General features: G+C 38.9%; 43 protein-coding genes, 1 rRNA gene, 2 pseudogenes and 1 riboswitch. Of the genes and pseudogenes, 8 read left to right on the top strand and 38 right to left on the bottom strand.

Annotated elements, in window-relative coordinates:
- Nucleotides 1–1,183: pseudogene (locus JR050_RS01035) on the bottom strand (IS1182 family transposase); the annotation flags it as partial.
- Between the two features lie 299 nt (nucleotides 1,184–1,482).
- Nucleotides 1,483–1,890, bottom strand: a complete 408-nt coding sequence (locus tag JR050_RS01030; RefSeq protein WP_204201658.1) for a DUF4395 domain-containing protein — start codon at nucleotides 1,888–1,890, stop codon at nucleotides 1,483–1,485.
- 100 nt (nucleotides 1,891–1,990) lie between these two features.
- Here JR050_RS01030 and JR050_RS01025 point away from each other — a divergent pair, with 100 nt between their 5' ends.
- Nucleotides 1,991–2,215: a hypothetical protein gene (locus JR050_RS01025; RefSeq protein ID WP_204201657.1), complete on the top strand. Its 225-nt coding sequence runs from the start codon at nucleotides 1,991–1,993 to the stop codon at nucleotides 2,213–2,215.
- A gap of 159 nt (nucleotides 2,216–2,374) precedes the next feature.
- Nucleotides 2,375–3,226: an AraC family transcriptional regulator gene (locus JR050_RS01020; RefSeq protein WP_204201656.1), complete on the top strand. Its 852-nt coding sequence runs from the start codon at nucleotides 2,375–2,377 to the stop codon at nucleotides 3,224–3,226.
- Nucleotides 3,227–3,353: 127 nt separating this feature from the next.
- On the opposite strand, the gene JR050_RS20645 is transcribed toward JR050_RS01020, so the two are convergent.
- From JR050_RS20645 to JR050_RS00985, 8 genes and pseudogenes are all read right to left on the bottom strand, one after another.
- Complete coding sequence (locus JR050_RS20645; RefSeq protein ID WP_346726687.1) at nucleotides 3,354–4,466, bottom strand: ATP-binding protein; 1,113 nt, start codon at nucleotides 4,464–4,466, stop codon at nucleotides 3,354–3,356.
- Nucleotides 4,464–4,649: pseudogene (locus tag JR050_RS20640) on the bottom strand (GAF domain-containing protein); the annotation flags it as partial. The gene JR050_RS20645 and the pseudogene JR050_RS20640, both read right to left, overlap by 3 nt.
- 33 nt (nucleotides 4,650–4,682) lie before the next feature.
- On the bottom strand, nucleotides 4,683–4,880 hold the full coding sequence (locus tag JR050_RS01010; protein ID WP_204201654.1) for a hypothetical protein: 198 nt from the start codon (nucleotides 4,878–4,880) through the stop codon (nucleotides 4,683–4,685).
- Between the two features lie 244 nt (nucleotides 4,881–5,124).
- Nucleotides 5,125–6,555: an Asp-tRNA(Asn)/Glu-tRNA(Gln) amidotransferase subunit GatB gene (gatB, locus tag JR050_RS01005; protein WP_204201653.1), complete on the bottom strand. Its 1,431-nt coding sequence runs from the start codon at nucleotides 6,553–6,555 to the stop codon at nucleotides 5,125–5,127.
- 12 nt (nucleotides 6,556–6,567) lie between these two features.
- Nucleotides 6,568–8,019, bottom strand: coding sequence for an Asp-tRNA(Asn)/Glu-tRNA(Gln) amidotransferase subunit GatA (gene gatA, locus JR050_RS01000; RefSeq protein WP_204201652.1), 1,452 nt, complete (start codon nucleotides 8,017–8,019; stop codon nucleotides 6,568–6,570).
- Between the two features lie 13 nt (nucleotides 8,020–8,032).
- Nucleotides 8,033–8,323 (bottom strand): Asp-tRNA(Asn)/Glu-tRNA(Gln) amidotransferase subunit GatC, encoded by a 291-nt coding sequence (gene gatC, locus JR050_RS00995; protein WP_204201651.1) that lies wholly within the window; start codon nucleotides 8,321–8,323, stop codon nucleotides 8,033–8,035.
- A gap of 232 nt (nucleotides 8,324–8,555) precedes the next feature.
- Nucleotides 8,556–10,055, bottom strand: a complete 1,500-nt coding sequence (putP, locus tag JR050_RS00990; RefSeq protein WP_204201650.1) for a sodium/proline symporter PutP — start codon at nucleotides 10,053–10,055, stop codon at nucleotides 8,556–8,558.
- A gap of 1,247 nt (nucleotides 10,056–11,302) precedes the next feature.
- Nucleotides 11,303–12,043, bottom strand: a complete 741-nt coding sequence (locus tag JR050_RS00985) for a sulfite exporter TauE/SafE family protein (RefSeq protein WP_204201649.1) — start codon at nucleotides 12,041–12,043, stop codon at nucleotides 11,303–11,305.
- Nucleotides 12,044–12,175: 132 nt separating this feature from the next.
- On the opposite strand from JR050_RS00985, the gene JR050_RS00980 reads away from it, so the two are divergent.
- Nucleotides 12,176–13,201, top strand: a complete 1,026-nt coding sequence (locus JR050_RS00980; RefSeq protein WP_204201648.1) for a serine hydrolase domain-containing protein — start codon at nucleotides 12,176–12,178, stop codon at nucleotides 13,199–13,201.
- 143 nt (nucleotides 13,202–13,344) lie between these two features.
- Here the strand turns inward: JR050_RS00980 and pruA are convergent, their stop codons facing one another.
- The 10 genes from pruA to JR050_RS00930 all read right to left on the bottom strand — a co-directional run bounded on the left by pruA (nucleotide 13,345) and on the right by JR050_RS00930 (nucleotide 26,972).
- On the bottom strand, nucleotides 13,345–14,892 hold the full coding sequence (pruA, locus tag JR050_RS00975; protein ID WP_204201647.1) for an L-glutamate gamma-semialdehyde dehydrogenase: 1,548 nt from the start codon (nucleotides 14,890–14,892) through the stop codon (nucleotides 13,345–13,347).
- A gap of 133 nt (nucleotides 14,893–15,025) precedes the next feature.
- Nucleotides 15,026–16,210, bottom strand: a complete 1,185-nt coding sequence (locus tag JR050_RS00970) for a CamS family sex pheromone protein (protein ID WP_204201646.1) — start codon at nucleotides 16,208–16,210, stop codon at nucleotides 15,026–15,028.
- 13 nt (nucleotides 16,211–16,223) lie between these two features.
- Nucleotides 16,224–18,227: an NAD-dependent DNA ligase LigA gene (gene ligA, locus JR050_RS00965; protein ID WP_204201645.1), complete on the bottom strand. Its 2,004-nt coding sequence runs from the start codon at nucleotides 18,225–18,227 to the stop codon at nucleotides 16,224–16,226.
- 83 nt (nucleotides 18,228–18,310) lie between these two features.
- Nucleotides 18,311–20,539 carry a DNA helicase PcrA gene (pcrA, locus tag JR050_RS00960; protein WP_204201644.1) on the bottom strand — a complete coding sequence of 743 codons (2,229 nt, stop codon included), beginning with the start codon at nucleotides 20,537–20,539 and terminating at the stop codon, nucleotides 18,311–18,313.
- A 97-nt stretch (nucleotides 20,540–20,636) separates the two neighbouring features.
- On the bottom strand, nucleotides 20,637–21,329 hold the full coding sequence (gene pcrB, locus JR050_RS00955) for a heptaprenylglyceryl phosphate synthase (protein WP_204201643.1): 693 nt from the start codon (nucleotides 21,327–21,329) through the stop codon (nucleotides 20,637–20,639).
- 294 nt (nucleotides 21,330–21,623) lie between these two features.
- Nucleotides 21,624–22,637, bottom strand: a complete 1,014-nt coding sequence (locus JR050_RS00950) for a DUF3231 family protein (RefSeq protein ID WP_204201642.1) — start codon at nucleotides 22,635–22,637, stop codon at nucleotides 21,624–21,626.
- Nucleotides 22,638–22,765: 128 nt separating this feature from the next.
- Complete coding sequence (locus tag JR050_RS00945; RefSeq protein WP_204201641.1) at nucleotides 22,766–23,260, bottom strand: hypothetical protein; 495 nt, start codon at nucleotides 23,258–23,260, stop codon at nucleotides 22,766–22,768.
- A gap of 529 nt (nucleotides 23,261–23,789) precedes the next feature.
- Nucleotides 23,790–24,092: a YerC/YecD family TrpR-related protein gene (locus tag JR050_RS00940; protein ID WP_204201640.1), complete on the bottom strand. Its 303-nt coding sequence runs from the start codon at nucleotides 24,090–24,092 to the stop codon at nucleotides 23,790–23,792.
- A gap of 19 nt (nucleotides 24,093–24,111) precedes the next feature.
- The gene (locus JR050_RS00935; protein WP_204201639.1) at nucleotides 24,112–25,152 is read right to left on the bottom strand and encodes a DUF3048 domain-containing protein; all 1,041 of its coding nucleotides are present in this window, start codon (nucleotides 25,150–25,152) and stop codon (nucleotides 24,112–24,114) included.
- 77 nt (nucleotides 25,153–25,229) lie between these two features.
- Entirely contained in the window at nucleotides 25,230–26,972 is a 1,743-nt protein-coding gene (locus JR050_RS00930; RefSeq protein ID WP_204201638.1) for an adenine deaminase C-terminal domain-containing protein, read from the bottom strand.
- A gap of 100 nt (nucleotides 26,973–27,072) precedes the next feature.
- Here JR050_RS00930 and JR050_RS00925 point away from each other — a divergent pair, with 100 nt between their 5' ends.
- Nucleotides 27,073–27,321 (top strand): YgaP family membrane protein, encoded by a 249-nt coding sequence (locus JR050_RS00925; RefSeq protein ID WP_204201637.1) that lies wholly within the window; start codon nucleotides 27,073–27,075, stop codon nucleotides 27,319–27,321.
- A 58-nt stretch (nucleotides 27,322–27,379) separates the two neighbouring features.
- Complete coding sequence (locus tag JR050_RS20635) at nucleotides 27,380–27,484, top strand: EYxxD motif small membrane protein (RefSeq protein WP_346726686.1); 105 nt, start codon at nucleotides 27,380–27,382, stop codon at nucleotides 27,482–27,484.
- Here the strand turns inward: JR050_RS20635 and purD are convergent.
- From purD to JR050_RS00855, 14 genes are all read right to left on the bottom strand, one after another.
- Complete coding sequence (gene purD / locus JR050_RS00920; RefSeq protein WP_204201636.1) at nucleotides 27,462–28,727, bottom strand: phosphoribosylamine--glycine ligase; 1,266 nt, start codon at nucleotides 28,725–28,727, stop codon at nucleotides 27,462–27,464. The genes JR050_RS20635 and purD overlap by 23 nt on opposite strands.
- Before the next feature lie 11 nt (nucleotides 28,728–28,738).
- Nucleotides 28,739–30,277: a bifunctional phosphoribosylaminoimidazolecarboxamide formyltransferase/IMP cyclohydrolase gene (gene purH / locus JR050_RS00915; protein ID WP_204201635.1), complete on the bottom strand. Its 1,539-nt coding sequence runs from the start codon at nucleotides 30,275–30,277 to the stop codon at nucleotides 28,739–28,741.
- Complete coding sequence (gene purN / locus JR050_RS00910) at nucleotides 30,274–30,852, bottom strand: phosphoribosylglycinamide formyltransferase (protein ID WP_204201634.1); 579 nt, start codon at nucleotides 30,850–30,852, stop codon at nucleotides 30,274–30,276. The genes purH and purN overlap by 4 nt, the downstream gene beginning before the upstream one ends.
- Complete coding sequence (gene purM, locus JR050_RS00905) at nucleotides 30,849–31,889, bottom strand: phosphoribosylformylglycinamidine cyclo-ligase (RefSeq protein ID WP_204201633.1); 1,041 nt, start codon at nucleotides 31,887–31,889, stop codon at nucleotides 30,849–30,851. Before purM ends, purN begins: the two co-directional genes overlap by 4 nt.
- A 105-nt stretch (nucleotides 31,890–31,994) precedes the next feature.
- A complete protein-coding gene (gene purF / locus JR050_RS00900) occupies nucleotides 31,995–33,407 on the bottom strand; it encodes an amidophosphoribosyltransferase (RefSeq protein WP_204201632.1) in 1,413 nt (470 codons plus the stop codon).
- The gene (purL, locus tag JR050_RS00895; protein WP_204201631.1) at nucleotides 33,392–35,611 is read right to left on the bottom strand and encodes a phosphoribosylformylglycinamidine synthase subunit PurL; all 2,220 of its coding nucleotides are present in this window, start codon (nucleotides 35,609–35,611) and stop codon (nucleotides 33,392–33,394) included. Before purL ends, purF begins: the two co-directional genes overlap by 16 nt.
- Nucleotides 35,595–36,278, bottom strand: coding sequence for a phosphoribosylformylglycinamidine synthase subunit PurQ (purQ, locus tag JR050_RS00890; RefSeq protein ID WP_204201630.1), 684 nt, complete (start codon nucleotides 36,276–36,278; stop codon nucleotides 35,595–35,597). The genes purL and purQ overlap by 17 nt, the downstream gene beginning before the upstream one ends.
- Nucleotides 36,275–36,529: a phosphoribosylformylglycinamidine synthase subunit PurS gene (gene purS, locus JR050_RS00885; protein WP_149220675.1), complete on the bottom strand. Its 255-nt coding sequence runs from the start codon at nucleotides 36,527–36,529 to the stop codon at nucleotides 36,275–36,277. Before purS ends, purQ begins: the two co-directional genes overlap by 4 nt.
- Nucleotides 36,517–37,239 carry a phosphoribosylaminoimidazolesuccinocarboxamide synthase gene (gene purC / locus JR050_RS00880; RefSeq protein ID WP_204201629.1) on the bottom strand — a complete coding sequence of 241 codons (723 nt, stop codon included), beginning with the start codon at nucleotides 37,237–37,239 and terminating at the stop codon, nucleotides 36,517–36,519. Before purC ends, purS begins: the two co-directional genes overlap by 13 nt.
- Before the next feature lie 10 nt (nucleotides 37,240–37,249).
- Nucleotides 37,250–38,542: an adenylosuccinate lyase gene (gene purB, locus JR050_RS00875; protein WP_204201628.1), complete on the bottom strand. Its 1,293-nt coding sequence runs from the start codon at nucleotides 38,540–38,542 to the stop codon at nucleotides 37,250–37,252.
- A complete protein-coding gene (gene purK / locus JR050_RS00870; RefSeq protein WP_204201627.1) occupies nucleotides 38,539–39,690 on the bottom strand; it encodes a 5-(carboxyamino)imidazole ribonucleotide synthase in 1,152 nt (383 codons plus the stop codon). Before purK ends, purB begins: the two co-directional genes overlap by 4 nt.
- Entirely contained in the window at nucleotides 39,674–40,162 is a 489-nt protein-coding gene (gene purE / locus JR050_RS00865; RefSeq protein ID WP_204201626.1) for a 5-(carboxyamino)imidazole ribonucleotide mutase, read from the bottom strand. Before purE ends, purK begins: the two co-directional genes overlap by 17 nt.
- Before the next feature lie 88 nt (nucleotides 40,163–40,250).
- Nucleotides 40,251–40,352: riboswitch (purine riboswitch) on the bottom strand.
- 82 nt (nucleotides 40,353–40,434) lie between these two features.
- Nucleotides 40,435–40,650 carry an NETI motif-containing protein gene (locus JR050_RS00860; RefSeq protein WP_204201625.1) on the bottom strand — a complete coding sequence of 72 codons (216 nt, stop codon included), beginning with the start codon at nucleotides 40,648–40,650 and terminating at the stop codon, nucleotides 40,435–40,437.
- Nucleotides 40,640–41,188 (bottom strand): DUF2179 domain-containing protein, encoded by a 549-nt coding sequence (locus tag JR050_RS00855; protein ID WP_204201624.1) that lies wholly within the window; start codon nucleotides 41,186–41,188, stop codon nucleotides 40,640–40,642. The genes JR050_RS00860 and JR050_RS00855 overlap by 11 nt, the downstream gene beginning before the upstream one ends.
- 106 nt (nucleotides 41,189–41,294) lie before the next feature.
- Here JR050_RS00855 and JR050_RS00850 point away from each other — a divergent pair, with 106 nt between their 5' ends.
- Both JR050_RS00850 and JR050_RS00845 read left to right on the top strand, forming a co-directional pair.
- Nucleotides 41,295–41,729, top strand: a complete 435-nt coding sequence (locus JR050_RS00850; RefSeq protein ID WP_204201623.1) for an Hsp20/alpha crystallin family protein — start codon at nucleotides 41,295–41,297, stop codon at nucleotides 41,727–41,729.
- Nucleotides 41,730–41,876: 147 nt separating this feature from the next.
- A complete protein-coding gene (locus JR050_RS00845; RefSeq protein ID WP_204201622.1) occupies nucleotides 41,877–42,428 on the top strand; it encodes a hypothetical protein in 552 nt (183 codons plus the stop codon).
- A gap of 25 nt (nucleotides 42,429–42,453) precedes the next feature.
- Here the strand turns inward: JR050_RS00845 and JR050_RS00840 are convergent, their stop codons facing one another.
- The 3 genes from JR050_RS00840 to JR050_RS00830 form a co-directional block, all read right to left on the bottom strand.
- Nucleotides 42,454–43,215 carry a hypothetical protein gene (locus tag JR050_RS00840; RefSeq protein ID WP_346726685.1) on the bottom strand — a complete coding sequence of 254 codons (762 nt, stop codon included), beginning with the start codon at nucleotides 43,213–43,215 and terminating at the stop codon, nucleotides 42,454–42,456.
- A gap of 73 nt (nucleotides 43,216–43,288) precedes the next feature.
- Nucleotides 43,289–44,065 (bottom strand): YibE/F family protein, encoded by a 777-nt coding sequence (locus JR050_RS00835; protein ID WP_204201620.1) that lies wholly within the window; start codon nucleotides 44,063–44,065, stop codon nucleotides 43,289–43,291.
- Nucleotides 44,062–45,201 (bottom strand): YibE/F family protein, encoded by a 1,140-nt coding sequence (locus tag JR050_RS00830; RefSeq protein WP_430392838.1) that lies wholly within the window; start codon nucleotides 45,199–45,201, stop codon nucleotides 44,062–44,064. The genes JR050_RS00835 and JR050_RS00830 overlap by 4 nt, the downstream gene beginning before the upstream one ends.
- A 337-nt stretch (nucleotides 45,202–45,538) precedes the next feature.
- Between JR050_RS00830 and JR050_RS00825 the strand changes: the two genes are divergently transcribed.
- Nucleotides 45,539–46,552, top strand: coding sequence for a DUF3231 family protein (locus JR050_RS00825; protein WP_204201619.1), 1,014 nt, complete (start codon nucleotides 45,539–45,541; stop codon nucleotides 46,550–46,552).
- Nucleotides 46,553–46,873: 321 nt separating this feature from the next.
- Here the strand turns inward: JR050_RS00825 and rrf are convergent.
- Nucleotides 46,874–46,965 (bottom strand): 5S ribosomal RNA (gene rrf / locus JR050_RS00820); the annotation flags it as partial.

Below are 46,965 nucleotides of genomic sequence, written 5' to 3'. Positions count from 1 at the left end.
GCATATATCTCTTTAACTTCCTCGTGATGACGAAGATGTTCTGCTTCCTCCACATACGCTTCCCACACATGACGTTGTATAAGCTTTTGATGATTCTACTCTGTGTACATTGAGCAAGTAAAGGACAAGTCGAACAGTAATGTGGGTCAGACTTGTATTGACGATAACCTTCCTTAGTGGTGGTTGAATAGTTTAGTATCTGTCCTTTCGGACATATATAGCAGTCATAGTGCTCATCGTATACGTAATCATGTTTCCTAAAGTATCCTTCTTTTGTTCGTGGGCGTGTATATGGAAATGCCGGTGTAATGTCATTTTCTATTAGATATTGTGCAATGGCAGGTGTTTTATAAGCTGTATCAGCCGCAACTGCTTTTGGTTTACCAATTGACTCTTTCACTTTCTCTACTAAAGACTCAAGAAGATTACTATCATGAACATTTCCAGCTGTAACTGTTGAACCTAATACAAAACCTTTTCTGTCTGCATCTGCATGAAAGGAGTAAGCGAACTGTTTCGTGCGTTCATCCTTAACATAGTATCCACTTTCCGGATCTGTTGTACTTTCTTTGATCTCTTTCATCTCTTCTTGGTCAAATTTATCAGGTGGAAAAGGTGGTTTATCATGGTCTTCACGATCTTTATTAATTTCTTCTTGTAGTCGCTCCTGGTAAGCTCGAGTTTCTTTCCGCACAACTTTCTTTTCGAATTTCCGCTTATTAGCACTAGCTTTTACATGTGTTGAATCAACAAAGACGTGTTCAGCACTAATCAATTTCTTATCAGCTGCTTCTTTTAAGATTCGATAAAAGATTTGTTCAAATAAGTCTGTATCTTTAAAACGTCTTTCATAATTTTTACCGAAGGTAGAGAAGTGAGGGATCTTATCATGAAACCCATAACCTAAAAACCAACGATTTGCCATATTTGTTTCTATTTCGTCTATAGTCTTACGCATTGATCGAATACCGAATATGTATTGGATAAATGCCATTTTTACTAAGATAATTGGGTCAATACTTGGGCGACCAACTTCAGAGTACATATCTTTAACAAGAGGATAAATGAAAGAAAAATCAATTGCCACTTCAAGTTTGCGTACTAGATGATTGGCAGGAACAAGTTCATCTAAAGCTATCATTTCGATTTGATCTCTTTGTATAGAATTATGTTTCGTTAGCATAATGTCACCTCAATTATTATTCTTTTTTTATTTTAAAATAAGAAGATATTATAGAACAGAATGAATTTAATAACCGATTGAAGTGGAATGGCACTCGACTCCTGCGGGAGGCAGTGGGACAGGTGAGACCCCACAGGCGGAACGGAGAGGAGGCTCACCGCCCACCCCGCGGAAAGCGAGTGCCATGGAGCGGAAATCACCTTGTCTTACAGAGAACTTCATAAAAATAGAAAAAAGACTGCAGACAACTCGATATTATCGAGTTTGTCTACAGTCTGAAGATGCCTAGTGTAGGCATCTTAACTATTTATTCTTTTATATTTCCACATCATATAACGATAACGAATCGTACATCCTATACAGTAACCACATAAAGCTAAGCCTGCAGCAAAAATCACCATACCACCAAAAACATAACCAACGATTGATGCTCCAAGGAAAAAGCTGATTACTGCGATAGCCAGACAGATTGTCGCAATCCACTGGTTAAACAATTGCTGATCTTTGTCTTCCTGAACATATGAATCAGACGATTTTTTTAACAAGCCTCTACTCATTTTAATCACTGGGTTTTGCTTTGTTGCAAGTGTGATAATTCCATTCATTAGGGGGAGAAATAATATATATGGACTAATAAGTAGCCCTACTAACGCTGTTACTACGATAAAAAGCTGATTGATTTGAACCAACGGCTTGGGTATTCCCATTTTTAAAACTCCTTTTTATTACATACTATACATATAGTATTGGTTGGTTATACGTTATATGTCAATTATTTTGTATTTTCTGCAAAGGGGAAGTTCATCAATGAAGGAAATAGAGGAGAACTTTAAAAGGTGGAAGGAAAACAATGAGCTTATCTACGTAGATATGATGAAACAAAAGAAAGGCCGCCAGCGTTTATATGGCAGATTACTTGATTATGATGTGAAAAAGCAATTCATACAGGTATATAATGACGATGAGAAATCCGTTTACAATTTTTCCTTTGAAGAAGTTGATGATATCGGATCTACGAAGAGGTATAACTGAGTGCTGAATTTTTCAGTACTCTTTTTCTTTTTAGAGGAGGATTTGAAGGTTATGGAGAAATACTCTGTAACCTTTTTCATTTACCCTGTCAGAGAAGAGCATTTCATGACAGGTTTTCTTTATAGAACGCTAGTAGTATGTAATTAAGGAGTGAGTGACATGGCATGGGTGGAATCAATCCAAAAGGCAATTGACTATATTGAAGATCATTTGCAGGAAGACTTAACAATGGCAGTTATCGCGAAGCAAGCGAACTCATCGGAATTTCACTTTCAACGAACATTTATGATTTTGACTGATTTGTCCGTAGGAGAGTATATTAGGCGCCGCCGGTTGACGTTAGCTGCAAAAGAGATAACGACAACGAATTGCAAGGTGATTGATGTCGCCTACAAGTATGGATACGACACTCCTGAAGCTTTTTCAAAGGCATTTCGAAGACAGCATGGTGTATCTCCAAGTGAAGCACGGAAGTATGTAGGAAAACTAACATTTTATGAACGCCTGAAAATTCAGGTGATTCTGAAGGGAGCAGAACCTGTGAAGTACAATGTGATTGAACGTGAAGCATTTAAAATCATCGGTGTAAAAAAAGAGTTTTCATATGCAAATGGGGAGAACTTAATCGGTATTCCTAAGATGTGGGATGAAGCGAATGATAACGGAACGAGCAGTACTTTATTTAAGGCAAATAACGGGCAAATTAAAGGCGTACTGGGGGTATGTGCAGCGACTAACCAAACTCAGATGGATTATTGGATTGCAGCAGAGCGAGAAGGTGATACACCTGAAGGGTATAGTAGTTTAGAAATCCCAGCTTCTAAATGGGTTGTATTCGAAGTTAACGGTGCCATGCCGGATGCGATGCAAAAGGTATGGAAGGAAATTTTCTCAGAGTGGTTCCCGACTAGTGGCTACAAGCATGCAGGTACACCCGAGTTAGAAGTTTATCCCGATGGAGACCCGTTCTCTCCTAACTACTATTCTGAGATTTGGATTCCAGTACTGTAAAAGGCAAGGTATATTAGTATCGTAAGCTTCTTTCTCCGTTATCGGAGGAATCATTACTTGAAGTTGAGATGGAGAGTTATATACCGATTGTTTCATAGAAAACGAACCTTAAGCCCGAGTTATCTAATTATATTAGTATATACTCGGGCTGTTCATATATTGGTAGTGTAATCGTAAAGGTTGTCCCTTTATTTCTTTCACTTTCTACTTTTACGGTTCCTTGATGATTTTGAATGATGTTAAAGCTCACCATAAGACCAAGCCCTGTACCTTCTTCTTTTGTTGAATAAAAAGGCTGTCCAATTTGATTTATCTTTTCTAAAGGAATCCCTACACCATTATCTTTCACAGAAATCTCTATGTAGTTTCCAGCTACTTTTACTCCCACCTCAACGACCCCACCAGTTGGGAGAGCCTCGACCGAATTTTTGACAAGGTTAATAAACACCTGTTTCATTTGGTTACTATCACAGTTGATAAAGAGATTTTCCTCTTGGATGTCGAGTAAGAGTTGCGTATTATTCATATTTGCCTGTGTTTCTAAAATAGAGATGACATCCGTTATGATTAATCCAACTAGTTCAGGTTTAAAATTCACATCTTGTGGCTTTGCTAAAAGAAGTAATTCACTAACAATTGATTCAATTCGAATTAGCTCATCACTCATAATCTGAATATACGTTTCTTTTTCGTACCCGTCTCCAATTAATTGCAGAAAGCCTTTAATTGAAGTTAACGGATTTCGAATTTCATGTGCAATTCCTGCCGCTAATTGACCTGCAAGTGAGAGTTTTTCAGATTTAAGAATAATGTCTTCTGAATTTCTTCGCTCGGTAATATCAATAAATGTAACAACCCCTCCTGTGATTCTTCCTTTTTCCAAGATTGCATTTGCACGGTATTCTACCGGGAAATGATGTCCATCTTTGGAATAAAAAGATTCATGAGAAATAGACCTTGTTTTTCCGTCTATTAATGTCAGTAGCAATTCAGATTTATCCTCATTATTAAGAAATGTTGAAGTAGGAGTCTTCCCTATTAATTCTTTTTCTTCATAATTTAATAAGTTGGTAGTTGCCGGATTACAGAATGTAATACTCCCGTTTATATCCAAGCCAAATACACCTTCAGATAATGAATTTAAAATTAATTCACTCTCATGTGATAGGCGATCTAGATCTTTTTCAATTTGAAATTTCGATGTCTCCAATTCAACGACATATGTTAGAAAGGTAGACATCGTTTGAAGAAGCTTAATATCTTCTTCTGTAAAAGAATATGTTTCTGTATCAAAACAACATAAGTTTCCATACAAACTACCATCCTGTTTGAAGATAGGAACACCAAGGAAGCTCTTTATTTTTAAGTCCTTCGTTATGTCCATGCTACATGCTTGATCATGTAATGATGTATCATTTATGAGTAGTGGTTCCCGACCACTTTGAAATAAGAGGTGTCAGTAGGCATCATAAACAGAAATCTTGATTCCCGCTTCTGCAAGTATTTCTTTTTGATTAAGAACACTTATAAAATAACTGCTTGTCTCATCAATACTCGTGATACAGAATGTATTAACATGAACCATCCGGCTAATTAACTGCAAAATGTTATCTCCAGCCTCTTCTAAACTGTTATAAATCACTGGTAAATGCACTATATCCCTCCACCCCATATTTACTTACCATAACATAAGTTGTGACAATTTTGTTGAAATATCAGAAAACTTAACTAATACTGAGGTTACTTTCTTCCCTTTTCTTCTCTCTGGAACATTTGACTCAGGCGGGATGGGTGCTGAAGATGGATTAAGAATACAAAACTACAAAAGATACACTCAAAATTTTATGCTTACTTAAACTGCAAGAAAAAAGCACCATTCCTTTGAATGGTGCTTCACATTACCTTTTATTCATTTCATCTAAAAGAATTTTATTGACTAACGGCGGGTTGGCCTGCCCCTTCGTTTGCTTCATCACTTGACCAACTAGGAAGCCGATTGCACGGTCTTTTCCGTTTTTGTAGTCATCGATGGATTGTGGATTTTTATCCAACAGCTCCACGATCATTGTACGAAGTGTACCTTCGTCTGAGATTTGAACTAAGCCTTGATCCTTCACGATTTGTTCTGGATCTCCACCTTGTTCTACAAGCTCTTTGAATATTTTCTTCGCAATCTTTGATGAAATGGTGCCATCTTGGATAAGCTTGATCATTTTCGCTAAGCTTTCTGGAGTTAATGCTAAATCTTGTAACTCCTTTTGCTCTGCATTCATGTAAGCCGACACTTCTCCCATTAACCAGTTTGATGCAAGCTTTGCATCTCCTCCGGCTTGAACGGTTGCTTCAAAGTAGTCAGACATTTCCTTTGTAAAAGTTAAAACATTTGCATCGTATGCAGGTAAGCCTAATTCTTCGACGTACCGCTTTTTACGGGCATCTGGAAGCTCAGGGATTTCAGCACGAATGCGCGCTTTCCAGTCATCATCAATGTAAAGGTGAACTAAGTCTGGCTCCGGGAAATAACGGTAGTCATCTGAACCTTCCTTAACACGCATCAGTATTGTTTCTTTCGTCGCTTCATCATAGCGACGAGTTTCCTGACGAATGACTCCACCAGACAGAAGTACCTTTGCTTGACGCTTCTCTTCAAATTCAAGTCCTTTTTGAACGAAAGCAAATGAGTTTAAGTTCTTAAGCTCTGCTTTTGTTCCAAACTGTTCTTGCCCCATTGGACGAAGAGAGATGTTCGCGTCACAACGAAGTGAACCTTCTTCCATTTTACAATCTGAAACGCCTGTATATTGAATGATTGATTTTAACTTTTCAAGGTATGCATACGCTTCTTCAGGTGTACGAATATCCGGCTCTGATACGATTTCAATAAGTGGTGTACCTTGACGGTTGAAATCAACTAACGAGTAGCCGTCTCCTGTATGTGTCAGCTTCCCTGCATCTTCTTCTAAGTGAAGACGTGTGATCCCAATACGCTTCTTTTTTCCGTTTACTTCGATCTCAATCCAGCCGTTTTCTCCGATTGGCTTATCAAATTGAGAAATTTGGTATGCCTTCGGGTTATCAGGATAGAAATAATTTTTCCGGTCGAACTTCGTGTCTGTTGCAACTTCACAATTCAGCGCCATCGCAGCCTTCATTGCGAATTCAACAGCTTTTTTATTCAAAACTGGTAACACTCCTGGGTACCCTAGCTCGATTACACTCGTCTGTGTATTAGGGGCCGCACCGAAATGGTTCGGACTGTTCGAGAAAATTTTTGATTCGGTTTTTAATTCAACGTGGACTTCAAGCCCGATTATCGTTTCAAAATTCATACTATAGCCCCCTTACAACGCTGGCTTTTGCTTATGATGGTCTGTTGCTTGCTCGAATGCATGCGCAACACGGTATAACGTTGACTCATCAAAATGCTTGCCGATAATTTGTAATCCTAATGGTAATCCGTTCGAGAATCCGCATGGAACTGAAATAGCCGGTACTCCAGCAAGGTTTACTGGAATTGTTAAAATGTCGTTAGCATACATCGTCATTGGGTCTTTAGTCTTTTCACCAATTTTGAAGGCCGGTGATGGAGTAGTTGGTCCAATGATAACGTCGTACTTCTCAAATACTTTTTCAAAATCTTGTTTAATTAATGTACGTACTTTTTGCGCCTTTATATAGTAAGCATCATAGTAACCTGAGCTTAGAGCGAATGTTCCAAGCATGATACGACGCTTTACTTCGTCACCAAAGCCTTCGCTGCGAGTTTGCTTGTATAGATCGATTAAGTTTTTCGCATTGTCAGAACGAATTCCATAGCGAACACCGTCAAAGCGTGCTAGATTTGCAGAAGCTTCGGATGAAGACAATAAGTAATACGTTGCAAGAGCATATTTAGAGTGAGGCAGTGATACTTCTTCCCACGTTGCTCCGAGGCTCTCTAATACTTTTAAGGCAGCAAGAACGGACCCTCGAACCTCCTCTTGAACACCTTCTGCTAAGTATTCTTTTGGAACAGCAATCTTTAAGCCTTTTACATCTCCTGTAAAAGATGAAAGAAAGTCTGGTACTTCTACGTTTGCAGAAGTTGAATCCATTGGGTCGAGACCTGAGATTGTTTGCAGTAGATAAGCATTGTCTTCTACGTTACGAGTTATCGGTCCAATTTGATCTAGTGAAGAAGCGAATGCGACTAGTCCAAAACGAGATACACGACCGTATGTAGGTTTTAATCCAACTACACCGCAATAGGCAGCAGGCTGACGGATGGAACCTCCTGTATCAGAACCTAGGGAGAAAAGTACTTCTCCAGCTGCTACTGACGCTGCAGATCCACCACTAGAACCACCTGGAACATACTCTGTATTCCAAGGGTTTCTCGTCGGGAAGAAGCCCGAGTTTTCGTTCGAAGAACCCATTGCGAATTCGTCCATGTTTAATTTCCCAATTGTGATGGCTTCAGCAGCCTTTAGCTTGTCCACTACTGTTGCATCATAAATCGGGTCAAAGTTTGCTAGAATTTTACTCGAACATGTCGTACGAAGGTTTTTCGTTACGATGTTGTCCTTTACACCGATTGGTAATCCGAAAAGAAGACCACGTTCAGTTTTTGCAGCGTTATCGAGCTCTTTGGCCTCGGCTCTTGCTGCTTCTTCGTTCAGTGTAACGAACGCTTTCACCTTATCTTCAACTGCATTGATTCTGTTATACGAAGCATCAATCACGTCAGTTACTGAGATTTCTTTTTTATGTAGTAGTTTATGTAATTCTGAAATTTTATGATCTAATAACGACATTATGGAACCCCCTCTACTCTAGAATTGCCGGAACGCGAACTTGTCCATCTTTGTGATCTGGTGCATTTTTTAATACTTCTTCGACAGGTAGGCCCTTTCCTGGCTTGTCCTCTCTCATGACGTTCTTCAAATGCAAGACATGAGTAGTTGGTTGTACGTTGTCTGTATCAAGTTCATTCAACTGCTCTGCAAACGTAATAATTGCATCCAGTTGCTTTTGGAATTGCTCTGCCTCTTCTTCTGTTATCGCTAAACGTGCTAAATGAGCAACGTGCTTAACTTCTTCTCTGGAAATGCGTGACATTTTCCCTTCACCTCCGAATGAATCATCACCAATAATATACTGATAATAACAAAGTTCTTCTGCTTTAATCAACTTGCGTGGATGCTTTAATTCTCTAAAGTAACGGGGGCCTGTCCCCCACCGCTTTAAAGCGATGGGGGACAGGCCCCCGTTACGGTAGTGCGTTAAAGTCTTTGCTCATAAAAATACCACGCTCAAAAAGGAGCGTGGTATTTTTACTTCATTATTATATTTATGCTCTCGCTGCTTCATCAAATTCTGCTTTTATTTCTTCACTAGGCTCTCTGTCTAGTAAACTGAATACCATGATCGCAATCCAAGCCAGGATGAAGCCTGGTACGATTTCGTATAGACTGAATGGAATTACTGCTTCCTTAATAACTTCTCCTGCTTCATTAAGCTCAGGAGTGGATAGTATTTTCCAAACAACAACTGTTACTGCCCCTACAATCATACCGGCAAGAGCTCCTCTACCTGTCATGCGCTTCCAGAATAATGCTAGAATGATAACCGGTCCGAAGGCTGCTCCAAAGCCTGCCCAAGCATAACTTACTAATGATAGTACTGAACTATCTGGATTTCCTGCTAACGCTATTGCAATAAGCGCAATTACGATTACAGCAGCACGACCGATCCATACTAGTTCCTTTTCACTTGCTTCTTTGCGGAAGACTGCACGATAAATGTCTTCTGCAACAGCACTTGAAGAAACAAGCAACTGTGAATCAATGGTACTCATAATCGCTGCTAGAATTGCCGCAAGTAGAATTCCTGACACCCACGGATTAAATAAAACGTCCGCAAATTGGATAAACACTTGCTCTCCATCTGGTAACGGATTACCTGAGAAGTAAGCAATTCCGGCAAAACCTGTGAAGATCGCTCCAAATAACCCAAAGACCATCCATGTCATTCCAATAAAACGTGCCTTTGGAACATCCTTCACTGATTTAATTGCCATAAAACGAGTTATGATATGCGGTTGACCGAAATAACCTAGTCCCCATGCTAAAAGCGAGATAATCCCCAGTGCAGTCATTCCTGAAAATGCATCTAAGTACATTGGATCAATTTCTCCTACTTGCCTTACCGTTTCACTGTATCCACCAAGCTGAGTAAACGCAACAATTGGTACGATAATTAAGGCCAAGAACATTAAAATACCTTGGATAAAATCTGTCCAACTTACTGCTAAAAATCCACCTAAGAACGTGTAAGAAATAATAACAATAGCACCAATCCATAATGATTGTGAATAACTTAAACCGAATGATGCTTCAAACAGTTTTGCTCCCCCAACCATTCCTGAAGCTGTGTAAAAAGTAAAGAATAATAGAATAACTAACGCTGAGATCATACGAAGAATTTTTTTGTGATCGCGGAAACGATTTTCTAAGAAGTCTGGTATGGTAATAGAGTCGTTTGCTTTTTCAGTATAACTACGAAGTCTCTTCGCAACAAACTGCCAGTTTAAGTAAGCTCCAATTGTTAAACCAACTGCAATCCATATTTGGTTCATTCCTCCTGCAGCATAAACTGCACCTGGTAAACCAAGTAATAACCAACTACTCATATCCGATGCACCTGCACTAAGTGCCGCTACACCTGGTCCTAATCTTCTTCCCCCTAAAACATAGTCCGATAGATTACTAGTTAGCTTGTAGGCTGCAATCCCTATTGCAAGCATCCCAATTAAATACACAATAAAAGTTATTAACGTTGCCGTGTCCATCTACTCTCTCCCCTCTTTTACATATGAAATGGTTGATAATACAACAGTGGCTAACATCGGTACAAAAAGCCAAAATAATGTGCCTGCTGAAATCGACAAGCATATCACCTCCCCTATCATTCGTATGCGTCTCTATGCACCCGTATTCATTACCCAGAATTTTTAGGAAATAAACAGAACTGAGTGAACGCAAAATAAACACTTAGATTTATCAAGGTTTTTAGTATAACACACCAGATTGCATAGGTCATATTTCACCGTGTTATGAATTTACTTGTTATGTATAATTATTCATTAATTTCATCTTTTTATAACTCTCAGGCACGATATAGGCTATATCTATACATTTAAATTTATAAAATTAATGTTCGGATTTTGGTGATTTCAGGGGACGTTTGAGGACAATTTGACTATGATTTTAGAGGTGATTTTTATGATAGTTAACAGAAAAAATATTGTTTTTTTTGGAGAAACACAAGCTGATTTTTAACAATATGTGTAATTTTCCACTTACAAAAAGTCTGTCTTTAATTTTATGAGCCGATCACTATCACTTTTGAGCCCAAATGATCATTATATGAGCCTAGCTTTAAATTTATGAGCCCAAATGAAATTTTATGAGCCTTCCCCTAAAAACTGGAAAAACTATATTTTCTACTACAAAACAAATGCGACCCCGTTTTACCTAAATTGGTAGTAACGAAGTCGCCTATACTATCTCAATATCCACTTTTTCCATCCTTTCTAAGTAATTCGGAAAGAGAACTTATGTTATCCCGGCATCATGCGCTATGCCTGCCTTCGCCTTTCTCTATACATTGGAATCACCTTTTCTTAACGTTTTGCCATACCGATAGATACATAGTTTTTAACTTCTTGTTTTAAATCAATCGCATCACCCTTTCTTGGTAAGTAGTTGTGGTAGATCCCCATGTACCATTTGTACATTTCGCCTTTCACTCTGTCACTGGAATCACTTCCTTTCTTTTTGTTCATTTATGGTTTACCGTATTGTGTATGCTTCAATTTGCATCACCCTTTCTGTTTGGCTTGGTTTTATATTATTATATATTCTGTTTATTGTAAATATTCGAAATATTTAATTTTTAACTATTTTAGTCGCTTTTTGACGTGTAAGCTTCAATTTTCTCTATTTTTCTAACTTTCTTGGGCCTTTTCAAAGAAAATTCGGGTGGTGCCAGGCACCACCCGAATTTTGTCGAAAAGAGTACTTCCCTCCCAGCACTCTAAAAAGTTCTCACCATAACTTGTCCAATCAACATAAAAATGATTGTGATTAGTAGTGTCCTCGCTAATTTCAACGGGATCTTCGGTAATGCAGCTAAACCAACTTGTGTACCGAGTGCGGATCCAATCGCCAGGGCAATTGCATAATGCCAATCAACAAAACCTGTGTGATAAAAGAGAATAAATGCACCCGCACAGCTTCCGAAATTCATTACCCTTGATAGCTGTGCAGCTTTTACATACGAAAACTGCTGACGCATGAAGTGTATGATTCCAAAAGTAGAGGACCCCGGACCAAAGCCACCATCATAAATCGCAATAAAAAACGGAATAACCTTACTAAATGGGGTTTGATTCTTCAGAGTCTCTTTAGCATCAGAAACCCATTGTTTATTTTTCATGGTAACGAATAAAGAAAAAACTAAGAGCACTAATGCGGTAATGTTCATCGTTTGCTCACTGACACTCGTTGTAATGAGCGCACCGATTATTCCACCCACAAATGCACTAGCAACCAGTGCAATAAGTGCCTTTAGCGTAAATAATTTATATTTTATTAAATACAGGACACTCGTAAACGATGCCACTCCTGAGGAGAACTTATTCGTCGCGATTCCCACTTGAATCGGAATCCCCATTAACATCATTGCCGGCAACGTAATAATTCCCCCGCCTCCAGCTAATGTCCCAATAAACGCTGAAACTAAGCCTAATCCGACTAACAAGAGAAATGACGTCATTTAAACCATCCTAACCTACATTAAAATTCCCTTCCCCATCATACTGGAAAAGGGCGGATAATTCCAATCCACTCACTGGACATTAAATTACTAGAATATGGTAAAATTGATTCATCAATAGAAAAGGAGAATATGATGCTTACATTAATTGAACGAATAAATCATTTACAAGAGTCGCTTCAATTTTCAGGATCAGTTCTTGTCAAAAATCAAGAATCTATCTTATTTGAATCTAGTTATGGGTACGCGAATCGGTCTGAGCAGATTAAGAATCATCGTAACACACGTTTCGGAATTGCTTCTGGGTGTAAAGTATTTACGTCCATAGCGATATGTCAGCTTGTTGAGAAAGGAATTCTAACATTTGACACACCACTAATAGATTGCCTTGACGTAGATTTCCCTCTCTTTGACAAGGAGATTACGATTCATCATTTGCTCACACATACATCAGGAATACCAGATTACTTTGATGAAGAAGTAATGAGTGATTTTGAAGAGTTATGGGTAAGTAAACCGATGTATCATATTAGAAGATTGAAAGACTTCTTACCTTTATTTCAAAATGAAAAAATGAAGTATCAGGTAGGAGATCGTTTTCACTATAATAATGCAGGATATATCGTACTAGGCTTGATTGTGGAACAAGCTACTAATCTGGAGTTTACTGAGTATGTGGAACAGCACATTTTTCAGGTTACGGGAATGATAGATTCAGGGTATTTTTCGTTTGATTGCTTACCGACTAGGACTGCAACTGGATATATCGACCTTGAAGATGGATCGTGGAAAACAAATATCTACTCATTACCTGTAAAAGGTGGTTCTGATGGTGGTGCATTTGTTACGACACTGGATATGACGAAGTTTTGGGAGTCATTATTTTATGGTCGTTTATTAAGGGAAGAAACGTTAGAAAAACTTCTAATACCTCATGCAGAATCTAGTGAAGGTGAGTGTTATGGGTATGGTATTTGGATTCATACCACAAGTAATAAAGTTGTGAAGTATCATGTAATGGGCTATGATCCCGGTGTAAGCTTTCACTCCGCCTATTATCCTCATGATGAAACAATCATAACTGTCTGCTCGAACCAGTCGTCAGGCGCTTATAGAATGACGAAGGAAATCGAAGATACGTTAACTCTACTAAAATAACATGTTCTTGCTTTTCACATGGGTCGGTGGTGATCTTCTCATCAGGAGTCAAGCACCCTCCATTAAAACAACGATTGCTTCAGGATCAAAACACATCAAAAATAAAAAAAATCTCCTCAAACATAGAGGAGATTTTTTCACTTTTATAGCATTTCTGAAGTTGTCTTTGCTTGCATGTGTAGTACTAGGTAGTCTGGTCCACCAGCTTTTGAGTCTGTACCTGACATGTTGAATCCGCCGAATGGTTGGTATCCAACGATTGCACCTGTACATCCACGGTTGAAGTATAAGTTACCAACGTGGAAATCTTCACGTGCTTTTTCGATGTTTGCACGGTTGTTAGAGATTACTGCACCTGTTAGGCCGTATTCTGTGTTGTTTGCGATTTCGATTGCGTGATCGAAGTCACGAGCTTTACAGAATGCGACCACTGGTCCGAAGATTTCCTCTTTCATTAGACGAGCATCTTCTGCAACGTCTGCGAAAATTGTAGGCTTTACGAACCAGCCTTTAGAGTCGTCTCCTTCTCCACCAGTCATTAGCTTACCTTCTTGCTTACCAATCTCAACGTAGCTCATAACTTTATCAAATGCTGCTTGGTCGTTTACTGGACCCATGTAAGTACCATAAACGCTAGCATCACCGATTGATAATTCGTTTGTTAATTCAACTGCACGAGCTAATACTTGATCATATACATCTTCATGGATAACTGCACGAGAACATGCTGAACATTTTTGTCCAGAGAAACCGAATGCAGATGTAACGATTGATTTAGCCGCTAATTCTAGATCAGCTTCCTTATCAACTACGATTGTATCTTTACCGCCCATTTCAGCGATTACACGCTTTAACCAAATTTGGCCTTCACTTAATTTAGAAGCACGCTCATAAATACGTAGACCTACGTCACGAGATCCTGTGAAGCTTACAAAACGAGTACGTGGGTGATCGACTAAGTAGTCTCCAACTTCTGCTCCGCTTCCTGGAATGAAGTTTACAACACCTGCAGGAAGTCCTGCTTCTTCTAGTACTTCCATGAATTTCGCTGCAACTACAGGAGTTGTACTAGCCGGCTTTAATAATACTGTGTTACCAGCTACTAAAGCAGCAGTCGTCATACCTGCCATGATTGCGAACGGGAAGTTCCATGGAGAAATAATTACACCTACACCAAGTGGTATGTAGTTAAAACGGTTATATTCAATTGGACGGCTTTCTACTGGCATGCCATCCTTTAATTTTAACATTTGACGGCCGTAGTACTCTAAGAAGTCAATTGCTTCTGCACATTCTACGTCAGCTTCCATCCATGATTTACCTGCTTCTTTTACTAAAATTGCAGAAAACTCATGCTTGCGGCGACGAATGATTGCAGCTGATTTGAAAAGAATATCAGCACGCACCTCAGGCTTTACTTTACGCCATGTTTTGAATGTTTCGTCTGCTACTTGCATTGCTTTTTCAGCTAGCTCTTGAGTAGCTTTTGAAACTGTACCAATTACTTGCTCATGATTTGCTGGGTTGACAGATACAATTTTCCCTTCAGTTGAGATGCGCTCTCCACCAATAATTAAATCGTAATCTTGTCCTAAATATGACTCAACAGTTGCAAGACCAACTTCAAAATCCTTCTTGTTTGCTTCTACTGAGAAATCTGTAAATGGTTCATGTTTGTAAGGTACTACCATTGATTCCTACCCCCTAAATTTTTCATTAGCTTTCAGAAAAATATGATACTTTTCCATTATGAAAAGCGTTTTCATCCTACTTCCTTATTCTAACTGAGTACTCTTATTCTTTCAAACCTTTCAGACTAAAAAGTTATTGATAAATATGAACATATGGTTCTTCCATATCAACTTCTCTTACGATCAACGCCTCTGGCCCATCAATAGATGAAATATAGCATTTTACTGTAAAGTAATTCGGGAAATGCTCCATAACAAGACCCGTCACATATTGTGTAAAGCCAACAACTTCCGCTTTCCCATAAAACTGCATCGGAATTTCGATTGTTAACTCAGTTAACTGTTCATCCAGGTAGTAGCCTCGTCCAATTACCCCTGTATAGTTCGGGAAATAATCGTCGATTTCAGATTTGAAATTCAACATTCTCGTGTTGTCATCACGGTAATCCTTTTGTGCATCTTTACCTGGTAATAAATAATAGGCTTCCTTCACGACATTCCACTTATCAATTGTGCTGTTCTTCCCTTTCACTTCTGTATAAGCAAAAAAGCTACCTGGAACGACTGATTGTTTTTCTTCAAGCATAAACAATCCAATTACGACAGGAACATTTTCTAACCCTTCAATCGCACGGATTCGCTTCAACACTTCATTTGCCAGTTCTTTTCCATACTGTTCTATTTTTGCCTCAGGAATAACATACTCTCTCGGATAACCATCTTCTTGCTCATAGTAATGAACAGAGTTCAATGCAAGACCTATTGAAATTCCACTTAACTCCGCTTTACCTTCCGCGTCTTTTTTCAGGTAGTTTTGTTCCATGATGTGAGATAAATAAATCGGCGCAGCTTCATTTTTGTCTTTAGCCGTGCCCTCTGTTACTTTGATTGGATTTAATCCTAAGTTCTTAACTTCTTTCTTCTTACCTTTCTGTTTCGCAAGCTCACTTTCAACTTCGGCATCTGACATTTTTCTTTGCAGCCAACTGCCTACCGTTTCCCCGTCTAAATACTGTCCATCTTGATATAAATAATCATCAGATGGAAACGTATTTTGTGAAAGACGCATTAATCCTGTTTCAAATTCATCAATATCGAGTCGGTTGTAAATTCCGCTTACAACTCTACCTCTCGCCTCACTTGGATTAAAAGGTAATACTGTTCGATAATATTGATCCGAAATTTTATATTTAGGAACAATCGCGGTTTCCTGTGAGTTTTCGGTCTCTTGAACAAGTTCTTCATCCTTTTCAAACTGAGGTACACAGCCACTCAATAAGAGAATTGTTCCGATGATGAATATCCCTAATCTCCTCATCCCTTTTCACCCCTTACTTTTTTAGTTCTTCAACTAATCTTGCCTCATCCCATATTTCCACGCCGTGCTTTTGAGCCGCTTCTAGCTTTGATCCTGCAGCTTCACCCGCAATTAATAAATCTGTTTTCTTACTCACACTTCCAGAAACCTTACCACCAAGAAGTTCAATTTTCTCCTTTGCTTCATTGCGTGATAAAATTTCAAGCTTACCTGTTAAAACAACCGTTTTACCTGCAAAATACGAATCAATGTCTGCAACATTCACCGCTTTCGGTCCGTTGTAGACAAGGTTAACACCTAGATCACGTAGTTCAGAAATAAGTTTTTGTACTTCCGGATTATTAAAATAAGTTGCAACCGATTCGGCCATTTTATCACCAATTTCATTAACCGCTACAAGCTCATCAACCGTTGCTTCTTGCAGTCGTTCAATTGTTTCAAACTGCTGAGCTAACGTCTTCGCTGCCTTCGCGCCAACATGTCTAATACCAAGACCGAATAAAAGCTTTTCAAGTGAGTTCGATTTAGATGCTTCTATCGAGTTAATTAAGTTTGTGGCCGATTTATCCCCCATTCTTTCTAGTTGAATGAGTTGATCTTTCTCAAGACGATAGATGTCTGCTACATCTGAAATTAACTTTTCTTCAAAAAGCTGACTAATTACACGTTCTCCAAGGCCGTCAATGTTCATCGCATCACGTGAGACGAAGTGAATGAGTCCTTCACGAATTTGTGCAGGACACATTGGATTAATACAACGCAGCGCCACCTCACCGTCAAGACGAACGAGTTCACTCTCACACTCCGGGCAATGTGAGGGCATAGAAAAGTCTATTTCTTCACCGGTTCTACGTTCTGTTAACACTCCTACCACTTCAGGAATGATGTCGCCAGCTTTCTTGACGATTACTGTATCTCCAAGCTTTATGTCTTTCTCACGAATTAAATCTTCATTATGTAGTGATGCTCTTTTTACAACTGTGCCTGCTACTCGTACCGGTTCTAAAAGTGCTGTAGGTGTGACTACACCTGTTCTTCCAACACTAAGTTCGATATCGATAAGCTTCGTAACGACTTCTTCAGCCGGGAACTTGTAGGCAATTGCCCACCTAGGACTTTTTGCTGTGAAACCTAGTTCATCTTGTTGCTCTAGTGAATCTACCTTAATGACAATTCCATCAATCTCATATGCTAAGTTAGGACGCTTTTCTTGCCATTTTTGAACATACTCAATTACTTCATCAATGCTTGCACATTTTTGACGCTCAGGGTTTGTTTTGAAACCTAGTTCATGAAGTAAGTCTAGACCTTGGCTATGTGAGGTTACACCAGTAGAACCAACGTTACCAATTCCATACACGAAAATATCTAGATTACGCTTAGCTGCAAGCTTCGGATCAAGTTGACGAAGAGAACCTGCTGCAACGTTTCGTGGATTTGCGAAAAGCTCTTCTCCTGCAAGCTTCTTTTGTTCATTTAGTGCTTCAAAAGACTTCTTCGGCATATACGCCTCACCGCGCACCTCTAAACTGTATGGTTTCGTTAATCGCAACGGAATCGAACGAATCGTTTTTAAATTTTGCGTAATATCTTCACCGATAGACCCGTCACCACGTGTAGCTCCTTGAACGAACAAGCCGTCCTCATAACGCAAAGAAACCGCTAGACCGTCGATCTTCAGCTCACACATGTATGAAACTTGATCACCGACACCTTGGCGCACTTTGCGATCAAAGTCACGTAAGTCTTCTTCATTAAAAGCATTTCCTAAACTTAACATTGCCGTACGATGTTCTACTTTTTCAAAAACAGATAATGCCGCTCCGCCAACACGCATAGAGGGAGAATCCGCTGTTAAAAGATCCGGATTCTCTGTTTCTAAACGGATCAACTCATGTAGGGCATTGTCATATTCACTATCTGGTACCGTAGGCTGATCGAGTACATGGTATTCATAGTTCCATTTATTTAAAAGATTTCGAAGCTCTTCAATCCTAGCATGCAGTTGCTCAGACATATTTTCATCTCCCTATATGTACACTTTTTCACTTTAAAGCACTGGGGGACAGGCCCCCGATGCTTTAAAGTGGTAAAGAGGTATTATACCTTTTCAATTGGAGCGAATTTCGCTAGTAATCTCTTGATACCGATCGGACTTGGGAATGCGATATCTAACTCTTTCGCTTCACCTTCACCCTTTACGCTTACTACTGTTCCTACGCCCCACTTCTTATGCTCTGCCTTATCGCCAACATTCCAGCCGATTGCTTCTCCACCTGTTGTTTTTGCAACTGGGCGCATAACCGGTTGACGTCGTTCAGCTGGACGAGAGAAGCTGCCAGAACCTGAGCCCCCGAACGGTGACTTCTTCTCTTCTTCTACATTTGCTGATTCTAATAAGTCAGTAGGAATCTCTGAAATAAAACGAGAGACTGGATTCATGTTCGTACGGCCGAATAATGTACGCATTTGAGCATTTGTAATATATAGGTTTTGCTCTGCACGTGTGATTCCTACATACGCTAATCGGCGTTCTTCTTCCATTTCTTCCTCATCGAATAATGAACGACTGTGCGGGAACACGCCTTCCTCCATCCCCATTAAGAACACGACAGGGAATTCTAGCCCTTTCGCCGCATGCAGTGTCATTAAAATCACGTTACCTTGATCTTTGTCCTCATCTTCGTCTAGTTTATCAATATCAGCAACTAATGCTAAATCTGTTAAGAATGCAATTAAACTTTTATCTTCTGTATTTGCTTCAAAGTTCTTCGTTACAGATAAAAATTCATCTAAGTTTTCTAAGCGTGCTTCTGCTTCAAGTGTTTTCTCATTTTTTAACATGTCACGGTAGCCTGTTTTCTGTAACACTTCTTCTACTAATTCAGTTACAGATAAAAACTCCTGCATGTTCACCCAGTTCCTCAACTGGTCACGGAATTCGACTAAAGCGTTTGTCACCTTCCCGCTTAGCCCAATTAACTCAACCATTTGGAGTGCTTCATAAATTGACATATCATGTAGAGCCGCATAGTTTACAATCTTATCAAGAGTTGTCGCACCAATTCCACGCTTCGGAACGTTAATAATACGCTCTAAACTAATATCGTCATTTGGGTTTGCAATTAGACGTAAATACGCAAGGATATCTTTTATTTCTTTACGATCATAGAACTTAGTTCCCCCGACAATGTTATAGGAAATGTTCGACTTTAGCAGCACTTCCTCCATTACACGGGATTGTGCATTTGTTCTATAGAGAACGGCAAAATCAGAAGCTGTTCTTTGTCCTGAGTTCATCAATTGCTTAATGATTCCTGCGACGTAGTAACACTCGTCTTGCTCCGTTGAGCCTCGATAGTAAACAATCTTGTTTCCATCATCATTCTCAGTCCAAAGCTTTTTCGGTTTACGATTCCCGTTCTTCTCGATTACTTCGTTAGCCGCTTGCAAAATTCGCTTTGTGGAACGGTAGTTTTGCTCTAGTAAAATAACCTTTGCTCTAGGGTAGTCTTTCTCAAAAGATAAAATATTACTAATATCCGCACCACGCCAGCGGTAAATCGACTGGTCAGAGTCCCCTACTACACAAAGGTTTTGGAAACGACTAGCCATCTGCTTAACAAGCATATACTGCGCTCTGTTCGTATCTTGATACTCATCCACATGAATATATTGAAACTTACGTTGATAATATTCCAATACTTCTGGAACTCGCATAAATAACGTAATCGTAGTCATTATCAGGTCATCAAAGTCTAACGCCATATTTTTGCGTAATCTTTTTTGATAGTCTTGATACACACTAGAAACGATACTTTCATACGGACCTGCAGCCGTTTTCGCATATTCTTCTGGTGTAATAAGTTCATTTTTTGCGCTACTAATTGAACCTAGCATACTTCTAGGCTCAAATTTTTTCGTATCTATATTACGATCTTTCATAACATTTTTAATTACTGATAATTGATCAGTTGTGTCTAAGATTGTGAAGTTACGGCTATAACCTAAGCGATCAATGTCACGGCGAAGAATACGCACACACATGGAGTGAAACGTTGAAATCCAAATTTCCTCTGCTGCTCCGCCGACAATTTTTGAAACACGATCCTTCATCTCACGAGCTGCTTTATTCGTGAACGTGATCGCTAAGATGTTCCATGGTGCTACTTCCTTCTCAGCCATAAGGTACGCTATTCTATGAGTTAACACTCTTGTCTTACCACTACCTGCACCGGCCATAATCAGTAATGGACCGTCTGTCGCCTTTACTGCTTCTTGTTGCTCAGGATTTAACCCGGATAGTAGCTTATTTGATAAATATTGCATATTTACACCGCCCTACAATTATATAAAGTGAAACTATCAAATCAGTGGATATAACGAACATACGTTCCTTAATCATACATAATCTTACACTAGAAAGCTACCCTATTTCTTTTACAGCTGTTACTGTTTTAAGTGCTTCTGTTACATTTTCATATAGTAAGTTACCTACTACGACAGTGTGAGAAGCTTGTGCCATTTCTTTAGCCTGCTCTACAGATTGAATTCCTCCACCATAAAACAGTCTTGAATGCTCAAGCTCTTCCTTTACTTTCTTCACTAATTGAGGGTTTCCATAGACCCCGCTATATTCTAAATAAAAGATTGGTAAGCGAAATAGCTTGTCTGCTAGTCTAGCATACGCAATTACTTCATCGTCTGTTAAATGAGTGTTTGCGTTCGATAATTGCGCTACCTTCGAATCAGGATTTAATACACAGTATCCTTCTGCTACAATCTCATCAAAGTTCATGATGTCACCGTATTCGACTAGTGCTTCATGCTGCAGACCAACAATCCATTTACGATCTTCACTATTTAAAACAGATGGGACAAAATAATAATCAAATCCTGGTGTGATCGAATCGATGGTCGAAACCTCTAACGCGCACGGCACAGAATAACGTCTCACTCGAACTAACATATTCAACACATTATCTTCCGTAATTCCGTCACTGCCACCAACTATAATAGCATCTGTCCCGGATTCACAAATACGCTCTAACTCTTCGTCACTAATCTCTTTATTCGGATCTACTTTAAATACATGTTTCCATTCTTTTATATCGTACATGAGGTTTCCTCCAAAATTCATTTCCATTAGACCATTATAACAAATTGAACATAAAATCTCCCTCCTATATGACGGGAATTTGTTGGTAATTTTATTAGAAATTCAGTAGTGCTCAAGGGAGTCAGGAATAGCCATATGGTCCCTAGGTTTTTTTGACCCAGATAGCCTGTTTCTTGTGCTAGTGTTTTTTTATACGTTTCAGCAGCTTGCTTTCCGCAGGAGCAAGGAACCTTCCACTTCAATAATTACTTCAAAATCACGATGCCAATAAAAAAAGCAGCACCCATTAAGGTACTACTTCATCTTTTTCATTATCCCATCACGATCAATGGACATTGGGGGTTGTTCAAGCCATCCGTGTTCAATCGTTAACTTTGCTCCTTTTTCAGCAAATCTTCCAATTTGAGCACTTAACTTCCCATACAATGCGCCGAGGTCTAACCGTTGGCTAGCCGACATGCTAAGACCATAGTTTCCAACACCTGCAGCTGTTGCTAACCCTCCATGAAAAAGCATTAACTTATCCGAGAATGCCGGCTTCGCAGCATCCGTTACTTCTGGATTCCAAGTTGGCGGAAACGAAAGTGAATCCTTTGCCAGTATTTTAGTGAATGTTTCGAGATGACTAGTTGCAATTTGTAGCCCGTCTTTAAAGTAGTTTTTCAATTTCTTTTCCTCAGCAGTTTGACTAAAAGCAGTCATTAACGCCGAACCCAACAGGTTTGTCTCAATATTCATATAAATATTTGTGATTTCAATGGAGGATAAAGGACGCTCTTGTCCAAACCACTCTACTAAAAATTCTTTATTTGAAACAAAATCTACTTGTTTAGGTATCGGAACTTGAGGAGGGCGTTGAGCTAATCCCTTTTCGAGCATTAAATTAGTCGTCTTATTGAATAATTCTGTGTCTTCATGAAGTGCATGCATGAAGTAACTCCTAACATCTTCACGATGAGACATAGAGAACGCTAGCGTATAATTTGCCATTGCCCCGCGTAACGCTTGTTGTAAATAGTAGGTATAAAATTTATCCGAGAATAATCGTGGCCCATTTAAGTAAACATCTTGTGGTCCGAAACCCTTTGGAATAGGGAACTCTACTGACTCGAATAATTCCTTTGCCTGCTGTGTATGTCTTTCTGCTAACGCTAACCCTTGCTTAATAAGGTTTTCAATATCCGGGTCGTCAATGTGTTGTAGGAAATGTTTAAACATGCAGATAATTAATGTGTCACCTATGTAATTTTGCCATAAGAAAGACATTTCAGATGTTGATAAGGTTACGCTTTTATGTGAAATTTCCAATCCTGCTCCCACCTTTTAGGTCACTTTTTGTTTATATAGTGTCCTATTTCGGGAAATTTTATTTTTAAAAAATAAGATTTGATTAAAAAGTAATAAAAAGAAAGCAGAATGAACCTGCCTCCTATTCACTATATTATTTTATATTGAGGATCGACCATTTCCCCTTTAATCCACTCATCTATCTTCGCAATAGACACTTCACTTAAATGTATAAGCGCATGTTCCTTGTGCCCTGATGTTCGGTTATAAAACGGAGCTGTTATCGTATGAAGCATCCAATCTTTATAATGTGCAGTTAGAATCAAATCTGACTCACGAATTGAAAAATGTACACGCTTTATAATCGGATAGTTATCCCAGACAACTCCCTCAACCTTTCTAAACGTAAAGGGCATAACTTCCCACTTTTTCACCTTTAACTGTTCTTCAATATATCTCTTTTCCTCTTCATTGATTAAAAGATTAAATACTTTATTTGTAAGGAAAATTGAGACTTCAGACAACCTATTATTTTCGAACGAAAAAAATATCTCTTGATTTTGAGAGACGCTGTTGGAAATAAACATTCCACCTTCCGCATCATACTCAACCACTTTTTGAACTTTTACATATCGATTTTCCATATGTTATCCCCAATTTTCATGAATTTACTATCTAACAGTATGAAACTAATTTTTTGAACTTAATCAAATTACTTTTATACAAAATTCGACTTGTGCCTGGCACCGTGTCGAATTGTAAACATGAAAAAGCCCTCATTTCCCGTTAAAGGGAATGAAATTTCATTTTCGAAACGGGTTAAAACAAAGATGTTAATTCTATCGGGTGTTACTATTCAATTTTTTATATACCTTTGGCTAATAATGGACTTCTTTTATTATATTTGAAGTCAAAATGAATCCCTCATTCGGCGATAACACTTATAAATCAACGATTATATTCTAATTCGGCGATATTCAAACACTATTCGGCGAAAATCTGTAGTTATTCGACGATCTTCACATATATTTCGTCGATTTCCTCGTACGATTCGGCGACTATATTTATATTTCGGCGAAATCACTATCCTCAGGCTAAACAAACTACTATTTCAACATTTCAAGACTTTGAACCGTACAAAAAAACCAGCGAATATCCCGCTGGTTTCTGCACTTATTTATTCTCTTGCGTTTGTAAGCGATCAAGCGCCATTTGATAGGCATCGTTTCCGTAGTTTAAGCAGCGTTTTACTCTGGAGATTGTCGCTGTGCTTGCACCTGTTTCGGATTCGATTTTGTGGTAGGTTAAGCCATCACGTAGCATTCTGGCAACTTCTAAACGCTGAGCTAAAGATTGAATTTCGTTCACTGTACATAAATCATCAAAGAAACGATAACACTCTTCAATATCATTTAAAGACAAAATTGCTTCAAATAATTGATCTAGCTCTTTTCCACGTAATTTATCTATTTGCATATAAGTTCTCCTCAATCCTCTAATTTGTAGTTGGTTGTGATACTTTAGATAACGTCGGAACGATATTAATCCATGTTCTACCTGGTACCAGCTTCACTGCTTCTCCATTTACATATGGAAGAATGCGTCCATCATCATTTTTCCATTCTACTTCTTTCATTTTCCCCTTTTGAAGTAAGTATGCTTTTCCACCGGATGTTAAATCAATATCATTTCTTCCAGCATCATCAATTACTTTATGAGTTGTTTCTACGATAAATAGGTTATCAATCGAAACCGGCTCTTTCGTATCAAGGTCCTCTGTAATCACGCCCATACTATAACGATAATATGTTTGTTCTACTTCATCATACATGTACTCTGCCGTTGCATAATTCTTACTAGAATACGCAATTTTAATAGATTTCCCATCTTTACCTTCAATACCTGCTAACTCATCTTCTGTTAAAAACGGAAGTGGATTCACATCATGAGTAGTTGCAATATCATTCATTTCTGCACCCTTCACTATATTGTCATATGTGATATACGAGTTGTGAGGCGCTTTTCTGAAATCTGCACGTTCAAATAGTGTGCCGTCATATTCCATTCCGTTAATATTATCTACTACTTTTGCATCTAACATCTCTTTTGCATCAGGGCTAAATCCGTGAGCGATATAAAACGCATCATACCCTTTACTTAGTGTAATATAGTAGTCACGTGAACTTCTAACAGGTCCGATTTTTTTTGGAACTTGACTTTGGAAAATGGCTAGAAAACGTGTTACGTCGCCTTCGGCTAACACTTCATACACAATATCAGATTTGTGTAAGCCTGATTGTGGACGTGCCTTTGGGTGATTGTTCACCATAACAGCCACTGTTCGTCTATTAATATCTTCGTTTGTCTCAATCCCTGTCAGTGGATAGTTCGCCTCAAACGTTTCCTCTTCTACCGTCTCTTCCACTACTTCATCTTCTTCTGGCTCTGATACTGCCGGCTCAGCGACATCCTTCGAGCAACCGACAATAAGAGTAAGTAGTGCAATTAGTAGAGTATATAAGAGACTTCGCTTCATCGTTACACAACCTTTGCTTCAAAATTTTCTTCTATACGGTTTAGTTTTACAAAAATGTCTATAAATACTCTTATAGTTTAACGCATTATTGCGGGAAAGAGTACAGTTTTATTCATCACATCATAGATTCCTACTGGTGTAATGCGAATATACGGCAGGTGTGTGGATGATAGAAACAATAGCGTATACACTGGATCGATATAAGGATACCCTTTCTCTATCATGATTTCTTTGTATTTCTTTTCTTTTACGATCAGCTCTTCAAGTGGTAGTTTTGACATTCTACCTCCTAGAGGAAGGGACAATTCAAAGATAATTTCACCATTGTGGGCAAGAACAATGCCTCCGCCTATTTCCTTCATACGGTTAAACGCCAGAATCATGTCTTTCTTCCGTTTTCCAATGACAATATAATCCCCTGTATTGGAATATGAGCTTGCAAGTCCGTGAAGTTTCGTTGCGAACCCTTTTAACATCGTGTTAATACGCCATTTTCCATCTTTATCTAGTAGCAATAAAAAGTTTTCATCATGCTCTTCTGAAAGCTCTTCTACTGAAGGATCTACATTTACCGAATATGGCTTCATAATAACCGCATTTTCCATTTTCATACCGAGTGCCATGGAGAATTGCAGATCATCATTTGTTAATTCCCAGTCAACCTTTAATGGATCCATTCCGCTATTTGCCCATGAGAAAGGTGCGTTTTCATACATTGCTTTGCCGTCACGCTTCAGCCATTTACCCTTTGCTAAAACGCTGACAGGTGTTGGATGTTCTTTCGATGTAAGGAAATTAATATTCGCAATTCTACCAGTAGCAATTTGACCTAAAATACCATCAAGACGGAAGTGCTTTGCGGCGTTATAAGATCCCATATGATAGGCGTCAATGATTGGTATTCCACTCTCGATTGCCATTTTAATCATCACATCAATAAAACCTTGCTCATGGAAGGATGGCGTCGAACCATCTGTTGTAAATAGAAGCGAATCATAACTTTGAAGGCTTAGCTCCTTTAGTTCATCCAATAACAGTGGTAAATCCGGTCGAATGGACGAATATCTTAAAGCCACCGTGTATCCATGTAATAATCGGTAGTATATATCTTTTCCCGAAAGTGATTCATGATCTGAATCAGCGCCTAGAAGCTTCAATTTTACTAACGTCTTTTCAGATGCCCCAGGAAAGTGTCCCTCAATGAGTTTGTTCTTACGCTTCGCCTCCTGAATGAAGTGAAGCATCATATCATCACCTGCAAGTAACTTCGGCCATCCCGTTAACTCTCCACCTTGGATCACATCGTCTCGTTCAAGCCAGGCATTAATATTTTTTATTGAAAAGAGCTCCTCTTCATTTGTCATTTGTGATTGAGAGTCAAAACGACTCCACCAAAACAAACTTTGAGGTAAATCTTTCATATCATCCATTAAAGAAAACGCTTTCTTTTTTGGTAACTGTAAAAACAAGACAAGGTTATCGTTCACTAATGTAGTTGTGCCATATTGGGATGCATATTGAGCTAATGAGTGGGGATTATATAACTGAAATGGATGTGCATGTGGTTCAATATAACCTGGTACAAGGAACAAATTAGTACAGTCAATTTGTTCACTGTTTTCATCCTTTGCTGGTAATTGTTCGCCTATATATACAATCCGGTCCTCTTGAATCCAGATGTTCGCAGTAATCCATTGTTTAAAGCCAGAATGCAAAAAAGTGGCATTTTTCAATACCATCTGGGGTGAACGCTTTCCATCTATGATGTCTACAGCTTTACGTAATTGCAGACTTCTCCAGCGGTATTTTGACTCAACCATTCACGTTCCTCCGTTCATCATTCTTTTACTTATCCTATCATAATTAGTAGGGTAACGCATTAAAGATTTTAGAAAATTTGTGAAAACTGAGGTGACGATTATGAAACCGAATATCGGGATTATAAATGCATTAATTCGAATAACATGTGGGTTTACTTTACTTGCGATTGCAACGGCAAAGCTATCGAGACGTAATCCTCAAGAAAGCTATCTTCTTGTCGCAATTCTTGCTGCAATGAAGATTGGAGAAGGTATCGTTCGATTCTGCCCTCTGACGTATTTATATAATGAATACAAAGAGGATGACGAACAAAGAAAAGAACACGATACAGCAATTAATCCTACTTAAGTAAAAATAAAACATCCCCCTTGCTTCATGAGGGGGACGAGTTTAAGGAGCTGGTTACATGTTTTGGGAATATGTTCTTGATATGTCATTCGTACTTGCTGCTGCCATTGGTGGCATTATCGCAATCGCGTTCGCTTATATTAAACGGAAGCGTGTACGATAGCCTTTGACGCTATGTCTTTTCGATAAAATAGCTGCTCTACTTCAATATGCTTTAATTCTTCATAGACAACTTCTTGTGCTCGTTGAATCGTTTCACCAGATGAGGCTAACAACAATACACGCCCTCCATTTGTTACGAGTTTTTCATTAAGAATGGACGTACCCGCATGGAAAACTTGAGCTTTTTGTATCTTGTATAACCCTTCTATTACATGACCTTTTTCGTAACGATCTGGGTATCCTTTAGATGCTACGACTACTCCTACAACTGCTTGTTCCGACCATACTAGTGCCGGTTCTTTTCCAGCTATTATATCAATCATTACTTTTACTAGATCACTTTCTAATCTAGAGAGCACAACCTGTGTTTCCGGATCACCAAATCTGGCATTGAATTCAATGACCTTAGGACCAGTAGAAGTGAGCATTAACCCGGCATATAAAATTCCACTAAACGGTGTTCCATCTGCCAGCATTCCTTCTACCGTAGGATAAAGTATGGTTGTGATCGCTTCTTGAACAACTGCGTCTGATATTTGAGGTACCGGAGAGTAAGCTCCCATTCCACCAGTGTTTGGACCCTTATCTCCGTCAAAAGCACGCTTATGATCCTGTGCAATGACCATTGGGTATACTTTCTCTTCGTTAACAAACGCCATTAACGAAAACTCTTCACCTTCTAAATACTCTTCTATCAAAATTTGTCTGCTTGCATTTCCAAATGCACCGTCTACCATCATCGCTTCAATCGCATCTAATGCTTCTTTGAGGGTCATAGCCACTACAACACCTTTTCCAGCAGCTAAGCCATCAGCTTTTATCACAATGGGAGCACCAACTTCTTCAATATACGCACGTGCTGCTTCATAGCTAGAAAACGTCTCATAAGTTGCCGTTGGTATGCTATATTTCTTCATAAGATCCTTCGCAAATCCTTTACTGCCTTCAATCATTGCTGCAGCCTTTGTAGGACCGAAAATAGGAAGATTTTCTGCTTGGAACTCATCAACGATTCCATCCACTAACGGGCCTTCTGGGCCAACGATTGTTAATTGGATGTTATTTTCTTTTGCAAAGCAAATTAAGGATGTATGGTCATTTTCATCGATTGAAACGAGTGTTGCAACCTCTGCCATCCCTGGGTTACCAGGTGCTACAAATACTTGTTTCACTAGAGGGCTTAGCGAAGCCTTCCATGCTAATGTATGTTCACGTCCTCCACGACCAATAACGAGCACATTCATATGATTCCCTCCTAGTGTTTAAAATGACGAATTGCTGTGAATACCATCGTAATGCCGTATTCATCTGCTTTTTTGATTGAATCTTCATCACGAATGGAACCACCTGGCTGGATGATGGCTGTTACACCTGCTTTTGCAGCTGCCTCTACTGTGTCATCCATTGGGAAAAAAGCGTCAGAACCCAATGCTGAACTCGCTGCTTTTTCTCCTGCCTGTTTGATCGCAATGTTAGCTGATCCGACGCGATTCATTTGACCTGCACCAATTCCGATTGTCATGCCATCCTTTGCTAATACAATTGCATTTGACTTTACATGTTTTACAACTTGCCAAGCTAACTTTAAATCTTCCCACTCTTTTTCTGTAGGTTCACGCTTTGTTGGGATTGTGATAACTGCATCATCAAATGTTAAGTAATCACTTTCTTGAACTAGCAGACCACCACTAACTGTCGTTAATCTCTTTTCGTTTGTTTGACGATTTTCGATCTCAACTTGAAGCAGACGCAGGTTTTTCTTTGAAGTAAGAATCGTTAGCGCCTCTTCTGTGAATGCTGGTGCAATAATAATTTCAAGGAAGATCTCCTTTAGCTTTATGGCCGTTTCCTCATCGATTTCACGATTAGCTGCAACGATCCCGCCAAAGATGGAGACAGGATCTGCTTCGTACGCTTTGTCAAAAGCAGTTTGAATCGTTTCACCTACTCCTACTCCACAAGGATTCATATGTTTCACAGCCACAACAGCTGGTTCATTGAATTCTTTTACGATCGAAAGGGCTGCATCTGCATCGTTAATATTGTTATAGGAAAGCTCTTTTCCATGTAATTGCTGGGCTGTTGCAATTGTACCTGTCTCAACTAGTGGCTTTTGATAGAATGCTGCTTTTTGATGTGGATTTTCTCCATAACGTAAATCCTGCCTTTTTTCATATGTAACCGTTAATGACTCTGGCTTTTCTTCTCCCACTTGCTGGGTTAAATAGTCTGCAATAAGTGCATCATAAGCCGCAGTGTGACGGAACACTTTTGCTGCAAGGCGTTGTTTTGTTTCATATGAGATAGAATTACGTGTTTCAAGTTCTGTTAAAACTGTTTCATAGTCTGCCGGGTCTACGACAACTGTTACGAACTTGTGGTTTTTCGCTGCTGATCTCAGCATGGACGGACCGCCGATATCAATGTTTTCAATTGCTTCTTCATATGATACGTCTGCTTTTTGAATCGTTTGTTTGAATGGATATAAGTTCACAACTACTAAGTCGATAGGCTTGATATGATGTTGAGTCATCGTTTGAACATGCTCTTCATTGTCACGAAGTCCTAATAAACCGCCGTGAATCATCGGGTGAAGGGTCTTGACACGACCGTCCATCATTTCTGGAAAGTTCGTTACTTCTGAAATACCGATAACCTTGATTCCGTTTTCCTCGAGTAGTTTGTGAGTTCCACCTGTTGAAATAATTTCTACACCGCGTTCTGCTAGTTTTTGTACGAATGGAACGAGTTCTTCCTTGTTCGATACACTGATTAATGCACGTTTAATTGTCACGAATGATGCCCCCTTGTTACTAATGCTTGAATCGTTTTTGGATATAATACATGCTCAATCCGTTGAATCTTTGCTTGCAAGCTTTCATATGTTTCATGTTCGTCAATTCGGATTGATTCTTGATCAATAATTGGACCTGTGTCCATTCCTTCATCGACAAAGTGAACCGTTACGCCTGTAATTTTTACTTTTGCTTGGAACGCTTGCTGGATTGCATCTTTCCCTGGAAATGCGGGTAGCAACGAAGGATGGATGTTTACGATGTTTCCTTCGTATGCATGAAGTAGAGTTTCTCCAATTAAGCGCATATAGCCAGCTAATATAATCCAATCTACTTGTAGTTCTTTTAATTGTGTTAATATTGCTTCTTCGTATTCCTTTTTGGAAGGGAACTCTTTTGGCGTGAGAACGATGGCTGGAATACCTTCTGCTTTTGCACGTTCAATTACTTTTGCCTCTTTTTTATCACAAAATAGTACTTTGATCGTTGCTTGTAGTTCGCCTTTTTTCGTTGCGTTAACAATGGATTGAAAGTTCGTTCCTGAACCTGATGCAAACACAGCAAGGGAAATCATGTTAATGCTCCTCCTCCGAATGTGACACCAGTTCCACTTTTCACTCGTCCAATGATATAGGCTTTTTCACCTTGAGATTCTAATTCCTTGATGATGTTCACTAGATCTTCTTCAGCTACAGCTAGGACCATGCCGATTCCCATATTGAAAATGTTGAACATTTCTTCTTGTTTTAACGTGCTTTCGCGCCCGAGAACGTTGAATATGTTTGGAATTGGCCATGAACCGTGATCGACTTCTGCTCCGCAGCCTTTTGGAAGCATTCTAGGAATATTCTCGATAAAGCCACCACCTGTAATATGTGCCATACCTTTTATGTTGTAGGTTTTAAGTACATGCAGAATTGGTTTTACATAGATTTTTGTTGGCTTGAGAAGTTCTTCTCCTAACGTGCTGTCTAGTCCTTCTATTTGGTCAGTTAGAGCGTGGCCAGCTTTTTCAAGAAGGATTTTACGGACAAGGGAGAATCCGTTACTATGAAGACCGTTAGAAGCTAGTCCGATTAGGCAATCTCCAGGTTTGATTGTTTCGCCTGTTATGATTTTGGATTTTTCAACCGCACCGACAGCAAATCCAGCTAAGTCGTACTCATCTTCGTCATACATTCCTGGCATTTCAGCTGTTTCTCCGCCTACAAGCGCACATCCTGCTTGAACACAGCCTTCTGAAATTCCGTTTACGATGTCTTCAATTTTCTCTGGCTTTGCCTTTCCGCACGCGATGTAATCAAGGAAGAACAACGGCTCTGCACCTTGTACGACAATATCATTCACGCACATCGCGACAGCATCAATACCAATCGTGTCGTGCTGATCCATCATAAATGCCAGCATCAGCTTCGTGCCAACTCCATCCGTTCCAGAAACAAGCACAGGCTCCTTCAAGTTTAGACTGGAGAGATCGAACATCCCACCAAAGCCACCAATACTACTAAGGACACCATTACGCTTTGTCCGTTCGACATGCTTCTTCATTCTCGAAACCGCTTCATAACCCGCTTCAATATCAACGCCTGCATCCTTATACGAAATCGACATCGTCCTAACTCCCCCTCGTCACCTTCAAGACTTTAGTACTTTAAAGGAATGGGGGACAGGCCCCCATTCCTTTAAAGCGTTAAATTATTTTCGTTTATTTTGTGCTTAACATTTTAAGTATGGGTGCACGGTGTCTGGGTAGATTTCGGTTGGGTATTTTCCCGTAAAGCACGCCATACATTGTCCTTTATTTTCATCTGAATCTGGGCGACCTATTGCGCTTAGCATTCCTTCGTTGCTTAAAAACGACAGGGAGTCTGCCCCAATGATTTCTCTAATTTCCTCTACTGTCTTATCTGAAGCAATTAGCTCCTCACTTGTTGATGTATCGATACCGTAATAGCATGGATTTTTAATGGGTGGTGAACTGATTCGTACGTGCACTTCGCTCGCTCCCGCATCTCGAAGCATGTTCACAATGCGGCGGCTCGTCGTTCCACGCACGATGGAATCATCCACCATGACTACACGCTTTCCTTCTACAATCGCGCGTACTGGCGAAAGTTTCATCTTCACACCTTGCTCACGTAATGATTGAGAAGGTTGGATGAACGTTCTTCCAACATATCGATTTTTAATCAATCCAATTTCATAAGGAATGCTCATTGCTTCAGCATATCCAATTGCTGCTGAAATACTAGAATCTGGTACCCCTATGACAACATCTGCTTCAGATGGCGCTTCTAGTGCTAGCCATCTACCTAAATTCTTACGGGCACTGTGAACATTAATTTTATCAACGTTACTATCAGGTCTAGCGAAATAAACATATTCCATACTACAAATCGCGCGAGCCTGAACGCCGGCATACCGCTCTGTACGAATACCTTCATCTGAAATAATAATGAGCTCACCAGGCTCTACTTCTCTTTCAAATTTCGCCCCAACCACATCAAATGCACAAGTCTCAGAAGCTACTACAAAGGCATCTCCTAATCTACCAAGTGAAAGTGGCCGCATCCCTAGTGGATCTAGGGCAATCATCATTTCATTTTCTGTCATGATGAGAAAAGCAAATGCCCCCTTTACCATAGATAAAGCATTCTTCACACGCTCATTCAACGGTAAATTTCCACCTCGTTTAATTAAGTGAGCTAATACCTCCGTATCGGACGTTGTTTGAAAAATACTTCCTTGCCCTTCTAGTTGATGCTTTAACGCAGTCGCATTGACAAGATTTCCGTTATGAGCCAGTGCTAGACTGCCACTTTGCGAGTTAAATAGAAGTGGCTGTACATTTTCATACCCACCACCACCAGCAGTCGCATAGCGAACGTGACCGATTGCAGCTTTCCCGTAAAAATCCTTCATCTCTTCTTGCTTAAATACTTCCGTTACAAGTCCAAGACCTTTCACACCACGCATCACTTCACCATTGGTTGTTACAATTCCAGCACCCTCTTGTCCGCGGTGCTGCAAGCTATGCAATCCATAGTACGTAATTTGTGCAGCATCTGGATGTCCCCAAACTCCGAAAATTCCACACTCTTCATTCAAGCCTCTTATTTCAGCAAGCATGGAATTGCTCCCTTCCAAGCTTCTGTTAATCCTTCAACAGAAGTGGTGATGACAGGCTTCTCATTAACTCGAATCGTTAACATTGAATCGTTCGTAACATTCCCAACTAGGAATGCATCTGCAACTAATTGCTCGAACTTTTCCTTCTGTTCAGGCTTTACTGACACAACAAAACGTGATTGTGTTTCACTAAATAAAGCAACTGTAGCATCCTCACCTGTAAGATCAACATCCAATCCTAAACCTGTTCCAAACAGAGACTCTGCCAACGCCACTCCTAGCCCACCTTCTGATACATCATGCGCAGAAGCAACACTACCCGCACGAATTGCCCCAAGAAGTGCAGACTGACGCTCAGCTTCAACCTCTAAATCTAACTCTGGTGCTTTTCCAAAAATACGTCCATATGTTAACTTTTGAAGCTCACTTCCACCAAACTCTGGTTTTGTTTCTCCGATTACATACACTAAATCACCCGCTTGCTTAAAGCTTTGCGTTGTAATATGATCGATGTCCTCAATTAAGCCTACCATTCCAACTGTTGGTGTAGGATAGATTGCTGTCCCATTTGTTTCGTTATAAAGTGAAACGTTCCCGCTAATAACAGGTGCATTCAGCTTTTCACATGCTGCACTCATGCCATCAACTGCTTTTTCTAACTGCCAAAAAATTTCTGGTTTTTCCGGGTTACCAAAGTTCAAGCAGTCCGTAATCGCAATCGGTTCAGCACCTGAACAAACAACATTTCTTGCTGCTTCACTAACTGCAATTTTCCCGCCTACTTCTGGATCTAAATAAATGTAACGAGAATTACAGTCTGTCGTCATCGCTAACGCTTTTCTCGTACCGCGAATACGCACAACGGCAGCATCCGAACCAGGTGAAACAACCGTATTCGTACGAACCATATAATCATATTGGTTATAAACCCACTCTTTGCTTGCAATCGTTGGCTGAGATAAAAGTTTAACTAGCGTTTCTTGTACATCGTCCACTTCAGGAATATCATTTTCCATGGATTGAAACTCTCTATAATAAGCTGGTTCACTTGAAGGCTTATGATACACTGGTGCATCTTCTGCTAACGCATCAACTGGTACGTTGGCAACCACTTCACCTCGATGTACTAAACGTAGCATCTTATCATCTGTAACAATACCAACAGCCACTGCTTCTAAACCATACTTCACAACAATATCTTGAATTTCCTGTTCTCTACCTTTTTCCACAACGATTAGCATACGTTCTTGTGATTCAGACAACATCATTTCATAAGCAGTCATCCCTGTTTCACGCTGCGGTACTAAGTCTAAGTTCATTTCAATACCTGATCCTGCTTTACTTGCCATCTCTGCAGATGAGGATGTTAATCCTGCTGCACCCATGTCTTGAATTCCGACTAGTGCATCACATTTTACTAATTCTAAACATGCCTCAAGCAAAAGCTTCTCCATAAATGGATCTCCTACTTGAACAGCCGGACGCTTCTCCTCAGAGGCATCAGACAGTTCTTCAGAAGCAAACGTTGCACCGTGAATTCCATCACGACCCGTTTTCGCACCAACATACATCACCGTATTGCCGACACCTGAAGCTACACCTTTTTTAATGTCCTTATGATCAATTAAACCGACACACATCGCATTGACTAGAGGATTTCCATCATAAGAAGGGTCGAATTGAATCTCTCCACCAACCGTTGGAATCCCTACACAGTTTCCATAACCTGCAATTCCTGCTACAACATTTTCAAATAAATATTTCATTCTAGGAGATGTTAACTCCCCGAAACGAAGAGAGTTTAATAGCGCAACCGGACGAGCTCCCATTGAGAAAACGTCACGAATGATTCCACCAACTCCTGTTGCTGCTCCTTGATACGGCTCGATGGCAGACGGATGATTATGACTTTCCATCTTGAAAACAACGGCTTGTTCATCACCGATGTCTACAATTCCAGCCCCTTCTCCAGGACCTTGAAGTACGCGCTCTCCTTTTGTTGGGAACTTGCGAAGAACTGGCTTTGAGTTTTTATAGCTACAATGCTCTGACCACATAACCGAGAACAAGCCTAGCTCTGTATAGTTTGGCAAACGTCCTAAAGTTTTTTCAACTAAAGCAAACTCCTCGCTACTTAGACCCATTTCTTGATAGATTTTTTCATTTTTAATTTGCTCTGATGTTGGTTCAAGAAGTAACGACATGAGTTTCCCTCCATTGCTTTAAAATTGATTGAAATAATTTAAGCCCATCTGCACTGCCTAGTAAGGAATCTACAGCTCTCTCAGGGTGTGGCATCATCCCTAGTACATTTCCTTTTTCATTCACAATCCCGGCAATATTTTCTAAGCTTCCGTTAATATCTTCGTTGTAAGTGAATACGATTTGATTGTTCTCTTTCAAGGCAGCTAACGTTTGTTCGTCACAATAGTAATTTCCTTCACCATGTGCAACAGGAATGGATATCACCTCTCCCGCTTCATAACCAGCCGAAAACATCGTATTATTGTTTTCAACAACCAACTCAACATGCTTACATATAAACTTCAAATCTTTATTTCGGCGCATTGCACCTGGTAATAATCCCGCTTCTAGTAAAATTTGAAATCCATTACACACACCTAAGATTGGTTTACCAAGTTCAGCTGCCTTGATAACTTCACTCATGACATTCGAAAATCTCGCAATCGCTCCTGAACGTAAGTAATCGCCATACGAAAAACCACCTGGCAGTAAAATTCCGTCATACGAATCTAATGATTTTGTATCATGCCAAACATACTCAACCTCTTCACCTAGTTCATCCTTAATGGCGTGAAACATATCAACATCACAATTGGAACCTGGGAATACTACACATGCAAATTTCACTGAGGGACAACCTCCTCTAGCTCATAAGTAAAGTCTTCGATTACCGTATTCGCTAACAGGCGTTCACACATTTCTTTTACAAGCTCGTCAATCGGACGTTCACTCTTTTCAATCGTTAACTCTAGGAATTTGCCGATGCGCACATCTTGAACTTCTGTATACGATAAACTATGAAGTGATCCTTTTACTGCTGTTCCTTGTGGGTCTAACACACTTTCGCGTAATGTAACGAAAACCTTTACTTTGTACATGATGATCCCCCTAAGCGTTCTAATATTTGTTCGTATGCCTCTGTTAAGCTTCCTAATCCTCTTCTAAATACATCTTTATCAAGCTTCTCATTTGTTTCTTTATCCCATAAACGACACGTATCTGGGGAGATTTCATCAGCAAGTAGTACAGTGCCGTCTGTAGTAATTCCGAATTCTAACTTAAAGTCTATTAATCTCACATTCTTTTCATCAAAAAATGAAGTTAATACTGTGTTTATCTCCTGTGCCTTCTGCTTCATTTCATTTACCTGTAACATAGAAGCGAGGTGTAACAACTTAATATGATCTTCATTTATAAGAGGATCACCTAGCTCATCATTTTTGTAATAAAGTTCGATGATTGGAGAAGCTAGCGGAGACCCTTCCTCTAAGCCTAATCGCTTTGATAAGGAACCCGCTGCTACATTTCGAACAACGACTTCAAGTGGAATAATCGCAACTTTCTTCACAAGCTGCTCTATATCAGAAATCCGCTCCACTAAGTGCGTGTCAATTCCCTTTTCGTGAAGCATTTCAAATAGCAAGCAGGAAATCGTATTATTCAATCTCCCTTTCCCTGTAATCGTTGCCTTCTTTTCACCGTTAAAAGCTGTTGCAGAATCTTTATACTCAACCCAAACTATACCCTCATCATTTGTCGCATAAATTCGTTTTGCTTTTCCCTCATATAGCAAGCCCAGCTTCTCCATCCTTCTCCCCCTACAATCCTACTTGTTCAAAAATCGTATCTACCCCAGAAAGGTGGTAACTATAATCAAAGCAGTCATCAATTTGTGCAGGTGATAATCTTGATGTAATTTTCTCTTCTCCTAAAACAAGCTCTTTAAACGACATTTGCTTTTCCCAAGCCTCCATCGCCTTTGATTGCACTGTGTCATACGCTTCTTCTCTCGACATGCCAGCATCAATTAAAGCTAAAAGAACACGTTGTGAGTAAATTAAGCCAAAGGTGCGATCCATATTACGCTTCATGTTGTCTTCGAATACCGTTAAATTTTTCACGATGTTTCCGAAACGGTTAAGCATATAGTTCAGTAAAATCGTAGCATCCGGCAAAATAATACGTTCTGCAGATGAATGAGAAATATCACGTTCATGCCATAACGAAACATTTTCATATGCTGTTAACATATGACCACGGATGACACGAGCAAGACCTGTCATATTTTCAGAACCAATTGGATTACGCTTATGCGGCATTGCCGATGATCCCTTTTGACCCTTTGCAAAGAATTCTTCTACCTCACGCGTTTCACTCTTTTGCAATCCACGAACCTCTGTTGCAAACTTCTCAATCGACGTTGCAATTAAAGCAAGTGTGGAAATATAATGTGCATGACGGTCACGTTGCAAAGTTTGTGTTGAAATCGGTGCAGCTTTTAATCCAAGCTTTTCACACACATACTTCTCTACGAATGGGTTAATATTCGCATACGTTCCAACTGCACCAGACATTTTTCCAAATTCAATTCCTTCTGCTGCTGCTTCAAAACGTTCTAGATTTCGCTTCATCTCTTCATACCAAAGTGCCAACTTCAATCCAAATGTTGTTGGCTCAGCATGAACACCGTGCGTACGCCCCATCATCACTGTGTATTTATGCTCAAGTGCTTTATTTTTTAAAATCTCGATAAAGTTATGTAAATCTTTTCGCAGGATTTCATTTGCCTGCTTTAACAAATAAGATAGTGCTGTGTCCACAACGTCTGTTGACGTTAATCCATAATGCACCCATTTTTTCTCTTCGCCAAGAGTTTCTGACACCGCGCGAGTAAATGCAACAACGTCATGTCTCGTTTCTTCTTCAATTTCTAAAATACGATTCACGTTAAAAGATGCCTTTTGACGAATAAGTGCAACATCTTCCTTAGGAATGTCACCGAGTTCTGCCCAAGCCTCACACGCTAATATCTCTACTTCTAACCACGCATTATATTTATTTTCATCCGTCCAAATGGATCCCATTTCTTCTCTTGTGTAACGTTCAATCATGATTGTACCTCCATCTTGTATTCATTCCATATTGGTAGTGCGTTAATGGTTTCAATTATGTTTTCCACACTTTCACCTATAAAGGTAATGTGCCCCATTTTCCGTTTCCTCTTCGCTTCTTTCTTGCCGTAAAGATGAAGCTTCCCTGATTTTAATAGCTCGATATTATCTAACGTAATTCCGACATGCTCACCTAATACATTCACCATCACTACAGGGGTTAACAGCCTTGTTCCTCCGAGTGGAAGATTGCAAATTGCGCGAATGTGCTGTTCAAACTGAGACGACTCACACGCTTCAATTGAATAGTGACCAGAGTTGTGAGGTCGTGGTGCAAGCTCGTTCACGTAAATGTCCCCGTTCACTAAAAACATTTCAACTGCTAACGTCCCAACTAGGTTTAGTCCTTCTGCAATTTGTTTTGCCCTTAAAATTGCTTTTTCAGTTACTGTTTCATCCACTCTAGCTGGAACGATTGTTTGATGTAGAATATTTTCCACATGAATATTTTCAGCTAAAGGCAGAAACGATACATCCCCTCTAGGACTTCTTGAAACAATGACAGACAGCTCTTTTTCAAATGAAACAAATCCTTCTACAATACATTTGTCACTTAGCAACAAATCATAGGCTTTTTCGATATCTCGGTAGTTTCGAACAACTACTTGCCCTTTTCCGTCATACCCGCCTAAACATGTTTTCACAACACATGGCAAACCAATCTGAACAACAGCTTCTTCTAATTCCATCTCTGTTTTGACAATTTGGTAAGGTGCAACTGGCACTCCTAATCTAACAATCTCTCTTTTTTCTATTTCACGGTCTTGTGTAATTCTTAATAATTCTGAGCCTTGAGGTAAATAAGTATTCTCCTGTAGCCACACTAACGCTTCATGATCGATATTTTCAAATTCATATGTAATTACATCACTGACTGAAGCAAGCTTTCGAATAGCTTCCATATCATGATAATGCGCTTTTATCTCAACATCAGCTACTTGGCCGCATGGACTATCTGTGGCTGGATCGAGTACAGCAATACGATACCCCATTTCCTTTGCAGCGATCGCCATCATTCTCCCTAACTGACCTCCGCCAATAATTCCAATAACACTTCCCGGTAAAATTGTTTTATACAAGCTGATCACTCATTTCTAGGGCTATTTGTTTCATACGTTCACGTCTAGACTCTAATCTTCTTTCTACTTCTATATCTTCTATACTTAGAATTTGTGCTGCTAAAAGCCCTGCATTCGTTGCCCCTGCTTTTCCTATTGCTACTGTTGCGACAGGAATTCCACCTGGCATTTGCACGATAGAGTATAAGGAGTCTACTCCATTTAACGCTTTTGATTGAACGGGCACACCAATCACAGGCAACGTTGTTTTTGCTGCGACCATTCCAGGTAAATGAGCAGCCCCACCAGCACCTGCTACAACCACTTTTAACCCTCTATTTCTTGCTGATTCTGCATATACAAACATTTCATCTGGAGTTCGATGTGCTGAAACCACTCTTTTTTCATACGGAATATCTAGTTCATCTAAAATGTCACAAGTATGTTTCATCGTCTCCCAATCAGAACTGCTCCCCATTATGACACCAACAACTGGATTCAAATTAATTCCTCCTTTTTTACATAAAAATGCCCGTGCAGAAGTCTCCCCTATTAAGAGAAAGCAACTACACGGGCAATCAAAGACAGGAACACCCATCACTTTCCCTCATAGTCCAGTAGTTTACGGTTACTGGGTAGAAACTTATGGGCCATATTCCCAAGATTATATGAGGCAAACAACTATCACGTATCTTATATTTCATCTACTATTATGATATCAGTATATGGTAATGGGTGCAACAACAAATTCGAACGTTCAAAAAATATACTTAATTAATGTTCGGATTTTACTAACTTTCCTTCAAATACAATCCTTCGTCCACACGGTTCCACATCTTTTACTCCATTTACGACAACCTCTTGAAAGATTGGCTCTTCCATTCTTCGTACAGGCGTATAGCCCTCTATTTTCATACGTTCCAGACAAGCTTCTATCGTTTCATTTTCCTCTACTCGAAATTTCATTTTACCTGGCTTTTTAGTCGGCATTCTCTAATTTTCCTTTCCTGACATTTTTAATCCAGAACCCTCCGTGTATCGACTTCGGTTCATATGAAATAATAAATGCACCTGGATCTAAATCTTTTATCGTTTTATATAGCATTAACTCATATTTCCTGGGTGTAAGGATTTGAAGAGACATTCTGTTTCCTTCAAGACCATGAGCTTCCCATGATGTTACCCCATATCCTTTTTCGCGTAACATCTTAGGCAAATCCTGATCATATTCCTTCGTAATCACATTGACTGTAATATACCCTAAAGCAAGTTTTTCCTCAAGCTTCATTCCTACTAAAACACCAATACCATAACCTACTGCATACGCAATTAAATTTTCAATCTCGTTTAAGTTATCCAGTACTAACCCGAGACCCACTACATAAATGACAACCTCAATCATACTTAAAAATGCAGCTAAATACCGTTGTCCTTTCAACGTTAAAATCATTCGAATTGTAAAAAATGAAACGTACACAATGTTAATTAATAAAATAATGACAATCATACTAAAACCTGTTGATACCATCTAATGCCTCCTTTATTTACTTTACTTACGTTTAGGCACAACCATTTACTTGTTTCATACACTATTACATATGTGTGGAATTTTTTATAAATGGAGGCGTCACAACATGAATAACCCCTACTTAAAGGACTTTTCCAAAATGAAAGATCAATTCAAAGGGTTCTTTGGTGATGAATTTTGGGGAAATTTCGATCATCTTCTTCAAAATCAATATACCCAACATAACCTATATCAATCAGAAAATGAATTACTTTGCGTGATTAACATACCCGGTATTACAAACATCGAATCATTGGACGTGTTTGTTCATCAGAATAAAATAGAAGTAGAAGGTAAGATTAATCTTACCTACAAAGGTTTTAAACTTCTTCATGAGGGGATTAAGAACGGCCCTTTTAAACGGGAAATCGATCTGCCCTTTAATGTACGAAGTGATAAGGTGTTCGCTCACTATGAGCACGGTCTACTTATCATCCACCTACATCGCCAAATTCCTGACGATCATAAAAAAAGTAAAGTCTCTGTTAAAATTCACGAGTAAAAAGGCTTGCCTATCATCCTACTACCACCGGAGACCACCTGCTAAACTAATAACCGTAATTAACTACTATTATTTGTAATTTTCCTTTGCACATACGTAACTTCCTCTCCTTCTTTACGTCTAAAACTTTAAAGGGGGAAATTACGTATGAAGAAACCAACTATACTTGTGATGTTATTAACCTTTCTCTTATCACTTACACTCCTCTCTCCTAGTCAATCCTTTGCCTGTTCGTGCATGGCACCTGGATCAGTTGAAGAAGAATTTAGTAAAGTGAATGCAGTTTTTTCAGGTAAGGTAATTCGAATAGAAGAAAGCAGCCCATCATCTCCAGACGACTTTATGCCTGTAAAGGTAGTATTTGAAGTGAAGAATACGTGGAAAGGTACCCAGGATTCAGAAGTAGCGGTTTTTACTGGCACCGATTCAGCAAGTTGCGGGTATTCCTTTGTTCAAGGAAAAAACTATTTAGTCTATGCAACTGAATCAGAAGGAAAGCTTATAACATCTCTATGCTCAATCACAAAGCCTCTCGCAGCCGCAGATAAGGATTTATCCATATTAAAAGACGGTGAACAACCAACTAAAATCACGAAAATCCCGGAACAATCGAACTCAGGCATCACTTGGATCATACTAGCCTGTCTGTTAATCGCTGCCATAAGCTATTCCATAATGAGAGTTATGAAGAAAGAGTAACCTCTATGAAGTTACTCTTTTTATACTATTTATAATAAGGTGGAATCTCTCCATTACCACCATGTGCCGATAAACTATTACGCTCAACTTTGTACGAGAAGGACCATGAACCTTTTACATCACCTTTTTCCCAGCTTTCTGTAAAGGTTACAAGATATATCTCCTTATCAATCTCTTCTGCAGACGTTTCTCGCTTAACTTCGAATCCTTCGACATTGCCTTTCCATACCCCGATTTCCCTCGGGAAGTACTCAGTCTCCATATCTTCACCTGAAGTTGCAAAGGCAACAGCATCGTCAGCAGTAAAAGGAGGCATAGGTGGAGATAGCAATTGTAACGTTCCCCATGTAATAAAAATGGCCACGACTGGTACAATGATAAACCATACGATACCCTTATCTTTTAACATCCTTCGATATATCCATTTATCGATCACAGCATACAATATAGCTGCAATCATACCTAATATAGCAAAGGATACCTCTTGAAATAAAAGTCCATTCGCCAAACCAAATACACCGAGTATGATGACATACAACCAATCTTGCTTACGAAACCATTTACTCTGCAAGTATTCAATACCGATCGAGACGAGGTTTCCGTAAATAAGCATGATTACGCCTATGTATAGAAAATAGATGAACGTCCATCCAATGAATTGATTACCTTGATTGTATTCCACTTGCTGAATAGCACCTTCAGAACCATAACCTAAAATAGCTGAAAAGATTACAGCAGCTACGAATGTAGTAACAACCTTTCTCCAAATAAGGCTTCCTGTCCCCACATAATTCCTCCTCATGCAATATCTCTTCTACTATTAATACTATATTTCTAGCTTAGAAAAATGCAAAGTAAGCTTATAAAGTTTCCTCACTATTCTCTTTTCTCCTCATTAAGAAATAGGCAGTAATCCAAGCGGTAATCGGTATAACAGTAGTTACTCCAATCCCAGAACAAAGAATCGTAATCATTTCTGCACTGAAAATCTTTGAATTTATGACTTCTCCAATCGAATATGACAAGTCTTTAAACCAGATTAACAACGCTAAATAGCCACCAAAGAATGCAAAAAACAGCGTATTCGTACTTGTTCCTAATATATCTCTCCCAATACTTAATCCAGAGAGAAATAATTCTTTTCGACTAATATGCGGATTATGAAAATGAATCTCTCGCATAGGCGAAGATATCGCCATAGCCGTATCTGTAATGGCACCAATCGTACTCATAATTATTACCGCCGAAGCAATTTTCACGAAATCAAGACCAATATAAAAAGAAAACATTCCAAGCTCTTCAATTTCTTCTTCACCAAATCCCTGGATCATTGCAGTATCTGTGAGGTAGAGGATAAAAATGAGTAAGATAACAGTTGAGACAATTGTTGCTAAAAAGGCAGGTTTTGTTTTAATATTCACTTCGTTTATAAAAAATAAATTAATACAACTAATGAATAAACACGCAATAATCGTTAGTATAACTGGAGCAAGGTTCGGATCATTCATTAATATGACTGTAAAAATGACCACACCAAAGTTTAGGAATATAGCCACAAATGACCTTACTCCCTTTCCCCCTCCAATAAGTGTCATTAGCAGAAAGAGTATCACTGCGAGTATCACTAGTACGTTCATAGTTTTGCCCTCTTTCTATTGATAAAAAATATAGTTATATAAAGACCAATTGGTATCGTTAACACAATTCCTATTCCTCCTGCTAAAGCTCTCGCCATTTCTAGTGAAAGATTTATGGAAAGAGTATAACCAAATGGAGAAGCATTCTTAAAATAGAGAAGGAGGATCGGAATCGAACCACTGACATAGGCAAAAAACAAAATATTGGTCATCGTTCCCATAATATCTCTTCCAATTTCCATTCCAGACTTAATAAGTGCTTTTATCGATATATCATTATTTTTCTCATATAAACTAAAAAGGGAAGATGACATGGTAATCGCTACGTCCATTACTGCTCCCAATGAACCAATAAATAGCCCTGCCATAAATACCACACGATATGGCCTCGTAATAAATTGTAACTCCTCATATCGCAGTCCTTTTTCATCTGTGAGCACTAATACTATGTAAGTAATCAATAAGGATATAAACGTCCCAAGTAGGGTTGCGATAATAGCTGCAAATGTTTTCTCATTAAAGCCGTTTACCAGCAATAAGGATATAACAGTAAATAAAATAACACTAATACAGCAAATCCAAATAAGACTCTGATCTGAATTCTGGAGATAAATATCCAATGCATACGATAAAATGATGGCATTTACAATTAAACTAATGATGGATAACAGCCCCTGCCTTTTCCCTACCAGAAGTAAAACAAAAATAAATACCCACGCTATCATCATCAAGTACTTATCACGTTTGACATCCAAAATGGTCCCCGTTAGTTTTGCACCTTCGTCAATATCTTGATCAATTTTAATGAATAACTCATTTCCAACATGAAATTCATTGTCAAACGCTTTGGATCGTGAATATTCATTTTCCAGATAAATCTCCTTTCCCTTTTCTTTACCATTTTTCACTTCTGCCACAATAGACTGCATATAAAGTTGATCTTCATTTTCGTTAGAATCTGTTACTTTCGTTGTTTCTTCAATATTTGTTTTTATGACCTTAGCAATGGGACGTTCATATAAAAAATGATTATTATGAACAAAATAAATGGAACCCACAAAACTTATTAATAGTAGAAAGACAAGCATTCTATTTTTATAGCTCATCTTTTTATAAAGACTTTTAACAAACATCAAGATTAGTTCCTCCAGTAATTTAACACCATGATTATAATATTAGTATAGATGTTTTAGAGATAGATTTAAAATCATATAAGAGAAAATTGGAATCAATGGCTTACTATTTCTTAAAACCTATTATTAGAATGCTTATTGTTTGTAATAGATGAGATGCAGATATTGTATAAAATAAATATAGGAGTTTAGTTAATTATAAAAAAGAGTAACTGATGAACAAAGTAGTTCAGGAAGTAGCTATGCTCTACTTAGGGTAGGGGGCTTAATTTAACTAATACATATTATAGGTAATTATTGGGGAAGGTATTTTTTAGTATATCTTTTTTGGAGGTAACTTATGGAGGATAAAAGTCAGATTAGGTTAACAGCAGGCGAGATTGGTCAACTTTGGCTTCAATACTTAAATGATAGCTCAAGCGTATGTGTTCTTACATATTTTTTAGAAAAAACTGAGGATATTGAAATTAAGCCCATTATTGAATTCGCTTTAGAATTGTCAAAGTCACATATTCAAAAGATTACAGCTATACTAACAGAAGAAAAAAATGCAGTTCCATGTGGTTTTAATATTGAAGAGGATGTTGATTTAACTGCTCCTAGACTTTATTCCGACAGTTTTTTCCTTAATTTTATAAATCAAATGTCTAAGGTTGGACTTACAACATATGCTGGCAGTGTTGGAACATCTGTAAGAAGTGATATTAGATCCTATTACATGGAATGTCTAACAGAAACAATGCAATTATATAATAGATCAACCGAATTATTATTATCTAAAGGATTATTTATCAGGTCTCCGAGCCTGCCCAATTTAGAAAAGGTTGAATTTGTAAAAAAGCAATGGTTTATGTTAGATGTATTCGGAGAAAAAAGACCTTTAGTTGCGGCCGAAGTAGATAATTTATTTGCGAATTTGCAAAGAAATGCCTTGGGAGTAGCTACACTTACTGGATTTAGTCAGGTTGCTAAGGAAAAGGATGTAAAACAATTCTTATTAAAAGGTCTAGAAGTTGGGAATAAACATATTAGATTATTTAGAGGTAAGCTAGAAGAAAGTAAACTTCCTGCACCTATGGGTTGGGATTCAGAAATAACAAATAGTACAGCTCATACCTTTTCTGATAAGCTGATGATGTTCTTTACAAGTGGCTTGATTTCTTTGAGTGTTGGCTATTACGGTACATCTGTTAGTCAAAGTCCTCGAGGAGATCTTAGTGCAATGTATAACAGGCTATCTCTAGAAATTCAGATGTATGCAGAAGATGGAGCTAATATCATGATTAAAAACGGATGGCTCGAACAGCCTCCAATGGCATCCGATAGAGACGAATTAATAAGAGAAAAGAATTAATAGTAAATTAAAGTCCTTCTGCATTTAGCAGGAAGGACTTTTTATATCGTTTGACTCATTTTTATTAATTTTAATAAATTTGGGGGAAATATCACTTAATCTAAAGGAACATTAAATCAAGAAAAGCTTACTTATCAATACGTTGACAAACATCTTGAACCTTTTCCTTGTTGTTTGATGACGTCCTACTCTCCACTGGACATGTACAGGATGTGTTCACTTTTGGTAAATGTTAGAAGTTCTTCTTTCCTAAAAACAATTGCACACATTTCATGAACACAAAAAAAGGTTAGCTGATTAGCAGCTAACCTTTTTTTCTTTGCTTGGCGACGTCCTACTCTCACAGGGACAAAGTCCCAACTACCATCGGCGCTGAAGAGCTTAACTTCCGTGTTCGGAATGGGAACGGGTGT

The sequence above is a fragment of the Bacillus suaedaesalsae genome (assembly GCF_016890225.1).
Classification (GTDB): Bacteria; Bacillota; Bacilli; order Bacillales; family SA4; genus Bacillus_BS; species Bacillus_BS suaedaesalsae.
This window is presented reverse-complemented; position numbering and strand designations above follow the sequence as displayed.

Bases quoted from the DNA above. Each gene is read 5' to 3' on its own strand.
- JR050_RS00825 (WP_204201619.1), top strand. From the start codon at position 45,539: ATGGAGGATAAAAGTCAGATTAGGTTAACAGCAGGCGAGATTGGTCAA.
- purM (WP_204201633.1), bottom strand. From the start codon at position 31,889: ATGTCGATTTCGTATAAGGATGCAGGCGTTGATATTGAAGCGGGTTAT.
- JR050_RS01030 (WP_204201658.1), bottom strand. From the start codon at position 1,890: ATGGGAATACCCAAGCCGTTGGTTCAAATCAATCAGCTTTTTATCGTA.
- ligA (WP_204201645.1), bottom strand. From the start codon at position 18,227: ATGTCTGAGCAACTGCATGCTAGGATTGAAGAGCTTCGAAATCTTTTA.
- purC (WP_204201629.1), bottom strand. From the start codon at position 37,239: ATGGAGAAGCTGGGCTTGCTATATGAGGGAAAAGCAAAACGAATTTAT.
- JR050_RS00925 (WP_204201637.1), top strand. From the start codon at position 27,073: ATGAAACCGAATATCGGGATTATAAATGCATTAATTCGAATAACATGT.
- pruA (WP_204201647.1), bottom strand. From the start codon at position 14,892: ATGGTAGTACCTTACAAACATGAACCATTTACAGATTTCTCAGTAGAA.
- JR050_RS00945 (WP_204201641.1), bottom strand. From the start codon at position 23,260: ATGGAAAATCGATATGTAAAAGTTCAAAAAGTGGTTGAGTATGATGCG.
- JR050_RS00970 (WP_204201646.1), bottom strand. From the start codon at position 16,210: ATGAGGAGATTAGGGATATTCATCATCGGAACAATTCTCTTATTGAGT.
- purB (WP_204201628.1), bottom strand. From the start codon at position 38,542: ATGATTGAACGTTACACAAGAGAAGAAATGGGATCCATTTGGACGGAT.
- JR050_RS00940 (WP_204201640.1), bottom strand. From the start codon at position 24,092: ATGCAAATAGATAAATTACGTGGAAAAGAGCTAGATCAATTATTTGAA.
- JR050_RS00845 (WP_204201622.1), top strand. From the start codon at position 41,877: ATGAAGAAACCAACTATACTTGTGATGTTATTAACCTTTCTCTTATCA.
- gatA (WP_204201652.1), bottom strand. From the start codon at position 8,019: ATGTCGTTATTAGATCATAAAATTTCAGAATTACATAAACTACTACAT.
- purL (WP_204201631.1), bottom strand. From the start codon at position 35,611: ATGTCGTTACTTCTTGAACCAACATCAGAGCAAATTAAAAATGAAAAA.
- purN (WP_204201634.1), bottom strand. From the start codon at position 30,852: ATGATTTCCCTTGCTGTGTTTGCATCAGGTTCAGGAACGAACTTTCAA.
- JR050_RS20645 (WP_346726687.1), bottom strand. From the start codon at position 4,466: ATGTCTACCTTTCTAACATATGTCGTTGAATTGGAGACATCGAAATTT.
- JR050_RS00930 (WP_204201638.1), bottom strand. From the start codon at position 26,972: ATGGTTGAGTCAAAATACCGCTGGAGAAGTCTGCAATTACGTAAAGCT.
- JR050_RS01020 (WP_204201656.1), top strand. From the start codon at position 2,375: ATGGCATGGGTGGAATCAATCCAAAAGGCAATTGACTATATTGAAGAT.
- pcrA (WP_204201644.1), bottom strand. From the start codon at position 20,539: ATGCAATATTTATCAAATAAGCTACTATCCGGGTTAAATCCTGAGCAA.
- JR050_RS00980 (WP_204201648.1), top strand. From the start codon at position 12,176: ATGATGCTTACATTAATTGAACGAATAAATCATTTACAAGAGTCGCTT.
- JR050_RS00850 (WP_204201623.1), top strand. From the start codon at position 41,295: ATGAATAACCCCTACTTAAAGGACTTTTCCAAAATGAAAGATCAATTC.
- JR050_RS00835 (WP_204201620.1), bottom strand. From the start codon at position 44,065: ATGAACGTACTAGTGATACTCGCAGTGATACTCTTTCTGCTAATGACA.
- purF (WP_204201632.1), bottom strand. From the start codon at position 33,407: ATGCTTGCTGAAATAAGAGGCTTGAATGAAGAGTGTGGAATTTTCGGA.
- gatC (WP_204201651.1), bottom strand. From the start codon at position 8,323: ATGTCACGCATTTCCAGAGAAGAAGTTAAGCACGTTGCTCATTTAGCA.
- putP (WP_204201650.1), bottom strand. From the start codon at position 10,055: ATGGACACGGCAACGTTAATAACTTTTATTGTGTATTTAATTGGGATG.
- JR050_RS00935 (WP_204201639.1), bottom strand. From the start codon at position 25,152: ATGAAGCGAAGTCTCTTATATACTCTACTAATTGCACTACTTACTCTT.
- purS (WP_149220675.1), bottom strand. From the start codon at position 36,529: ATGTACAAAGTAAAGGTTTTCGTTACATTACGCGAAAGTGTGTTAGAC.
- purD (WP_204201636.1), bottom strand. From the start codon at position 28,727: ATGAATGTGCTCGTTATTGGTCGTGGAGGACGTGAACATACATTAGCA.
- pcrB (WP_204201643.1), bottom strand. From the start codon at position 21,329: ATGTACGATATAAAAGAATGGAAACATGTATTTAAAGTAGATCCGAAT.
- JR050_RS00985 (WP_204201649.1), bottom strand. From the start codon at position 12,043: ATGACGTCATTTCTCTTGTTAGTCGGATTAGGCTTAGTTTCAGCGTTT.
- JR050_RS00855 (WP_204201624.1), bottom strand. From the start codon at position 41,188: ATGGTATCAACAGGTTTTAGTATGATTGTCATTATTTTATTAATTAAC.
- JR050_RS01025 (WP_204201657.1), top strand. From the start codon at position 1,991: ATGAAGGAAATAGAGGAGAACTTTAAAAGGTGGAAGGAAAACAATGAG.
- JR050_RS20635 (WP_346726686.1), top strand. From the start codon at position 27,380: ATGTTTTGGGAATATGTTCTTGATATGTCATTCGTACTTGCTGCTGCC.
- gatB (WP_204201653.1), bottom strand. From the start codon at position 6,555: ATGAATTTTGAAACGATAATCGGGCTTGAAGTCCACGTTGAATTAAAA.
- JR050_RS00860 (WP_204201625.1), bottom strand. From the start codon at position 40,650: ATGCCGACTAAAAAGCCAGGTAAAATGAAATTTCGAGTAGAGGAAAAT.